The sequence below is a fragment of the Homoserinimonas aerilata genome, assembly GCF_006716125.1.
GTDB classification, from domain to species: Bacteria; Actinomycetota; Actinomycetes; order Actinomycetales; family Microbacteriaceae; genus Homoserinimonas; species Homoserinimonas aerilata.
This window is the reverse complement of the sequence record NZ_VFOM01000001.1, coordinates 631,147-688,817: the sequence shown is the minus strand read 5'-3', so window position 1 is coordinate 688,817 and position 57,671 is coordinate 631,147. Positions and strand designations below refer to the sequence as shown.

Annotated in this window: 44 protein-coding genes (2 of these 44 only partly in view); 5 read left to right on the top strand and 39 right to left on the bottom strand. The window is 67.6% G+C overall.

From position 1 onward, the window contains the following. Positions 1 to 377 carry the 5' portion of an MFS transporter gene (locus FB562_RS03210; protein ID WP_141879820.1) on the bottom strand. Its footprint begins 853 nt before the window's first position, so the window shows 377 of its 1,230 coding nt (coding positions 1-377); its start codon is at positions 375 to 377; its stop codon lies beyond the left edge, outside the window. Between the two features lie 165 nt (positions 378 to 542). After that, positions 543 to 4,181, bottom strand: a complete 3,639-nt coding sequence (smc, locus tag FB562_RS03205; RefSeq protein WP_141879819.1) for a chromosome segregation protein SMC — start codon at positions 4,179 to 4,181, stop codon at positions 543 to 545. Between the two features lie 212 nt (positions 4,182 to 4,393). Here smc and FB562_RS03200 point away from each other — a divergent pair, with 212 nt between their 5' ends. Continuing rightward, a complete protein-coding gene (locus FB562_RS03200; protein WP_141879818.1) occupies positions 4,394 to 5,440 on the top strand; it encodes a GNAT family N-acetyltransferase in 1,047 nt (348 codons plus the stop codon). Positions 5,441 to 5,455: 15 nt separating this feature from the next. Here the strand turns inward: FB562_RS03200 and mutM are convergent, their stop codons facing one another. The 11 genes from mutM to FB562_RS03145 all read right to left on the bottom strand — a co-directional run bounded on the left by mutM (position 5,456) and on the right by FB562_RS03145 (position 17,824). Then, positions 5,456 to 6,322, bottom strand: coding sequence for a bifunctional DNA-formamidopyrimidine glycosylase/DNA-(apurinic or apyrimidinic site) lyase (mutM, locus tag FB562_RS03195; protein WP_141879817.1), 867 nt, complete (start codon positions 6,320 to 6,322; stop codon positions 5,456 to 5,458). Positions 6,323 to 6,331: 9 nt separating this feature from the next. After that, the gene (gene rnc, locus FB562_RS03190; protein ID WP_141879816.1) at positions 6,332 to 7,057 is read right to left on the bottom strand and encodes a ribonuclease III; all 726 of its coding nucleotides are present in this window, start codon (positions 7,055 to 7,057) and stop codon (positions 6,332 to 6,334) included. Between the two features lie 34 nt (positions 7,058 to 7,091). Further along, the gene (rpmF, locus tag FB562_RS03185) at positions 7,092 to 7,295 is read right to left on the bottom strand and encodes a 50S ribosomal protein L32 (protein ID WP_141879815.1); all 204 of its coding nucleotides are present in this window, start codon (positions 7,293 to 7,295) and stop codon (positions 7,092 to 7,094) included. A 2-nt stretch (positions 7,296 to 7,297) separates the two neighbouring features. Continuing rightward, positions 7,298 to 7,816: a YceD family protein gene (locus FB562_RS03180; protein WP_141879814.1), complete on the bottom strand. Its 519-nt coding sequence runs from the start codon at positions 7,814 to 7,816 to the stop codon at positions 7,298 to 7,300. A gap of 100 nt (positions 7,817 to 7,916) precedes the next feature. Then, on the bottom strand, positions 7,917 to 9,254 hold the full coding sequence (locus FB562_RS03175; RefSeq protein WP_141879813.1) for an aspartate aminotransferase family protein: 1,338 nt from the start codon (positions 9,252 to 9,254) through the stop codon (positions 7,917 to 7,919). A 56-nt stretch (positions 9,255 to 9,310) separates the two neighbouring features. After that, a complete protein-coding gene (locus tag FB562_RS03170) occupies positions 9,311 to 10,276 on the bottom strand; it encodes a siderophore-interacting protein (protein ID WP_141879812.1) in 966 nt (321 codons plus the stop codon). 46 nt (positions 10,277 to 10,322) lie between these two features. Beyond that, positions 10,323 to 12,617 (bottom strand): transglutaminase TgpA family protein, encoded by a 2,295-nt coding sequence (locus FB562_RS03165; protein ID WP_141879811.1) that lies wholly within the window; start codon positions 12,615 to 12,617, stop codon positions 10,323 to 10,325. After that, entirely contained in the window at positions 12,610 to 13,950 is a 1,341-nt protein-coding gene (locus FB562_RS03160; protein ID WP_141879810.1) for a DUF58 domain-containing protein, read from the bottom strand. The genes FB562_RS03165 and FB562_RS03160 overlap by 8 nt, the downstream gene beginning before the upstream one ends. 10 nt (positions 13,951 to 13,960) lie before the next feature. After that, on the bottom strand, positions 13,961 to 14,971 hold the full coding sequence (locus tag FB562_RS03155; protein ID WP_425459812.1) for an AAA family ATPase: 1,011 nt from the start codon (positions 14,969 to 14,971) through the stop codon (positions 13,961 to 13,963). A 119-nt stretch (positions 14,972 to 15,090) separates the two neighbouring features. Beyond that, entirely contained in the window at positions 15,091 to 15,582 is a 492-nt protein-coding gene (gene coaD / locus FB562_RS03150) for a pantetheine-phosphate adenylyltransferase (RefSeq protein ID WP_141879808.1), read from the bottom strand. Positions 15,583 to 15,649: 67 nt separating this feature from the next. Further along, positions 15,650 to 17,824 (bottom strand): ATP-dependent DNA helicase RecG, encoded by a 2,175-nt coding sequence (locus tag FB562_RS03145; protein WP_141879807.1) that lies wholly within the window; start codon positions 17,822 to 17,824, stop codon positions 15,650 to 15,652. Positions 17,825 to 18,085: 261 nt separating this feature from the next. Between FB562_RS03145 and rsmD the strand changes: the two genes are divergently transcribed. Then, positions 18,086 to 18,640: a 16S rRNA (guanine(966)-N(2))-methyltransferase RsmD gene (rsmD, locus tag FB562_RS03140; RefSeq protein WP_141879806.1), complete on the top strand. Its 555-nt coding sequence runs from the start codon at positions 18,086 to 18,088 to the stop codon at positions 18,638 to 18,640. A 280-nt stretch (positions 18,641 to 18,920) separates the two neighbouring features. Next, positions 18,921 to 21,215, top strand: coding sequence for a hypothetical protein (locus FB562_RS03135; protein ID WP_141879805.1), 2,295 nt, complete (start codon positions 18,921 to 18,923; stop codon positions 21,213 to 21,215). A 95-nt stretch (positions 21,216 to 21,310) separates the two neighbouring features. Here FB562_RS03135 and thiL read toward each other — a convergent pair whose 3' ends face one another. Next, entirely contained in the window at positions 21,311 to 22,279 is a 969-nt protein-coding gene (gene thiL / locus FB562_RS03130; protein WP_141879804.1) for a thiamine-phosphate kinase, read from the bottom strand. A 25-nt stretch (positions 22,280 to 22,304) separates the two neighbouring features. Here thiL and FB562_RS03125 point away from each other — a divergent pair, with 25 nt between their 5' ends. Beyond that, positions 22,305 to 22,808 carry a DUF3515 family protein gene (locus tag FB562_RS03125; RefSeq protein ID WP_141879803.1) on the top strand — a complete coding sequence of 168 codons (504 nt, stop codon included), beginning with the start codon at positions 22,305 to 22,307 and terminating at the stop codon, positions 22,806 to 22,808. A gap of 123 nt (positions 22,809 to 22,931) precedes the next feature. Here FB562_RS03125 and FB562_RS03120 read toward each other — a convergent pair whose 3' ends face one another. The 4 genes from FB562_RS03120 to FB562_RS03105 form a co-directional block, all read right to left on the bottom strand. Next, on the bottom strand, positions 22,932 to 24,074 hold the full coding sequence (locus tag FB562_RS03120; protein ID WP_185740443.1) for a D-alanine--D-alanine ligase family protein: 1,143 nt from the start codon (positions 24,072 to 24,074) through the stop codon (positions 22,932 to 22,934). Between the two features lie 86 nt (positions 24,075 to 24,160). Next, on the bottom strand, positions 24,161 to 25,702 hold the full coding sequence (locus FB562_RS03115; RefSeq protein WP_141879801.1) for a Mur ligase family protein: 1,542 nt from the start codon (positions 25,700 to 25,702) through the stop codon (positions 24,161 to 24,163). Further along, positions 25,699 to 26,454, bottom strand: coding sequence for an alpha/beta fold hydrolase (locus FB562_RS03110; RefSeq protein ID WP_141879800.1), 756 nt, complete (start codon positions 26,452 to 26,454; stop codon positions 25,699 to 25,701). Before FB562_RS03110 ends, FB562_RS03115 begins: the two co-directional genes overlap by 4 nt. Before the next feature lie 449 nt (positions 26,455 to 26,903). Then, entirely contained in the window at positions 26,904 to 28,295 is a 1,392-nt protein-coding gene (locus tag FB562_RS03105; protein WP_141879799.1) for a pyridoxal phosphate-dependent decarboxylase family protein, read from the bottom strand. Between the two features lie 648 nt (positions 28,296 to 28,943). Here FB562_RS03105 and FB562_RS03100 point away from each other — a divergent pair. Next, complete coding sequence (locus tag FB562_RS03100) at positions 28,944 to 29,315, top strand: hypothetical protein (protein ID WP_141879798.1); 372 nt, start codon at positions 28,944 to 28,946, stop codon at positions 29,313 to 29,315. Between the two features lie 72 nt (positions 29,316 to 29,387). Here FB562_RS03100 and FB562_RS03095 read toward each other — a convergent pair whose 3' ends face one another. The 21 genes from FB562_RS03095 to FB562_RS02995 form a co-directional block, all read right to left on the bottom strand. After that, positions 29,388 to 30,428 carry an NAD(P)H-dependent glycerol-3-phosphate dehydrogenase gene (locus FB562_RS03095; RefSeq protein WP_246081321.1) on the bottom strand — a complete coding sequence of 347 codons (1,041 nt, stop codon included), beginning with the start codon at positions 30,426 to 30,428 and terminating at the stop codon, positions 29,388 to 29,390. Further along, positions 30,425 to 31,171, bottom strand: coding sequence for a lysophospholipid acyltransferase family protein (locus tag FB562_RS03090; RefSeq protein ID WP_246081320.1), 747 nt, complete (start codon positions 31,169 to 31,171; stop codon positions 30,425 to 30,427). Before FB562_RS03090 ends, FB562_RS03095 begins: the two co-directional genes overlap by 4 nt. Positions 31,172 to 31,178: 7 nt before the next feature. Beyond that, a complete protein-coding gene (murA, locus tag FB562_RS03085) occupies positions 31,179 to 32,498 on the bottom strand; it encodes a UDP-N-acetylglucosamine 1-carboxyvinyltransferase (protein ID WP_425459822.1) in 1,320 nt (439 codons plus the stop codon). A 44-nt stretch (positions 32,499 to 32,542) separates the two neighbouring features. Further along, positions 32,543 to 33,157, bottom strand: a complete 615-nt coding sequence (gene leuD / locus FB562_RS03080; RefSeq protein ID WP_141879796.1) for a 3-isopropylmalate dehydratase small subunit — start codon at positions 33,155 to 33,157, stop codon at positions 32,543 to 32,545. Next, positions 33,157 to 34,644 (bottom strand): 3-isopropylmalate dehydratase large subunit, encoded by a 1,488-nt coding sequence (gene leuC / locus FB562_RS03075; protein ID WP_141879795.1) that lies wholly within the window; start codon positions 34,642 to 34,644, stop codon positions 33,157 to 33,159. The genes leuD and leuC overlap by 1 nt, the downstream gene beginning before the upstream one ends. Positions 34,645 to 34,781: 137 nt before the next feature. Beyond that, the gene (locus FB562_RS03070) at positions 34,782 to 35,432 is read right to left on the bottom strand and encodes an FHA domain-containing protein (RefSeq protein ID WP_185740441.1); all 651 of its coding nucleotides are present in this window, start codon (positions 35,430 to 35,432) and stop codon (positions 34,782 to 34,784) included. 55 nt (positions 35,433 to 35,487) lie between these two features. Continuing rightward, on the bottom strand, positions 35,488 to 36,234 hold the full coding sequence (locus FB562_RS03065; protein WP_141879793.1) for a hypothetical protein: 747 nt from the start codon (positions 36,232 to 36,234) through the stop codon (positions 35,488 to 35,490). After that, entirely contained in the window at positions 36,234 to 36,911 is a 678-nt protein-coding gene (locus FB562_RS03060; protein WP_141879792.1) for a hypothetical protein, read from the bottom strand. Before FB562_RS03060 ends, FB562_RS03065 begins: the two co-directional genes overlap by 1 nt. A 29-nt stretch (positions 36,912 to 36,940) precedes the next feature. Continuing rightward, positions 36,941 to 37,987: a hypothetical protein gene (locus FB562_RS03055; RefSeq protein WP_141879791.1), complete on the bottom strand. Its 1,047-nt coding sequence runs from the start codon at positions 37,985 to 37,987 to the stop codon at positions 36,941 to 36,943. Positions 37,988 to 38,006: 19 nt separating this feature from the next. Further along, complete coding sequence (locus FB562_RS03050; RefSeq protein WP_185740440.1) at positions 38,007 to 38,702, bottom strand: GOLPH3/VPS74 family protein; 696 nt, start codon at positions 38,700 to 38,702, stop codon at positions 38,007 to 38,009. Positions 38,703 to 38,706: 4 nt separating this feature from the next. Next, positions 38,707 to 39,381, bottom strand: a complete 675-nt coding sequence (locus tag FB562_RS03045) for a hypothetical protein (RefSeq protein WP_141879789.1) — start codon at positions 39,379 to 39,381, stop codon at positions 38,707 to 38,709. Between the two features lie 48 nt (positions 39,382 to 39,429). Beyond that, complete coding sequence (locus tag FB562_RS03040; RefSeq protein ID WP_141879788.1) at positions 39,430 to 40,464, bottom strand: hypothetical protein; 1,035 nt, start codon at positions 40,462 to 40,464, stop codon at positions 39,430 to 39,432. Positions 40,465 to 40,472: 8 nt separating this feature from the next. Next, on the bottom strand, positions 40,473 to 40,688 hold the full coding sequence (locus FB562_RS03035; RefSeq protein ID WP_141879787.1) for a hypothetical protein: 216 nt from the start codon (positions 40,686 to 40,688) through the stop codon (positions 40,473 to 40,475). A gap of 72 nt (positions 40,689 to 40,760) precedes the next feature. Further along, positions 40,761 to 41,027: a hypothetical protein gene (locus tag FB562_RS03030; protein WP_141879786.1), complete on the bottom strand. Its 267-nt coding sequence runs from the start codon at positions 41,025 to 41,027 to the stop codon at positions 40,761 to 40,763. Between the two features lie 136 nt (positions 41,028 to 41,163). Next, the gene (locus FB562_RS03025) at positions 41,164 to 45,669 is read right to left on the bottom strand and encodes a type VII secretion EssC family protein (RefSeq protein ID WP_141879785.1); all 4,506 of its coding nucleotides are present in this window, start codon (positions 45,667 to 45,669) and stop codon (positions 41,164 to 41,166) included. Beyond that, on the bottom strand, positions 45,666 to 48,077 hold the full coding sequence (locus FB562_RS03020) for a transglutaminase TgpA family protein (RefSeq protein ID WP_141879784.1): 2,412 nt from the start codon (positions 48,075 to 48,077) through the stop codon (positions 45,666 to 45,668). Before FB562_RS03020 ends, FB562_RS03025 begins: the two co-directional genes overlap by 4 nt. After that, positions 48,074 to 49,321, bottom strand: a complete 1,248-nt coding sequence (locus tag FB562_RS03015; RefSeq protein WP_141879783.1) for a DUF58 domain-containing protein — start codon at positions 49,319 to 49,321, stop codon at positions 48,074 to 48,076. The genes FB562_RS03020 and FB562_RS03015 overlap by 4 nt, the downstream gene beginning before the upstream one ends. Before the next feature lie 23 nt (positions 49,322 to 49,344). Further along, complete coding sequence (locus FB562_RS03010; RefSeq protein ID WP_141879782.1) at positions 49,345 to 50,313, bottom strand: AAA family ATPase; 969 nt, start codon at positions 50,311 to 50,313, stop codon at positions 49,345 to 49,347. 22 nt (positions 50,314 to 50,335) lie between these two features. Next, entirely contained in the window at positions 50,336 to 55,894 is a 5,559-nt protein-coding gene (locus FB562_RS03005; protein ID WP_141879781.1) for an Ig-like domain-containing protein, read from the bottom strand. 131 nt (positions 55,895 to 56,025) lie between these two features. Next, positions 56,026 to 56,757: a hypothetical protein gene (locus FB562_RS03000; RefSeq protein ID WP_141881060.1), complete on the bottom strand. Its 732-nt coding sequence runs from the start codon at positions 56,755 to 56,757 to the stop codon at positions 56,026 to 56,028. Beyond that, positions 56,757 to 57,671, bottom strand: the 3' portion of a protein-coding gene (locus tag FB562_RS02995) for a serine/threonine-protein kinase (RefSeq protein ID WP_246081319.1). The gene runs 714 nt beyond the window's last position; the window shows 915 of its 1,629 coding nt (coding positions 715-1,629); its start codon lies beyond the right edge, outside the window; its stop codon occupies positions 56,757 to 56,759. The genes FB562_RS03000 and FB562_RS02995 overlap by 1 nt, the downstream gene beginning before the upstream one ends.

Genomic DNA, 57,671 nt, shown 5'->3' with positions numbered 1-57,671 from the left:
GTCGCCGCGAAACGCGCCTGCAGGTTCGTGGCCGAGCCGGCCCCCGCGAGCGCGAAGGCGAGCAGCAGCAGCGGGAACGAACCGGCCGACGCCGCAACGACCAGCAGCACGGCGGATGCTGCGGCGAGCGCCGAACCCGTTCCGAGCGCCGCGCGTCGGCCGCGTGAGGCGGCGAAGCGTGCGAGCGGCAACGCCAGAACGGCCGCGCCGAGCGTCGACATGGTGGCGGCCATGCCCGACCAGGCATCCGAACCGGAGACGGATGCGGCCAGCAGCGCGCCCACCGACACCGTCGCCCCGATGCCCAGCCCGCCCACGACCTGCGCGGAGGCCAGCACCCACACCGTGCTGCGCTGCAGCTTCTGGAGATCCGTCACCGCGCAAGTCTAGGCATCCGTCGGCCATCGCCGCCGTCGACGCCCTGCTGAAAACGAAGGACAAACTGCCGAATACGACCCCGGATGCGCACCGCGGGGCAGATCGCCGCAGATTGTCCTTCGTTTTCGGCGGGGCCGGATGCTCGAGGCCGGATGCGGCGGTGGCTAGGCCGTGCGCTCCTCCGGGGCGACGACGCGCTGGCCCACGACCGCGCTCACACCGTCCTGCCGCATCGACACACCGTAGAGGGCATCCGCGATCTCCATGGTGCGCTTCTGATGCGTGATCACGATCAGCTGGCTCGTCTCGCGCAGATCCTCGAAGATCTGCAGCAGGCGACCCAGGTTGGCGTCATCGAGCGCCGCCTCCACCTCATCCATGATGTAGAACGGGCTCGGTCGGGCCTTGAAGATCGCGATCAGCAGCGCCACCGCCGCAAGCGACCGCTCGCCACCGCTCAGGAGCGACAGGCGCTCGATCTTCTTGCCCGCCGGGCGCACCGACACCTCGATGCCCGTCGTCAACATGTTGTCGGGATCGGTCAGGTGGATGCTGCCGGAACCGCCCGGGAACAGGATGGGGAACACCTGATTGAACGCGGCCTTCGTGTCGTCGAAGGCACTCGAGAAGATGTCCTGCATCTTCTCGTCGATCTCCTCGATGATCGTCAGCAGGTCTTTGCGGGTGTTCGTCAGATCGGTGAGCTGCTCCGTCAGGAACTTGTGCCGCTGCTCGAGTGCCGCGAACTCCTCCAGCGCGAGCGGGTTCACGCGACCCAGCTGGGCGAGCTTGCGCTCGGCGCGCGCCAGGCGGGTCTCCTGCTCGGAGCGGACGAAGAGGGTGCCGCTGTCTGCTTCAGCAGGAGAAGCATCCGACACGCCGTCTGACACCGTCTCGAGCTCGGCGTGTCCTTCAGTTTCTCCTGCGGAAGGTGACGCCACGGATGCGGCATCCGGCGGGATGGGCACGGCGGGCCCGTATTCGGCCACGAGCACATCCTCGACGAGCCCCAGCTCCTCCCCTGCCCGCTCCAACAGCGACGACAGGTGCAGCTTCTTCTCGTAGATCTGCATCTCGAGACCGTGCACGGTCTCGCTGACCGACGTGAGCCGCTCCCGCAGGGAGGCCTCGCCCCGCCGCAGCTCCGCAAGCTCCTCGTTCTGTGCCGCACGCTCCGATTCGGCCGTCGCGAGCCGCACGCGCGCCTCCGACACCGAGCGGTCGACGGCGTCGAGCACGGCCGGCAGCGCGTCGATGACACTCTGCGCGGCCTCCGCCTGGCGACGACGGATGACGGCACGCCGGGCGGCCTGCTCCGCGGCGGCACGTTCCGCTTCGAGCTGCTGCTCGAGCTGCTTCGCCCGCGCCTCCTGCGCGCGCACACGCTCACGGGCGGTCTCCACCTGCAGTCGCGCCTCGACCTCCGCCTCACGGGCGGCATCCAGTTCATCGGCGAGTCCGTCGCGGGCGGCGACATCGAGCATGGGCCTCGGCCTCGACCGGGCCGTCTCGAGTTCTGCCTTCGCGCGCTCGGCCGCCGTCTCGGCATCCGCCACCGCATCGGCGGCAAGCGCGAGACCCTTCTCGAGACGTTCGGCTTCGGCTGCGGATGCCTCGGCCTGCACCCTGGCACGGTTCAGCTTCTCGGACTGCGCCGCAAGCTGAGAGTCGAAGTCGCGCAACTCCTTCAGGGCGCGCACCGACTGCTCCTTGGCGGTCTGCAGGGTGCCGCGCTGCTCTGCGAGCGCAAAACGGGCGCGCTCGATGAGCGAGGTGACCTCGCCGAGGCGATCCTTCGCCGCATCACGGTCGGCGACAAGCTCCACACGGGATCGCTTCGCACCGGAACCCCCACGCAGCACGTAGCGGCTCAGAACATCACCGGACTTCGTGATCACGGTCACGAAGGGGGCAGCGGATGCCTCGAGCGTGTTCCATGCGGTGCGTGCGGCGTCGAGATCGTCGGCGATGACGACAGAGTCGAGCAGCCCGAGCACGCCGGCGGGCGCGGTCACGACCGTGTGGGCGGGGACTGCGCCGGGTGGGAGCTGTTCGGGGGTGAGGTTCCGATACGCTCGTTCGTCGTTCTTCAACCCGCTGGGGTCGTCGGCGAGCACGAGCTCGACCCGGCCGAGCTCGTCGGCACCCGCGAAGCCGAGGGCATCCACCGCGGCGGCGCGGTCATCGGCGAGCACCGCGTCAGCGAGCGAGCCGAGGGCGGCCGCAATGGCCGCCTCATAGCCGGGCTGCACCTGCATGTGCTCTGCGACAAGCCCGCGGATGCCCGGGCGGCGGGCCGCGACGAGAGCGCTCGAGCCGTCCTTCTGGTCGAGCGCGCTGGAGAGCGCGTTCTGGCGGGCGGCGAGCGCGTCACGCTCCCGCTCGAGGTCGTGGAGGCTCTCGCGGAGCGTGTCGATCTCCGCCTCAGCGCTGACGACCTCGGCCTGGGCGGTCTGATAGATCGCATCGAGGTCGGTCTCGCCGGAGTCGCTGAGCGTCGCCTCCGATTCGACCAGCTCGAGCTGCTGCTGCAGATCCTGGCGGCGCGCGCGGGCGGCATCGAGCGCGTTCTGCTGGCGCAGAACCTCACCACGAACCGCGGCGAGCCGGGAGCCGGCCGTGTCGGCCTGCCCCGCAAGCTTCGAGAGCTCGAGGTCGTGCTTGGAGACGAGCGAACTCTGGTGGGCGATCTCCTCATCGAGCCCGTCAAGGGCGGCACGCGCCTCCGCCGTGGCGGACTGCGCTTCGCGCCACGCCTCCTCAGCCTCGGAGATCGTGTCGGCCAGCCTCGACGCCTCGTCACGGGCATCCGCCACCATCTGCGGCGTCACGCCGGGGGCCGCATCCGCAACCTCCGCCTGCGAGCCGAGCATGCTGAGCTTCTGATTGGCGAGGTTGTAGAGGCTGCGCAGCCGCTCCTGAGCCTTCTCAAGGCCGAAGGCGACCCGGCGCGCCTGGTCGACGGCGTCACCCACCTGCGCCTGCTCGATGCGCGCCTCACGCAGCTTCGCCTGATCGAGCTGCTCCTGCAGAACGATGCGCTCCGTCTTGCGCTCCGACTCGCTGCGGCTGTGCAGGGTGAGAGCCTCGCGCAGCGTGACCACCTCGTCGGCGAGGAGCCTCGCCCGTGCGTCGCGCACGATCGCGGCGATCGACTGCGCCTCACGGGCGATCTCCGCCTGATGCCCGAGCGGCTTGAGCTGCCGCCGGATCTCACCGGCCAGATCGCTGAGGCGCGTCAGATTCGCCTGCATCGCGTCAAGCTTGCGGATCGTCTTCTCCTTGCGGCGACGATGCTTCAGGATGCCCGCGGCCTCCTCGATGAAACCGCGGCGGTCCTCCGGGCTGGCACGCAGAACGGCGTCGAGCTGCCCCTGGCCGACGATGACGTGCATCTCGCGCCCGAGCCCCGAATCGCTCAGCAGCTCCTGCACGTCGAGCAGGCGGCAGGACTCCCCGTTGATGGCGTACTCGCTGCCGCCGTTGCGGAACAGCGTGCGACTGATCGTGACCTCGGAATACTCGATCGGCAGGGCGCCGTCGGAGTTGTCGATCGTGAGGATGACCTCGGCACGGCCGAGCGGGCCGCGCGTGGAGGTGCCGGCGAAGATGACGTCCTCCATCTTGCCGCCGCGCAGCGTCTTCGCGCCCTGCTCCCCCATCACCCAGGCGAGCGCGTCGACGACATTCGACTTGCCGGAGCCGTTAGGGCCGACAACACAGGTGACACCGGTCTCGAACTGGAAGGTCGTGGGCTGGGCGAAGGACTTGAATCCCTTGAGCGTGAGGCTCTTCAGGTACATGCTCTGTGCCTCCTCGTACGCCCGAAACTCATTGCACAACGGTACCGGACACGGCGGGCGGGGCCCGACAGCGACGCCGCTATGACACAAGACGCACTGGTGGTGCCCTGCGAGCGGTTGTAGCCTGATCGGCTGCCCTCACACAGGCGCGCACCGCACGAACCGTGCCCACAGCATCCGCAACGACATCCGACAACCGGAAGGAAGCCGCCATGACCGACGTGACGATCGAGGAGATGCCTCTGCCCGCGAGCCTCGACGGGCCCGAGGGCGCCGCCTTCGCCGAGATGGTGGCGGTGCGCAACGAGATCGAGGCCGCCGCGGTCGGCAACTACGATCTTGCCGAGACGCCGGCGGTCATCCTCGCGCAGAACAGCAACCCTTACGAGCCTCTGCGGCTCTTTGTCGCCCGGGGCGACGGGCGCATCGTCGGGCGTTCCCTCCATGAACTGCAGAGCGGCGACGATCTGCGCTCGGCCTGGGTCACCGCGGAGGTGCTGCCCGAGTTCCGTCGACGCGGAATCGGCACGCAGCTGTTCGAGCGGGCACTCGAGATCGCCGTGGCCGACGGACGCAGCATCGTGCAATCGTTCGCGATGCACAGCATGATGGGCGGCGACCGCATCGACTCCCCGACGGGCTTCGGTTCGGTGCCCCGCGACGACCCCGGGGCCCGCTTCCTGGCGGCGAAGGGTTTCGAGCTGGCCCAGGTCGACCGCATGAGCCGCCTGCCGCTGCCCTCAGGGCGCGAGGTTCCGGATGCCCCTCCCGGCTACGAACTCGAACAGTGGGTCGGCGCGACCCCCGAGAGGCGGCTGGGCGACATCGCGGCGCTGCAGCAGAGGATGAGCACGGATGTTCCGCTCGGCGAGACCGACCACCAGCCGGAGCTGTGGGACGAGGAGCGGGTGCGCGACCTCGACCGTCGCAGGCTCTCCGAGGGGCGGCACTGGATGATCACGGCCGCACGCCACGTGGCATCCGATTCGCTCGTCGCCTTCACCGAGCTGGTCACCGCGCACGACACGAGTCGCCCCGCCTTCAACAACAGCACGCTCGTGCTGCATGAGCACCGCGGGCGGCGGCTCGGGATGCTCGTGAAGGCGGCCAATCTGCGCCTCCTCAAGGAGAGCGCGCCGGGGCATCCGTCGGTCTACACCTGGAACGCGGAGGAGAACCGCCACATGCTCGACGTCAACGAGGCGATCGGCTTCGTGCCAGTCGGCTACGAGGGCTCCTGGAAGCGGTCTCTCGCCTGAGACGCGGGTTCTGCGTCAGCGCCTGCGCTGGCAGAACGGGCAGAGGTGCGAACCGCGGTTCATGAACTGCTCGCGCACGATCAGGCGTCCGCAGCGCGGGCACGGCCGGCCCTGCTGCCCGTAGGCGTTGAGCGAGTGCGCGAAATAACCCGACTCGCCGTTCACGTTGAGGTACTGGGTGTCGAAGCTCGTGCCACCCTCGGCGAGGGCCTTCGCCAGCACAAGCCGCACCTCGGCGAGCAGCCGCCGCGCGCGCACGCGACTGAGAGCATCCGTCGCCTGCTCGTAGTGGATGCGGGCCGCCCACAGCGCCTCATCGGCGTAGATGTTGCCGATGCCGCTCACCAGACCCTGATCGAGCAGCGCCCGCTTGACTCCCGTGCGCCGGGCGGCGAGGCGCCTGAAGAAGAGTCCGTCGTCGAAGCGCTCATCGAGCGGATCGCGTGCAATGTGCGAAACCTGCGACGGCACCAGATCGGGGCCGTCGGGCGTGGGCACGAGGCGGTCGATCGCCATGGAGCCGAAGATGCGCTGGTCGACGAAATTGAGCCGCAGCGGCCCGTGCTCCGGATGCTCGATGTCGAGACGGATGCGCGTGAGCCTGTCATCGACGCCCCTCTCGCGCAGCAGCACCTGCCCGCTCATACCCAGGTGCACGACGAGGGCCTCCTCGGTGCCGGCGAGCGGCAACCAGAGGAACTTGCCGCGCCGCTCAGCCGAAGCGAAACCCTGCCCGGTCAGGCGGTGCACGAAATCCTCTGACGGGCCGTCATGGCGACGCAGCGAACGCTCGTCGAATACGACGACGGATGCGACACTCGCCCTGCTCACGGCCGGCGCCAGGCCGACGCGCACCACTTCAACCTCGGGCAGTTCGGGCACGGCGGATGCTCAGGCGGAGGTCTGGAGGATCGTCCAGGCCTCGAGGGCGGCCGCCATCTCGGCCTGCTTCTTGCTGCTGCCGCCACCGGATGCGACCGCCCCGCCATCGATGACGACGGTCGCGTAGAAACGCTTGGAGTGGTCGGGGCCGCTGTCGGCGATCTGGTAGTCGGGCGCTCCCCTGCCCAACTTCGCCGCAAGCTCCTGCAGGCTCGTCTTGGGGTCCATGGCTGCGCCGAAACGATCCGGGTCGGCCAGGAGCGGCTCGATGAGACGCAGCACGAGTGCCGTCGCCTCGTCATCGCCGACACTCAGGAAGGTCGCGCCGATGACGGCCTCGACCGTGTCCGCAAGGATCGAGCCCTTGTCGCGGCCGCCCGTGAGCTCCTCGCCTCGACCGAGGCGGATGAACTCGCCCAAGCCGATGCCTCGGGCGATCTGTGCGAGCGCGACACTGCTGACGAGGCTCGCCCGCCGCTTGGCGAGGTCACCCTCATCGAGGTCGGGGTACTCGTTGTAGAGCATGACCGTGACGGCCTGCCCCAGAATGGAGTCGCCCAAGAACTCGAGGCGCTCATTGTGACCCCCGCCACCGTTCTCGTACGCGTACGAGCGGTGGGTGAGGGCCAGCTCGAGCAGCTCGAGGCCCACATCGACGGAGAGCTTCTCGGCGAGTTCAGCAGCAGCACGAAAGCCGGCAGAGTTGCTGCCGGCACGTGCGCCGCGGGAAGTCATCGGCTGCCCCGAAGAAGGAGATCTCTCAGCGAGATCAGACGTCTGCGACCTTGCGGCCCTTGTACTCCATGTACAGGGGCGTGCCGGCCGAGTCCTCGACGACCTTCGCGCGGTGCGGCAGGCTGTAGACAACCTTGCCACCCTCGACGGTCTTCACCAGGGTGGGAGGCGTGGCCTTCCACTGGGCGCGGCGGGCGCGGGTGCTCGCACGGGACATCTTGCGCTTGGGTACTGCCATGGCTATCTCTTTTCTCTGTCGGCGTCGCCATCAGGCTCTTCGCCGATCACGTCGGTGGTTGTGGCCTCGGTCAGACCTTCGAGGCCGGCAAGTTTCGCCCACCGAGGATCTGTGGGTTCTTCATGCTCATGGCCCGGGTTGTCGAGGAGCCGCACCCCACACTGGGGGCACAGGCCGAGGCAATCCTCTTGACACACCGGCTGGAACGGAAGTGACAACACGACCGCATCCCTGATGACCGGTTCAAGATTCACGTGATCATCTTGAACCTGATACTCGAAAGCTTCGTCCTCAGAGTACGCGAAAACCTCCTGGATTTCGACTTCGACAGGCTCGGCCACGTCAATCAGGCAGCGCACGCACTCCCCCGAGGCCGTCGATTCGACCGTCGCGGTGACCAGGATGCCGTCGTGCAGCGCCTCCAGGCGGAGGTCGATGTCGATGGGCGCTCCCGGCTCGATGCCGATGACGGCGTTGCCGAGACGCTCGTCTGCGACGAGCTCAAGCTGCTGCTCGCGCATCTCGCCGGGACGATGGACGAGATCGAGTACTCCCACCGACCAGGGGGATGAATTGTGATGTGCCACCGCATCATCATAGTCAGTGCTGCGAGCCGTGCCCTCAGCGCTGCTCGACGGCGGTCACGGCCTCATCGAGCAGGGCGAGCCCGCGGGCGACCTCGGCGGGGGTCACGACGCAGGGCGGGGCCACATGGATGCGGTTCTCGACGATGAGCGGGAGGAAGCCGCGCTCCCTCAACGCCGCCCCGAGCGCAGCCATGAACGCTGCGGATACCGGCGTGCGCGCATCCGGATCATCGACGAACTCGACCGCCCAGAAGACGCCCATTCCCCGCACCTCCCCGATCACGGGATGCGCCTCGGCCAACGCCCGCAGGCCCGGCCCGAGATGCTCGGCGCCGATCGTCGCGGCATGCTCGACGATCCCCTCCGCCTTCATCGCATCGATGGTCGCCACGATCGCGGCCATGGCGAGCGGATGCCCAGAATAGGTGAGCCCACCGGGGAACACCGTGTCGGTGAACGCGGCCGTGACCGCCTCAGAGACGATCACACCACCCGCCGGCACATAACCCGAGTTGCTGCCCTTGGCGAAGGTCACAAGGTCTGGCACGACAGACTCTCGCCCGTCGCCGAAGTCTGCCCTGTGCGCGAACCACTCGCCAGCCCGACCGAAACCGCTCATCACCTCATCGATCACGAGCAGGATGCCGTGCCGTGACGCGAGCTCACGCACGCCCCTCAGATAACCGGGCGGCGGCACCAGCACGCCGGAGCTGCCCGGGATGGCCTCGATCAGGATCGCCGCGATCGTCGACGGCCCCTCTGCCTCGATCACGCGCTCCAGGTGGCGCAGCGCGCGCTGCGACTCCTCCTCGGGGCTGCCCGCCCAGAACTCGCTGCGGTACAGATACGGGCCGAAGAAGTGCACATGCCCGCGCGCGAAACGGTTGGGGATGCGGCGCCAGTCCCCCGTCGCCACAATCGCCGCACCCGTGTTGCCGTGGTAGGAGCGATAGGCGGAGAGCACCGTGTCGCGGCCGGTGACGAGGCGGGCCATCCTGATGGCGTTCTCGACAGCATCCGCCCCACCATTGGTGAAGAAGACCCTGTTGAATGCGGGCCCCGCGAGGTCGAGGATGCGCTGGGCGGCCTCACCGCGCACCAGATTGGCGTGGTTCGGCGCCACCGTCGCGAGCGTCGCCGCCTGCCGCGTGATGGCCTCGACGACGGCCGGATGCTGGTGGCCGATGTTGACATTGACGAGCTGGCTGGCGAAATCCAGATAGCGCCGGCCGTCGTGATCCCAGACCGTGCTGCCCAGCCCACCCGCGATGGCGATGGCATCCCGCCCGCCCTGCGTGCTCCAGGAGTGGAACACCGCGGAGCTGTCGAGTTCACGGGCACGGGCCCCATCGGGGTTCGGTGACTCGGTCATGAGCGCCAATCTACCCCGCCGGGGACCGCGAACACAGGGTTACGGCCGTCAGGCGGTCACTGGCCCTCGGCCCTGCCCAGCCGCCAGTAGCCCATGAACGCGACCCGCTTGCGGTCGATGCCCGTCTCGGTGACGAGGAAGCGGCGCAGCGTCTTGATGACGGCCGACTCCCCCGCGATCCAGGAGTAGAACTTCGCACCCGGCGCAGCCCCCGGCGAATCCCAGAGAAGCTGCGTGTCGACGTCGATCTCCTCGACCTCCTGCGCACTCGCGGCCAGGGAGGGGCGGATCACGTCGCCATTGCCGGCCACCCACTCGCGCAGAGCAGCCTCGAGCAGAACCCCGACGGGCTGACCGTCGCGGGGCAGCCACGTCACGCTCGCCCCCGGCGCGAGCCACGGCTCGAGCACATCGGCCGAAGTCGGAACCTCGATGAATGCACGCGCGGTGTGACCCTCCGGCAGCGTCTCCAGGATGCTGCAGATGGCCGGCGCGGCCGTCTCGTCTCCGAGGAGCAGCTGCTGCGTCGCCGTACCCGGCTGCCAGTCGATGCCGACCGCCGAACTGAGACTGCGGGCATCCGGACCGATGATGAGGAGTTCGTCGCCGGGAACGGCGCGCGCGACCCACCGCGATGCGGGGCCGCCGCCGACCTCATGCACGACCATGTCGACGTCGATCTCGCGCAGCTCCGGCCGAACAGCGCGCACCGTGTAGGTGCGAATGGGGCTGCGCTGCTCGTCGGGCAGCTCACGCCAGATGCTGTACCATTCGCCGCGCAGAACCGACTCCTCGTCGTGCGTTCCGACATCGCTGAGGGTGCCCGCGTGCGGCCCCTCCTCGACGGGGAACATCAGCTTGATGCGCTGGTCGAGCCTGTCGGTGCCGAAGAAATCGAGCAGCTCGCCCGTGAACGTGACCCGAACGAAGTGGGGCGAGAGACGCCGGATGCTCACGACCGAGACGAGGTAGGGCCGGAACGCCGGCCGGGCGTCCTTCTCAACGAGCGTCTGAGTAAGCATGGCCTAAGTATGGCATGCCTAAGCTAAGTCGCGAAAGGCCCGGCGCTCAGGAGATGACCTTCATGACCCTTCCCACGATGGAATGCGGCCACAACACCGAGCGGATGCGGCGGCCCCGCGGGAAGGCCCCCCGCAGACGCCGCAGCAGGGCGCTCATCTCCCTATGCGAAGGCGCAGTGGCCCCCTGCGACGGCGACGAGGCGGCACGAGCGGCCGGCGTCGCGAAGTTCGCACGTTCGACCGCGGCCAGCAGCCCCGCCAAGGCCTCGTCGGTGACCGGATGTTCCGAATCAGAGCCGGGCGGGGCATCCGCTGCGCTACGCGACCCCTCCTCGGCACGATCGAGCAGGCGCTGAAGCAGCACCGCATTCTCCCGCGGAGTGTTCTCGCCGACGACGGCGACGCCCAGATCCTCCGCCGACTGCAACAGCTCGGTCCACGCCAGACCCGGATGCGCGTCGCGCCTGGGCAGGCGGGCGAGCCTCTGCAACGCCCGCACGGCGGCCGGCACGAGCAACAACAACAGCACGCCGAGAACGACGAAGACTCCCCACGGCACGCCGCGTTCGGGCTGCGCCGCATCCGGACCGAGCCCACCGGCATCCGGACGCTCCGGGGCTCCCGAAGAGGAGGAGGGAGCCGTCGCGCCCGGAGAGGGAACCTGCGACGGAGCGGCCGGAGTCGGAACGCCCGGCGTCTGCCCGCTCGAATAGGAGGGCAGCACACCACGGCTCATCGTCGGCTCGAACGGCACCCAGCCGATCCCCTCGAAGAACAACTCGGGCCAGGCGTGGAGCTGCTGGGAGGTGACCTCCCACACCGGCCGGCCCGCGTCATCCCTCTGCCCCGTCGAACTACCCGGCAGGAAGCCGACCGCGACGCGCGACGGGATGCGCAGCGTGCGCGCCATGAGCGCCATCGCCGACGCGAAATGCACGCAATAGCCGCTCTTCTCCTGCAGGAACACCCCGATGACCTCGGCGCCCGAACCGTCATAACCCTCATCGACGGGCGCCGACTCCGAATAGGAGAAATCGCCGCCCGAACGGAAGAACTGCTGCAGCGCGACCGCCTTCTCGTAGTTCGTGGCGGCGGAACCGGCCACCGCGGCCGCCGTGTCGCGGATGATCGCAGGCCACGCCTCGTCAGCCACCGCGAACTCGTCGACCGCCTCGGGAACGGACGACCCCGCCGCCAGCAGCTGCTCCGGAGTCGGCTCGAGAACGAGCGAATCGACCGTGAACGTCTCACCCTGGATCGATCGCGAGCCGCTGCGCAACGCCAGATTCGCCTGCCACAGCGCATCATTGCGCAGGCCGTCGACCGTCGTCGCCGGATACGGGATCGGCAGCCACGACCCGCCCAACTGCTCCACATCGATGAAGCTCGTCTCAGGCGAACGCGGCACATCCCCCGACACCCCCTCCGGGGCGGGAGCAGGCTCGTCGGAACCCCGCACAGGGATCGGATTCGGCTGCTGCGACCAGTTGTCGCCGAACACCGCGAGGCTCATCAGACGTAGATAGTGCTGGTCACCCGACTCCGTGCTGTACGTCAACGCAACCCGCTCATCCTCCCTGCGCAGGTCATCGCCGAGCCGGATGATCGGATTCACACCGTTCACGATCGAACCGGCACCACCCGCGCCCGTGACCGACAACTGCTGTGGCGTCGGCAACAGCACGGGGAGCACGAGGGCCGCGACGAGAGCCGCCGCCGCGATCGCAGCCGCATCCCAGGCGCGCCGGCCAGGAACCGCCCGCTCACGCACCGAATGGCTCGACGCCAGCAGATACAGAAACGCCAACGCCGTCACAACAAGCCAGAACACGTCAACAGAGCCGCGGCCGATAGCAGGCGCTGCGAGCACGAGCGGCAACACGAGCAGGCCCACGCCCGCCGCCCGGCGGAACGCGATCGCCACCAGATCGGCCAGCAAAGCCAACACCGCCGCGCCCAGACAGAGCAGGAACAGGATGCCCTCATCCACGACAGCAGGCGTCGCCTGCGCCTGGATCGACGCGACGCCGGAGAACCACAACTGCGACCACGCCGCCAGCGTGTCACCCGTCGGAATGCCGAAGAACGTCGACGTCGGCACCGTGACCATCTCAAGCGCGAACACGGCGGCCACGATCGACACCAGTGACGGCAGGATGCGCGACTCGGTGAACACCCGCGTCGCGGCGGCAGCACCCAGCACGATCATGCACTCGCCCAGCACGATGAGCCACCAGAAGACATCCTGAAGCACGCCGCCCCAGCCGCCGAGGGCCGCCATGATCACCACCAGCAACGCCACGCTGATGCGCCAGTCCCTGCGCGTCTTCGCCTCAGGCACGACGCCTCCCCGCCCGATCACCAGCGGTGCGCCACGCCTCATCCACGGTGACGCCGTCGGCGACATCGACACACAACCAGCCCGCATCCTGCAGGCGGCCCAGAACGTCATCGCGCCGCACATCCGCATCACCGCGCAGCACGAACGCCACCGCAAGGGAGAACGCATTACGGGCGGCCAGCATCGCCGCCATCGTCTGCTCGTCAGGGTCCGCGAGCACCGTCACCACCGTGCCACCGCTCCCCTCCGAACTGCGGCCCGGAAGCGCCAACGACACCTCCTGCTCGACCCCGCCATGCGTGAGCTCGATGCGCGCGAGACCATCGATCAGCGGCCTGCCGTCATCCGCATCGAGCTGGGCGGGGCCCGTCTCCACGAAGCGCACGAGCAGCCCCGCATCGTTCAGGAACACCGCCAGCGACGCCGCGAAACTCACCGCCCACTCGAAGAGCTCACTCTCCGCATCCTCCGCAGCCCGCAGCCGGTTCGCATCCGGATACCCCGCCGCACGCGTATCGATCACGATCGTCGCCTCGGCATTGCTGCGCTGCTCCTCCTGACGCACCATCAGCTCGCCATGATGCGCAGACGCCCGCCAGTGCACCCGCCTGAGCGGGTCACCCGCCCGGTAGTCACGAGTCGTCAGATCATGCTCGCCACCCACCGCCCGGTGGCTGATGCGACGGGCCGAGCCGTCGGCATCCGCGAAGGCCAGGCCCGTGTCGGGAAGCGGCACGACCTCGGGAACAGCCGTCACGCCATGCGCATCGCCGACCGTGACAAGCGCCCACGCCAAGCCGAACGGATCAGTGACCCGCACCACCAGCGGGCCCAACACGAACTCGCCGCGCCGCGGAGGTTCCCACACATGCGCCAGACGCGCCACGCTCAACGAACGTGCCGACCTCGGCCGCAACGGGCCGAACTCGCCCGGCTCACTCGACCCCGTCAGCGTGCCCGGACCCCACACAGAAGAAGTGCGCCACGACCAGAAATCTGACCAGTGCCCCGCCGCAACCGGCCGCTCCGAGCGATTCGCCAACTGCAGGGCAATCGTCACCGGATGCCGAGCCGTGATGCGCGTCGTCGAGAACGAGCGGTGCAACGCCAGCCTGGGCCTGCGATGGTGAGCCGACAGGAGGGCACAGCCGAGCGCCGCAGCCAGGAACACGCCCACGAAGAGCATGCCGTCGAGGGCCGTGAAATACACCGTGATGAGGCACACCGCCGCGACCATCGCCGTGCCCCAGCCCCGCACCGTCAGGCCCAGGGAAGCACTGCGGCGCGAGCCGTCACGACCGAGCAGCCCGGCAACCCTCGAACGCAGCGACATGCGCGTGGGCCTAAGCGCGATCGTCGCCCGCAAGCGGAACGACAGTGGATGCGACGATGCGGTGGATGATGTCGGTCACCACATCGATCGAGAACGCGCCGGCCAGCAGCGAACCGCGCGACGTCGGGATGAGACGGTGCCCGAGAACAGGAACCGCCAACTGGTCGATGTCATCAGGCAGCACGAAATCGCGGGCATCCAGCGCAGCCCAGGCCTTCGCCGCGCGCACCAGCTGCAGCGTCGCGCGCGGGCTCGCGCCGAGACGAAGCTCACTGTCGACCCGGGTGGCCTGCGCGATCGAAACGGCATAACGCTCAACGGCAGGCGAGACGTAGATGCTGCGAACAGCAGTGATCATCTCCCGCAGCTGATCCAACGACACCACCGGCGTCACACGATCGAGCGGGCTCGACTGCTCACGCTGCCGCAGCATCGCCCGCTCCGCCACCTCGTCGGGGTAGCCCATCGAGATGCGCGCCATGAACCTGTCGCGCTGCGCCTCCGGAAGAGGATAGGTGCCCTCCATCTCCACAGGGTTCTGCGTCGCCATCACCGTGAACGGCGGCACCAGAACATGGCTGTGGCCATCGACGGTGACCTGACGCTCCTCCATGCTCTCCAGCAGCGCCGACTGCGTCTTCGGGCTCGCACGGTTGATCTCGTCACCGATGACGATGTTCGCGAAGATGGGGCCCGGATTGAACTCGAAGCGCCGCTCGCCCTGGTTGTACACCGAGACGCCCGTGATGTCAGAAGGCAGAAGATCAGGCGTGAACTGGATGCGACTCACCGTGCAGTCCACCGAGCGGGCCAGAGCGCGCGCCAGCATCGTCTTGCCGACGCCCGGAACATCCTCGATCAGAAGATGACCCTCGGCAAGCAGAACCGTCAGCGCCAACTCGATGGCCTCATCCTTGCCGTCGATGACAGTCCGGATGCTGCGCAGGATGCCACGGCTCAACTCATGGAATTCGGTCGCCGTCATCAGCGCATCCGCCTGCTCGGGTAGTGCGTGTTCCATCGAAGCGTGCTCCATCAGTCCCCCACCGCTGTTGCCTGTGTGGCGAGTCTGTCAGCTTTGGCGACGGAGCGCATCAGGAATCTTCGGCAGCATTCGGGAGCACCTGCACGGCACGGTGCTCAGGGCGCAGAGGGGCTCTGCAGGAACTCCGCAACCGCGCGCGGCACATACGGGCTCACATCGCCGCCGAGCGCCGACACCTGCCGCACAAGCGAACTCGACACGTGCGCGTGCGCCGGATCGGGCAACAGGAACACCGTCTCCACGCCCGCCAGATTGCGGTTCACAATCGCCATCGGCGTCTCATAGGCGACATCGACGCCCGAACGCACGCCCTTCACGAGCACGCTCGCACCCACATCGGTGCAGTAGTCGACGAGCAGGCCGACCATCCACGACGTGACCCTGATCTTGCCGACGATGCCCGCATCGGCGATCGCCCTCTCGATCAGCTGCACCCGCTGAGCGACCGGCAGAAGAGCCGTCTTGCCCGGATTGTGCACGACGACGACATGAAGTTCATCGAACATGGCCGCGGCACGCTCGATCACATCGAGATGCCCCAGAGTGACGGGGTCAAACGAACCTGGGACGACGGCGATCCTGCTCATACCCCCAGCCTAGCCGCCGCTCGTTACAAATCTGTGACAATGCCGGATGCGCGCTGAACGCATCCGATCACGCCTGCGCCATGAAATCGCGCGCCGCATCGTCGAGACGCCGCTCGAGCGCATCCCTCAGCGCCGGATGCCCGGCCAGGCCAGGATCGTCGGCCAACACCCGCTGCGCCAGCTCCCGAGCCTCCCCGATCAGCGCGCCGTCCTTCGCCACCCGCAACAGCCGCAGACTGGACCGCCCGCCCGACTGCGTGCTGCCCAGAACATCGCCCTCCTGACGCAGCTCGAGATCCTTCTGGGCCAGCTCGAAGCCGTCGAGAGTCGATGCGACAGCCTCCACCCGCTCACGGGCGAGGGTCTCCGGCTCCGCGCTCGTGACCATGAGGCAGAGCCCCGGAACGCCGCCCCGGCCGACCCGGCCGCGCAACTGATGCAGCTGGGAGACGCCGAAGCGATCGGCATCGAGCACGACCATCGTCGACGCATTCGGAACATCCACGCCCACCTCGATCACCGTCGTCGCCACGATCACATCGATCTCGCCCGCGCCGAACGCCCGCATCGTCGCATCCTTCTCCTCGCTCGACATGCGGCCATGCAACGGCTCGATGCGCGCGGACGTGAACAGCGGATTCGCGCGCAGCTCCTCCAACACCTCCACGACCGTGGCGGGCTTCGCGGGCGGGCCGTGCGTGCCTGCGGCGGCGTCAGGGGCATCCGGGGCATCCGCCGGATCGGGCGCGCTCGCATCGATCGCCGGGCAGACCACGAACGCCTGCCTGCCCTGCGCAAGCTCCTCAGACATGCGCTCCCAGACCCGACCCATCCAGCCGGGCCTGTCAGCAAGCGGAACAACAAACGACTCGATCGGGATGCGCCCCGCCGGCAACTGCGCAATGGTCGACACATCAAGATCGCCGAACACCGTCATGGCGACCGTGCGCGGGATGGGGGTCGCCGTCAGCACAAGAACATGCGGCGGAACAGCGCCCTTGCGACGCAGCGCCTCCCGCTGCTGCACCCCGAAACGATGCTGCTCGTCGACAACGACAAGCCCCAGATCGAAGAACTCGACCGAATCGCCCATGAGCGCATGCGTGCCCACCACAATGTGCGCCTGACCGGAGACCGCAGCCAGGGTGGCCCTACGGCGCTCCGCCATGCCCAGCTGGCCCGTGATGAGGGTCGGCCGCAGCCGAGCCGCCAGCTCCGGCCCCAGCGTCGCCACAATCGAGCGCAGATGCTGCGCAGCGAGAACCTCCGTCGGGGCGAGCAGCGCCGACTGCCCACCCGACTCGGCCACCGCCAGCATCGCGCGCAACGCCACAAGCGTCTTACCCGAACCGACCTCACCCTGCACAAGCCTGTTCATGGGGGCATCCGAAGCGATATCGCGCGCCACCTCCTCGCCGACCGTGCGCTGATCGTCGGTGAGCACGAACGGCAGCCGCGCATCGAACAGCTCAAGCAAGCCGCCCGCCTGCGGGACCCGCGGCGTCGCCGCCTGCGCCCGCAACACATCCCTCTGCTGCAGAAGCCCCGCCTGCAACACGAACGCCTCCTGGAAGCGCAACGCCTTGCGCGCCGCGCGCCACTCGATGTCCTTCTTCGGCCGGTGGATCAGCTCAAGGGCGCGCCGGTACGCCATCAACGTGCGCTCCTGACGAATCGCATCCGGAACCGGATCCGCCAGCGGAGGCAGCGTGTCGAGCACAACCCCGACCGCCTTCTGCAACTGCCACGACGTCACCGACGCCGTCGCCGGATAGATCGGCACCGGCTGCTCAGCCCACGCACGCTGCGCCTCAGCATCACTCTCCGCATCCGGCTCGAACAGCTCATAGTCGGGATGCGCCAACTGCGGCGTGCCGCGATAGTCGCCCACCTTGCCCGCGAAGATACCGCGCACGCCCGGCCGAAGCTCCGCCTTGCGCCACGCCTGATTGAAGAAAGTGAGACTCAGGATGCCCGTGCCATCACTGATGCGGACCTCCAGCAGAGAACCGCGCCGGTTCTGCATCGAACGCTCACGCACCTCCACCACCTCGGCGACGATCGTCACATTCTCGCCACCGGGAAGCATCGTCAACGCCGTCAGCTCACCGCGCAACGCATAGCGCCGCGGATAGTGCGACAGCAGATCGCCCACCGTCGCCAGCCCCAGCCCCTTCTGCAGGGCGGCAGCAGTGCGCCCGCCGAGCACCGAGCCCAGCTTCGCGTCGAGAGCCGATTCCACCTCTCGAACGTACCAGCGGGGGCCGACGCCGCCGCGCGAGGGCTCTGGTCGGCCCGGCCCGACCTCCGCCCGGCCTCCACCCGACCTCCGGAGGGCCTCCGCCCGACACTTCGCGACACACACGCCACATGTACGGGTGCAGTTGTGTCGCGAAGTGTCGGTTGAACACGGAGTCGGGGCGGGGGCGAGGCAGATGCGGGGCGGGGCGGATGCGCGGGCGGGGCGACGAGGCCGCTCACGGCATCCGTCTAGGCTCGAACCATGACCCGCATCATCTCCGGCTTCGCGGGCTCGCTCACGATCGCCGTGCCCCCCAAAGGAACCCGACCCACAAGCGACCGTGTGCGCGAGGCCATCTTCTCCTCGCTCGAAGCGCGCGACGCCATCGACGGCGCGCGCGTGCTCGACCTCTACGCCGGCTCGGGAGCGCTCGGCCTCGAAGCCGCCAGCCGGGGCGCCGCCCACGTGACCCTCGTCGAGAAGCACGCCGCCGCATCCGCCGTCTGCAGAAAGAATGCGGCGCTACTGCTGAAGTCCGCCCCGCAGCAGCTGCGCATCGAGGTCGCCGCGACGCCGGTGCAGACATTCCTCGCCTCGAACACGACGCCGAACGACCTCGTCTTCATCGACCCGCCCTACGAACTCGGCGAAGCCGAACTCGCCGCCGACCTGGCCGCGCTCAGCCTCACGCCCGGCGCCGTCGTGCTCGTCGAACGCAGCTCCCGCTCACCCGAACCCGGCTGGCCCGCGGGGCTGCAACCCGAACGCAGCCGCCAGTACGGTGACACAACACTCTGGTGGGCCATCGCCGAGTAGTCCGGCCTGCTCGCACCCCGCCTCGCTTCTCGCTTCTCACTTCTCGCTTCTCGCTTCTCACTTCTCAGTCGCGAGTTCCTCACTCCTTGGGTGCTCAAGTACGCCATTCGGATGCTTGGGGCGAGCCGGAGCATCCGAAGGCCGTACTCGACGGCAGGGGGCCAACCTGGGAGCAAGAATCACCCGTCGTCACCCTGTGGATAACCGATTCGACGATGACTCGCGTCTGTAATGTGAACGCTTCCACCCCCGAACGGGGGCTCACAGAAGGAGCGCGTCAATGAGCGGCACGTCGAGTAGACAGCAGGCAAGCCGTCGGGTCACCCAGCGAAAAGCCGTCGCAGCGTTCGCAGCCGCCGCGCTCACCTTCGGTCTCGCCGGATGCGTGCCGGAGCCCGGGCTGACGCCCCCTCTCGTCGACACCGTGACGATCGATGTTCCCGACTCGATGCTGCACTCCGGCGACGAGGCCGACATCGACGGGGCCGTGCTGCCCGGCGACGATGCCCTTCCGTTCGCGTTCGGAGGATCTCTGACGGCCCCCGGGGAGGGAGGCATCCCGACCGTCTGGGTATCGGATGACGGCGAAGACTGGGAGGCCGTGACCGTCGCCGAAATCGACGGATCGTTCACCGGAACCCTTGCCGGCGACGCCTCCCTGACAGCGCTCGGCGGACAGGTCTGGCACGACGGTCTGACCCGGTCACGCCTGTGGGCCTCAGAGAACCGCACCACCTGGACGGAGGTGGATCTCCCCCAGCGCTTCGCCGACAAGAACCGCATCACGGCGATCGCCGTCACCGACGGCCGTGTGATTGTGCTCGGACCCGACCGCGACGGCACGGTGAGCGGTGTTGTCATCACCGGTGACGAGATCACCGAGATCGAGCCGCCCCAGCCCGAAGAGGGTGAGCTGCTCGGCATCGCCCATGTCGTGGCGCACGATGATCACGCCATCCTCATCGCCAACCCGGCAGCCGAGGGCGACAACGGTGCCGCGGTGTCATATGTGTCGGATGACGGAGGCCTCACCTGGGGCGACACTGCGACGCCCATCGGCGGCACCGACGACAGAGTGCGTGGAGCGGTCTGGACGGGTGGGCGCTATGTACTGACCGGTGCAGGTGTCAACGATGACAACCGATACGGTGCCGCGGCCTGGTCTTCAGCCGACGGAACGAGCTGGACGGTCGAAACCGTGCCCCCGTCATCGGAGAACCACGATTCTGGCTCGCTGTCCAGCGACTGGCTCGGAGCACCGGGTACGAACAAGGGCATCGTCAGCTCCCTCGGCGGCAACGACAACAGCAGCGAGTCGAGCGTGTACACGCGCAGCGCCGACGGGGTGTGGACGTTCCGTTCACAGACATCGGCGAATCCGGCAAGCGGCATGTCCGGCGCATCCGTGCCCCGCGACGCCGCCAGCGTCATCGGGATCATCGAGGCACGAGGCAGCCTGCGCTCGGGAATCTTCTCCATCGGTCGGGGCTGGACCGACACCGTTTCCGTCGCATCCACCGTCGATCCGTCATATATCTCCTCGATAGACGAACATCCCGACGGCATTCGGCTGACCCTCGCCCGGTCACGCTTCACCATCACCGACGGCGGGTGGAAAAACACGTCTGAACTCTCGGCCGCCAGTTTTGACGGCGACCGCACCGTCGAGGACGATCCCGTCGAGACGGAAGGCATGGCCGGGCTGTCATCAGTCGTGCGCGCCACATCGGATGGTGAGGAGCTCGTACTCGGCTCGGAGTTCCTCGATGGCTCCCTATCAATCCTCATCCGAGGCCAGCACAAAGCGTCTGGAAGCGACGAGTGGGTTCCGGTCACCGGGTTCCCCACCGAAGGTGCCATCGGTTTCCATGCCGCCGCCAAAGTGGGCGGGCTCTGGGTGGCCACCGGTGATGCCCGCGCAAGCGCCATAACCGGGCAGGCACGACACGCGAACATCTGGACATCCCCCAACGGCGTCGCATGGACCAGCGCAGGCCCATTCGGCGGCGAAGACCTCCAATCGCAGGCGTACGAGACGTGCGCGCTCCCCAACGGCGACCCCATCGCGGTCGGCCACGCCGAAACGAAGATCGGGGAATATCGCGCCGTAGCCTGGTCGCCCGCCGCGAACGGCATGTGGCAGCGCCTCAACCTCGGCGAACTCGACGACAGCTACGGCTGGTTCGACGGATGCGCGAGCAACGACGACGGGGTCATCGTCTCCGCCAAGACGGGAGGCCGCGATGTGCTGCTCTTCACCGACGACGGCATCGACTGGAAGACCGTGTTCACCGCGACCCGGGGCAGCAGCATCTCCTCGCCCGTCGCCGTCGACGGCGGCTTCGTCGCATCCGGCGGATGGGCCAGAGGCAATGCTTCACGCCCGGTCGTCTGGGTGTCGGCGGACGGAGCGGAATGGACGCCCCTCGCGGTGCCGAGCACCCACGCCGGGGCCACCGGTATCGTGACGGCATCCGGTGACGACCTGCTCGTCAGCATGTCAGCCCGCACGGGGCATCCGCTGCTCGCCATCCGCGACATAGCGGATGTCATCGCAGCCGCCACCAGGCGATAGCTCGCGCTCGAGTACGGCAATCGGATGCTCACGGCGACCCGGAGCATCCGATTGCAGTACTCGACGCGCTTCGTGCTGGAGCGTTGTGCCTCGGCTCAGCCGCGGGCACCGCTCCAGCCCGTGTACGGGTCCCAGCCGGAAGCATCATGCGGCGCTCCGTCGAGCAGCACACCCGAGCCCTCGACGACGGTGCCGATGGCCCGGAAGCCGCCGGGCAGCGCCGTGCCCGCAGGGAACGTCGCGAACAGCGAATGGTCCTCGCCGCCGCCCAGAGCCAACTCGGGGTCGTCACCGAGCGCAGCCGACGCGAAATCGATCGCCACGCCGCTCGCCGCCGCGACCCGGGCGGCATCCTTCGCCAGCCCGTCACTCAGATCCAACATCGCCGTGGCCCCGCCGAGCGCCGCCAGACGCCCGTCGGCGATGGGCGGCCGCGGTCGCAACTGAGCGGCCGTGCGATCCCCCAGCGCGGAGGCGCGCGCCGCATCCGGCTCGCCCCGCTCGTCGACGCCGTGCTCGAACAACAGACGCAGGCCCTCCGCCGCAGCACCCAACGCCCCGGACACGGCAACCGTGTCGCCGACGCGCGCGCCAGAACGGAGCACCGGCATCCGCCCCTCAAGATCGCCGAACGCGGTCACCGCGAACGTCATCGCCGCGGACACCGACAGGTCACCCCCGACAACACCGCAGCCCGCCGACAGCTCCGCGCATGCCTCCCGCATCCCATCGGCCACACGCTCAAGGAACGACACCGGCGTCTCCGCCGGCACCGCAAGCGCCAGCACGAGCGCCGACGGCACGGCACCCATCGCCGCGACATCCGACAGATTCGATGCCGCGGCCTTCCACCCCAGATCGAACGGCGACGACCAGGCAAGCCTGAAATCGGGCCCGTGGATCATCATGTCCGTCGTCACCACGAAACGGCCATCGGGCGCCGCAACCACCGCCGCATCATCGCCCGGGCCCAGCAGCGTCGCCTTCGCCTCAGGCAGCCGCGGGAAGATGCGGGCGAGAGCAGCAGACTCCCCGATCTCGGAAAGGGTCACGGCATCCGTCATAGTCCTCAACGGTAGCCTGTAGGGGATGTCACAACTGCCCCGCCCGGCTCAAGCCGGAGCCCTCACCGCCCTCGCACTCCTCGGAACGCTCGCGCTAGCCGGATGTTCCCAGGCCGTGCCCATGACGGCCGCCGTCGACGCCGTCAACCCGGACTGCGCCGAGATCATGGTGCGCATACCCACCGCCATCGACGAACTCGACAAGCGGGAGACGGATGCCCAGGCCACAGCCGCATGGGGAAGCCCCGCCGCCATACTCCTCCACTGCGGAGTCGAAGTGCCCGGGCCATCCACCCTCCCCTGCTTCACACTGAAGAACGTCGACTGGCTGCGCGACGACAGCGACGCACCCACCTACGTCTTCACCACATACGGGCGCGACCCCGCCGTGCGCGTCACCGTCGACAGCGACCTCGCCTCAGGGACGAACGCGCTCGTCGCGCTCGGCAACGCGGTAGGCAGCCTGCCCGCGCAGGGCGCCTGCACCGCGGCCGAGGACGTGCTCGGGACAGAGCCGGCGGCGGAGTAGCTCGCGGGCTGGTCCCGAGACTGGCGCGCCAGAGCGCACCACCTCGACCAGCGGGGTTGGCGGAGCGCACCACCTCGACCAGCGGGTCGCCGGAGCGCACCACCTCGACCAGCGGGTTAGTGCTCAGCCGCGGGGGCCGTCGAGGCCCACGAGCTTGCCCGCGATGCCACCGGCGGCACGCAGTGCCGCACCCGAGCCGAAGCCGCCGGACGGCAGCACCCAGCGCTTGTCGCGTGCTTCAACGAGCGCACCCCGCAGCACCTCTGCAGCGGGAACCTGCGGAGCCCACAGGTACAGTGACATGGCGCCGGGGATCGAGTTCACCTCGTTGACGAAGAGTTCACCGCTGGTCTCGTCGAGCAGCAGGTCGACGCGTGCAATGCCGGTGAGGCCGGTGACCTCGGCGACCTGCGCCGCGAGCTCTGCAGCTCGCTCGGCGATCGCCGGCGCGACGTTCGCGGGCAGTTCGCGCGGCGCGTTCGTGAACCCGCCGTCGCCTGCTCCCCCGGCGAGGTACTTCTCGGCGTAGGAGTACAGGCCCGATTCGTTCGAGCCGCCCCGCAGCGGCTTCTCCAGCTGCGTGACCTCGAGCGTCGGATGCGTACGGAAGGCGATGTTCAGGTCGACCAGTTCCGGCCGGTACGGCTCCAGAACGGCTCCCGCGCGCAGGTGCGTGCTGGCCTTGCCGACGGCGCGGGCGGAGGCCACGTCTTCGACGATCTCGATTCCGATCGATGATCCACCGAAGCGCGGCTTGACGATGTAGGGCCCCGCGAATGACGGCTCGCGCGTCTGCGACAGCAGTTCGCGCGGCAGCGACGGGATGCCTGCGGTGCCGAGCAGCCCGCCGAAGGCCAACTTGTCCATGCCGACGGCGCCCGCGAACAGGCTCGATCCGGTTGCTGGCATGCCGAGCAGGGTGAACAGCGCCGCCGCTCCCCCGCCTTCGCCGATGCCGCCGTGCAGGGTGACGAGCACGGCTGACGGCTCGAGTTCGTCCTCACCGAAGCGCTTCTTCACGAACAGGCCGGGCTTGTCGCCCACGCGAACCTCGATCGACTTCGAGCCGGCGGGCACGCCCTCCAGGTAGTCCTTCGCCTCGGTTCCGGTCGGCACGAGATACCAGCCGCCGGCGGGTGCCCAGTAGATCGGCAGAACCGTGTCGCCGGCCTGTGTGAGCACCCGTTCCGCCTGCAGCCCTGTGAGGATCGAGATCTCATGCTCCGGGGAGGGGCCCCCGAACAGTACGGCCCAGGTTTCGCTCATTGCCATCCGTTGTTCGCGTTCGGCCCGCATCCGGCCCGCAGCATCCGCCGCACCCGATGCGTCCCTCGTGCGCCGAAGCGGCGCGATCAGGGGTAATGGTCCGGCAGATCGTTCTCATAGAGGATAACGCCTCGCTCGGCTGCCTGATCGAGAGCGCGCTGCACGGCCTGCTCCCTGCGGTCGAAGACGAGGGGCGGATGCTCCGCTGCGGCAGCGCCTGTGAGGAGCGCCGCACGGTTGGTGCGGCCGACGATGAGCAGCTGCCCGCCGTGGCGCGTGATCGACTGCGCGAACTCGCTGTTGCGCTGCTCCTGCACGGGGCCGAGCTCGACCATCCCGGGGGTGACGACCACGAGTTGCCCGCCGCGTTCCGCCGCGAGGGCCGCTGCTCCTTCGAGCGCGCGCTCCGCTCCGACGGGGTTCGAGTTGTAGGTGTCGTCGATGATGGTTGTGCCGTTCGGCGCCTGCTGCACTTCGGCGCGATGCTGCGAGCCGGGCAGCGAGGCCAGGCGGGGGGCGATGGCGGATGCGTCGAGGTCGAGCGCGAGCGCGATGCCGATGGTGACGGCGATGTTGACGGCGTGCCCTGTTCCCGGCACCTCGACCGGGTGCACCGTGCCTGCGATGGTGACGGTGCCGGCATCCGCATCGACGACCGCGTCGGCCTCTGTGCCCGGGATCGTCGAGACGGTCACGACCCTCTTGCCCTCCGCTCGGCATCGGGCGGCGAGCGCGGCGAGCTCCGGCTGGTCAATGGGCAGCACGACGGTCTTGGCGCGCTCGGTGATCTCGGCTTTCGCTGCGGCGATCGTCTCGCGGGTCTTCATGCGCGCCAGGTGGGCCTCGCCGATCGTCGTGATGGCGGCGATGTCGGGCGGGAAACTTGCGCTCAGTTCGCGGATCTCGCCGGGGCCGTACACGCCCATCTCGGCGACGAACACCTCGGTGCCGGGCACGACGCGGTCGTTGACGGCACGCGAGAGCCCCATGAGGTTGTTGAAGCTGGCCGGGGAGGCGACCACCGAGAACGCGCCCGCGAGAACATGCGCGACGTAACCCTTGGTGGACGTCTTGCCGTAGGAGCCCGTGATGGCGACGACGGTGGGTCGCACCTGGCCGAGCCGCTTGCGGGCGCTGACCAGATATTTGTTCGAGAGGCTCTTCTCGAGCGCGTTCATGGGCACCAGCACGAGGTCCATGAGCAGCGGGGCGGCGAGCACGACGAGCACGACGCCGGCGAACCCGATGGCGATCAGCAGTGCGGCGGATGCGAGCAGCAGCACGGCCGCATAGGCGACGGCGAGGCGCTTGGCCCGGTCCGTCCAGGCGAGTGGCGCGCTCCTGCCGCGGAGGCCGAGACCCCACGGCAGCAGGGCGGTGAGCGCGAGACCGATCAGCGGCAGGCCGCTCCAGAGGAACAGGCCGACTACGGCCAGCAGCACGGCCACGATCTTCAGCACGATGTTGATGGGCAGCCGCACCGCCCAGAGTGCAGCGATGCGCGTCGTCCACCCGGCGATGTAGTGCTCACGCTGCGCGACCCGAAGCCAGCGCACGCCAGCCAGACCGAGCGCGGTGACGCTCAGCACGAGGCCGATCACGAGTGTGACGATGTCTGCGGTGCTCATGCGTGCGCCTCCCGGTTCGGCCCCAGCTGTTCGATGAGGGTGTGCAGTTCTTCGCGCAGGGCGGGCACGAGCGCGCCCTCCAGCAGGTGCCCGGCACCGGGAACGGTGCGGAAGGAGGCATCCGCGAGCAGCCTGCTCGCGGCGAGCCCAGCATCCGCCGGCGCCGCCGTGTCATTCTCGCCCCACACCATGCGCACGGGGCAGGCGATGCGGGCGAGGTCGTCGTTGTAGTTCTCGCTGACGGCCTTCACGAGCACGTCACGCATGACGCCGCGGGCGGCCTTGTAGTCGGCCGAGCCGTGCTTCTGCCGTTGCGCCTCGAGCGCCTTCGGCGACACGAGGCCGCGCTTCGCCAGCCAGCGCACGGCACGGTATGAGGCGGATGCTTTGGGTGCGGCGGCGAGACGCAGCAGCGGAACGCCGGTCAGCACGAGGCCGCGCACAAGTTCCGGGTGCTTCGCGGCGAGGCGCACGGCGACGCGCCCGCCGAAGGAATGCCCTACGACGATCACGGGCGGCAGGCCTGCGAGGGCGTCGGCCAGGTCATCCGCATAGTCTTCGCTGCCCCAGGCCTCGGTGGGCTCGGGGGTTATGCCGAAGCCGGGCAGGTGGATGGCGACGGCGTCGAGACCGTCTACGACACGGGAGAAGTCAGCACCGCTGCGGGCCCAACCGTGCAGGGCCACAACCGCTGCCGGTGATGACCCCGTTTTCTCGGCGAGAAGCCGCCCATCTGCCAGTGCCGTGATCACCTAGCAACAGTACACTGGCGCATCGTCGGAAGGGCTTGCCCCCAGTCGTCGACGCCGGAGGTCTCCTCAGCTACCGTTATCGCCGAGATCGCAGCGGAGCGTGGCATTCAGGATCCGGGGCCGCCTGTCCCAGCACTATTGAATGCCACGACAACCAATCACAACGCACGGCGGGGTACGCATCCGGGTCCCCCGTTCGGATTCGGGCATTCTCGGGTTCAGCGGGTTCCCCAGCCAACCAGCAGGCCTCGAGACTGCACAAATCGCACGGTTTCGGGCCAAAAGCGTGCAATTTGCGGACTCTCGGCGAACACACGCACGCCGACCGTCGGCGAGACTGCACGAAACGTACGGTCTCGGGCCAAAAGCGTGCGATTCGTGCAGTCTCGCCGTCAAGAATCTGGGTGCGACACCGCGGCCGTCCAACGACGTCGACCGACCCCAAGGCGTCAGACGGCGTCCTCTGCGGCGATTGCGCGTTCGATCGCCGCGAGGCTGCGGGCAACGTCGTCGTCATCCGTCGACCAGTTGCTCACCGAGATGCGCAGGATGTCCCGGCCCCCCCAGTGCGAGCCCGACATCCAGGTGGTGCCGTCGGCGACGATCCTCGCGGTGATACTGCGGGTGCGCTCATCAGAGCCGAAGCTGATGCTCACCTGCGTGAAGACGACGTCGTTGAGCACCTCGACGCCGGGCATGTCGGCCAGCGCGCCGGCGAAGGTCTGCGCATGGGCCACCAGTCGGTCGACGAGCGCCACGACGCCGGACCGGCCGAGGGACCGCAGCGCCGCCCAGACGGGAACGCCACGGGCGCGACGGGAGAACTCCGGAACCTTCTCGAACGGATCGCCCGGGCCGTGGTCGTCGGCGATCAGGTAGCTGGTGTGCGCCCCGAACACCGATCGAACCGCCTCCGGGCGCGACACGATTGCCACGCCGCAGTCGTACGGCACATTGAGCGTCTTGTGCGCATCCGTCGCCCAGGAATCGCAGGTTTCCAACCCAGCAAGCTGGTGCCGATGGCTCGGGCTCGCTGCCGCCCACAGGCCGAAGGCCCCGTCCACGTGCACCCACGCGCCGTGCCGGTGGGCGACGGCGGCCGCCTCCCCCATCGGATCGGATGCTCCGGAATGCAGATTGCCCGCCTGCAGACAGACGATGGCGGGGCCGTCGACGGCACCCATCGCCTCTGCCAGCGCGCTCACGCTCATGCGGCCCTGGTCGTCTGCCGCCACCTCGATGGGCTTGCCGAGCCCGAGATAGCCCAGCGCCAGGTCGACGGATGCGTGCCGATCGCGGCCTGCGAAGACGTTCACCCGAGGCGCGCCGGTCAGCCCATCGGTGACGAGATCCCATCCGACCTGGTCGAGCACATGCCGTCGTGCTGCGGCCAGCCCGACGAAGTTCGATCCTGTCGCGCCCGTGGTGAAGCCGACATCTGCGCCCGAGGGCAACCCCAGCAGTTCGAGAAGCCAGGCTCCCGCGGCCTCCTCGGCGGCCGCCGTCGCCGGGGTCGCATAGCGGAGCGCAGCGTTCTGATCCCACGCGGTGACGAGCCAATCGGCCGCCAACGAGGCCGGAAGCGTGCCACCGATGACCCAGCCGAAGAACCGGCCGGACGGCATCGCCATCAGCCCGGGTTCGGCAAGCCGCGCGAGCTCGTCGACCACATCTGCCGCGTCGATCGGATGCTCCTGCAACGGCATCGAGAACGACGGCAGCAACTCGTCGGCCGTCTTTCGGGGGCCTACCGGCCGGGCCCGGACCGAGTCGAGCCACTCGAGGACATGGGAATGTGCTCGGGAAAGTGCCTCGCGATATTCCTCACGTCGTGCGGACATTTCCACAGTGTAGCTCCGCCTGCCCTCCACCGGCTGGGCGATCTCGCCGCACCGGCCGGGCGAGCGCTGCTCCCTGTAACGGTCGCACGCCCCTCGCGCGGCCTATCCGCCCGCCGTTCTCGAGGTTTTGGTTTCAGGCGAGTGAGATCTCACTAATCTGCAGCCAAAACCGGTAGCGCTGGCATTCGTGACCTCGCGCTGCCGACGTTGCACCGCATCGCTGTCCTCCCAAATGCCGACTACCCAACTCCAGTGGACGATGAAAAACTGCTGCTGAAGGCCTCTCGATAAACGGGCCTCCTGCGCAATGATGCGCACTAAGTAGAACCCGAGGGCAACCGATGAAAACTCGATCCAGGATAGGTCTGAGCATGGCAGCCGTCGCTATGGCGATTGGCAGCGTGCTTGGTGGTACTGCATCTCCCGCCAATGCCGGACCGTGCAACTACGAATACCAAGGCCGCTGCTACACGTGGCTGACTAGTTTGTATACCTGCCAAGATATCTTTCAGACCAACGCACCCCAGTACCGTAAACAAGCATGCACCATCTACTTGAATGTAGGGATTATGTACTTTGAGTCGTAGTGCCGACCGTCGGATAGCTTCCTTAAGAGGCGTCACTCTCACCGTAGTTACTACTGCGACGATGATTTTATCAGGTTGTGCCGCCCCCGGCCCCGGAGTGACGAGCGCGTTCTGCTCCGAGTACGAGGAAGTCTGGAACGATTACATCGAAGTGCGCACATCCGAGTCTTCGACATCACAAGAAAGAAACGACGCCCGAGCGAGCCTGCTTGCTGCGTGGGACGTGTCTGCCTCAGACGAAGATCTTTCGGATGAGATCCGCGAGACGATCAAACTCACCAGCCAGAACTTCACTTCAGCCTTCAACGGCGAACGGTCGGCGCAGGCGAGCTTCTGGAACGGCCAGGACATCGTCGCAGCGCGCTGCGACGAAGCGGGCACTCCAATTGTCTTCGACGACCGGGACATCCCGCTTTTCGGGGCGACTGATTAGCTAGGCCCAGAGGCCAGCCGCGGATTCCTCATATCGTGGCGCAGCCTGCACAGTCGGCATCGCCCGCCTTCCCTACTCCCCCTGCGGCAGCGCCGAGTCGGTCGTGAGGTGCGGCGCGATGTCGCGCGGGTTCATCGTGCCGGCGAGCACCTCGGCGACCTGCGAGACGATGGGCATGACCACACCCTTCTCCTGCGCCAGCTCAAGCACCGGCGCCACCGAGGAGAGCCCCTCCGCCGTCTGGTTCATCTGCTTGATCACATCGGAGAAACTGTAGCCCTGGCCAAGCAGACGTCCGGCCGTGTTGTTGCGCGACAGCGAAGACTCGCAGGTGGCGATGAGGTCGCCCAGGCCTGCGAGGCCTGAGAGCGTCGACGCCTGCGCGCCGTAGGCGACCGAGAAGTCGGTCATCTCGACGAGCCCGCGCGTGATGATCGACGCCTTCGTGTTCTCGCCGTAGCCGACGCCGTCGACGATGCCGATGGCCACCGCGATGAGGTTCTTGAGTACGCCGCCGAACTCCGTGCCGATGACATCCGTGTTCACGAAAGCCCTGAAGTACGGGTTGGTGGCGACCATCGCCACCCGGGTCGCCGTGTCGAGGCTCGTGGATGCCACAACCGCGGCCGTCGGCTGCTCCTTGGCGATCTCGAGCGCCAGATTGGGGCCGGATGCCACGGCGATGCGTGCCGGGTCGATGCCGAGTTCCTGCGTGATGACCTCGCTCATGCGAGCGCGGCTGCCCTTCTCGACACCCTTCATGAGGCTCACGACAAGCGCATCCCGCGGGATCAGCGACCCGAAGTCACGCAGGTTGCTGCGCAGCGACTGGCTCGGCACCGACAGGAACACCATCTCGGCGCCGTCGAGCACCTCCTCGATGACATGGCTCGACCAGAGCGTGCGCGGCAGGTTCACGCCCGGCAGGTAGTCACTGTTGCGCTTGCTCTCGGCGATCTCGCGCGCCAGTTCCGGTCTGCGCGCCCACAGCGCGACATCCGCCCCACCGTCGGCGAGGATCTTGGCGAAGGTGGTGCCCCAGCTGCCCGCACCGAGCACGGCCACCCTGGTGGCGCCCTCGATGGGGATGCGGATCGGCCTCGTGCTGATCAAAACCGGCCCGTCTCCTTCTGGTTGTTCTTCGTCGGGTCCCAGCGCTCGGCGGGTGCAGGCTCACCCCGAAGATCGGATGCGAGACCCGCGATGGCGGCCATCACCAGATCTGTCGCCTCCGCGAGTTCGGCCGCGCCGAGACGACGCCCACGATAGGCGGAGAGATCCACCGGGTCACCGAACTTCACGCTGATCGATTTGCGCGGAAACAGACTGATCTTCTTCGCGTAGCGGGGCATCACGAGCTGGGTTCCCCAATGCGCCGCAGGGATCAGCGGAACATCGGCCTCGAGGGCCATGCGCACCGCACCCGACTTGCCGCGCATGGGCCACAGATTCGGCTCACGCGTGAGCGACCCCTCCGGGTAGATCACGACGGCAAGCTGCTTCTCGACGAGGGTCGCGGCAGCCTTCAGAGGCTCGGAGTTGCGCGCCGACCCGGTGCGCTCGACAGGAATCTGGCCGGATGCGCGCAGCAGCCACGACAGAACGGGAACCTTGAAGAGCGACGCCTTCGCCAGGAATCTGGGCATACGCCCCAGCTTCCACATCACGACCCCGATGACGACCGGATCGATCTCGCTGTAGTGGTTGGGCGAAAGAACGAATGCGCCCTGCTTGGGCAGTTTGTGCCCGTCGATGATCTCGTAGCGTGCGACGAGATGCATGAAGGGCAGTGCGAGAAACGCCAGGAGTCTGAAGATCGCATTCTTCTCTGAACGCGGCTTCTGGTCAGCTGTCACGCGGCGTCTACCCCTCGTAGACGAAGTCGGCGCCGAGCGCGGCGAGCTTCTCGATGATGTGCTCGTAACCGCGGCTGATGATGCCCATGTTGCTGATCGTCGACTGTCCCTCCGCGGTGAGCGCGGCGATGAGGTGGCTGAAGCCACCGCGCAGATCGGGCACGTAGAGCTCCGCGCCGTGCAGCGGCGTGGGGCCCGTGATGACGGCGGCCTGCTCGAAGTCGCGACGCGCCACCCGGCGCGGGTGATCGGGCAGTCCGTTCGTGTGCACGACGATGTCGGCACCCATGACGCCGAGCGCCTCGGTGAACCCGAAGCGGTTCTCGTACACCGTCTCGTGCACGATCGAGGTGCCCTGCGCCTGCGTGAGCGCGACGATGAGCGGCTGCTGCCAGTCGGTCATGAAGCCGGGGTGGACATCCGTCTCGACCGTCACAGGCTTCAGTTCGCCGCCCGGATGCCAGAAGCGGATGCCGTCGTCCTGGATGTCGAACTTGCCGCCGACCTTGCGGTACACGTTGAGGAAGGTCATCATCTCGGCCTGGCGGGCACCCTTGACGACGATGTCGCCGTGCGTCGCAAGAGCGGCGGATGCCCAGCTGGCGACCTCATTGCGGTCGAAGAGTGCGTCATGACTGTAGCCCTCGAGGCGGTCGACGCCCTCGATGAGGATGACCCGGTTCGCCTCGAGCGAGATGATGGCACCCATCTTCTGCAGGATGGCGATGAGGTCCATGATCTCGGGCTCGATGGCCGCATTGCGCAGCTCGGTGGTGCCCTTCGCCCGCACAGCAGTCAGGATGACCTGCTCTGTGGCGCCGACGCTCGGGTAGGGCAGCTCGATCTCTGTTCCCTTGAGGCCGTCGGGCGCCGTGATGTAGATGCCCTCGTAGCTCTTGTCCACGACCGCACCGAAGGCGCGCAGTGCGTCGAGGTGGAAGTCGATGGGCCGGTCGCCGATGCGGCAACCGCCGAGGTCGGGGATGCGGGCCTCGCCCAGGCGATGCAGCAGCGGCCCGCAGAACAGGATCGGGATGCGGCTCGCGCCCGCGTGGGCGTCGATCTCGGCGAAGTGCGCCTTCTCCACGTTGGAGGTGTCGAAGTGCAGCTCGCCGGGCGTGGGGCTGGTGACCCCCACCCCGTAGACCTCCAGCAGGCCGCGCACGACCTGCACATCGCTGATGTCTGGCACGCCGCGCAGCACGCTGGGGGTCTCCCCGAGCAGCGCCGCGACCATCGCCTTGGTGACCAGGTTCTTCGCCCCGCGCACCTCGATGGTGCCCTTCAGCGGCTTGCCGCCGTTGATGACGATCTGGTCGGAGAGCATGCCCACCCGCTGTGCCGCCTTGAGGGAGTCCTTTGTCAGTGCATTCACTCTGTACCCGCTGCCTGTCGTGCTGGGAGGGTCTTGGGGCGCCATGATTCGCGCCGACTCTCGAATTCGGTGATCTTGTCTTCGTCGCGCAGCGTGAGCCCGATGTCATCGAAGCCCTCGAGCAGGCGCCAGCGCGTGTAGTCGTCGATCTGGAAGGGGACGGTCAGCTCGCCGATCGTCGCGGTGCGCTCCTGCAGGTCAACGGTCGCCTCGACGCCGGGGTTGGCGTCGATCTGCGCCCACAGCGCCTCGACGTCGTCCTCGCTGATCTGGCCAGCGAGAAGACCCTGCTTGCCCGAGTTGCCACGGAAGATGTCGCCGAAGCGGGGGCTCAGAACGGCCGCGAAGCCGAAGTCACGCAGGGCCCAGACGGCATGTTCACGGCTGGAGCCGGTGCCGAAGTCAGGGCCTGCGATGAGCACGCGGGCACCCTGGAACGCCGACTGGTTGAGCACGAACTCGGGGTCCTGCCGCCACCCATGGAACAGCGCGTCATCGAATCCCGTCTTCGTGACCCTCTTCAGGAACACTGCGGGGATGATCTGGTCGGTGTCGACGTTGGAGCGCTTGAGCGGCGCTGCGACTCCTGTGATGATGCTGACCTTCTCCATTACTCGACCGCCTCACTCGTCGCATCCGCCATCTGCCGGGAGACCGCGTCGAAGATCGGCGTCTCGTCATCCGACGGACCCGAATCGCCCAGATCCCACGGGCTCGACAGCGTACCCCGGATGGCTGTGGCCGCGGCCACCAGCGGCGACACCAGATGGGTGCGTCCGCCCTTGCCCTGCCGGCCCTCGAAGTTGCGGTTCGAGGTGGATGCGCAGCGTTCGCCGGGCGCCAACTGGTCGGGGTTCATACCCAGACACATGGAGCATCCGGCGAATCGCCACTCGGCACCGAACGCGGTGATGATCTTGTCGAGACCCTCGGCCTCGGCCTGCAGCCGTACGCGGGCCGAGCCCGGCACGACCATGACGCGCACGCCATCCGCCTTCTTGTGGCCCTCGATGACGGATGCGAAGGCACGCAGGTCTTCGATGCGGCTGTTCGTGCACGACCCCATGAAGACGGCGTCGACCGCGATCTGCTTCATGGGCGTTCCCGCAGCGAGATCCATGTACTCGAGCGCGCGCTCGGCGGCGGCACGATCGTTGGGGTCGCTGTAGTCGTCGGGGTTGGGAACGGCCTCACTCAACGAGACGCCCTGGCCCGGGTTGGTGCCCCAGGTGACGAAGGGCTCCAGCTCGCTCGCGTCGAGGAACACCTCAGCGTCGAACACCGCATCGTCGTCGGTCGCGAGCGTGTTCCAGTACTCGACGGCGGCATCCCAGTCGGCGCCCTCCGGAGCGTGCGCGCGGCCCTTCAGATAGTCGTAGGTGATCTGATCGGGGGCGACCATGCCGGCCCGCGCACCCGCCTCGATCGACATGTTGCAGATCGTCATGCGGCCCTCCATCGAGAGCGAGCGGATGGCGCTGCCACGGTACTCGAGCACATAGCCCTGCCCGCCGCCCGTGCCGATCTTCGCGATGACGGCCAGGATGATGTCCTTCGCCGTCACACCGGGGCGCAACTCGCCCTCGACCGTGATGGCCATCGTCTTGAAGGCCTTCAGCGGCAGCGTCTGCGTCGCGAGCACATGCTCGACCTCGCTCGTGCCGATACCGAACGCCATCGCACCGAACGCGCCATGCGTGCTCGTGTGCGAATCTCCGCAGACGACCGTGATGCCGGGCATGGTGAGGCCCAGCTGCGGGCCGACAACGTGAACGATGCCCTGCTCGACATCGCCGAGCGGATGCAGGCGCACCCCGAACTCCGCGCAGTTGCGGCGCAGCGTCTCGATCTGCGTGCGGCTCGTGACATCTTCGATCTGCCGGTCGATGTTCAGCGTCGGCGTGTTGTGGTCTTCTGTTGCGATCGTCAGGTCGGGGCGACGCACCGGGCGGCCCGCCAGGCGGAGGCCATCGAAGGCCTGCGGGCTGGTGACCTCATGGACGAGGTGGAGGTCGATGTAGAGAAGGTCGGGGGTGCCGTCTTCACCCTTGGCGACCAGATGGTCGTCCCAGACTTTTTCTGCCAGCGTCCTGCCCACAGTCCTGCCCTTCTCGTAGTGGTGTCGTTCACGAATTCGAGCGCACAGCAGTGCCAACACCCAATCGTGACAGTCTAATCCGCGATGAACCGAATCGGCTGCGCGGGCACCCTCCCCTGTGGATAACGCGCCGCAGATCAGTCGCGCTGCACCGTCACCGTGTACTCGCCGAAACCGAGCTGTGCGCCCGGCTGCACGGCCTGCGGGGCACCCGGCTCCACCTCGATCTCCTCCGCATCGGGCTGAGCAATGTAACTGCCATTGGTCGAGTTGAGGTCGTGCAGCACGAGGCCCCCAGAAGCGTCGACCTCGAGAGCCGCATGCGTCTTCGACACCGACTTGGCGGCATCCGTCACCGCAAGAAGCACCGCGTCGGGCCACTCGCCCGATGCGGAAGGGTCACGGCCGATCAGGGTCGTGCGCTCGAGAAGCTGAAAACTGCCATCGGGCAGCGCGAGGCGCCACGCCGGCGCGCTGCGGCGACCCACAGGCGGGGCCGGGGCCTCCTCCTGCACGGGGATGACCGGGGGCAGGCCCATGGGGGTCGGAAAGAACACGGGCTCCGCCGGCGGCTCCTCGCGTTCGACACGCTCGCGCCGCGGCGGCTCCACCTTGAAGGTGCCCGAATCGAAGTCCGCAAGGCCGGGCGGGAGACTGATGAAATCGTCCTCCGCCACAGGCTCGGGCTTCACCTCCTCAGCCTTGCGAGGAGTCGGAACAAGCCCGGGCGGCGGTGCGAGGAAGCCATCATCGGTCACGCGATCGGCCTCCCCTCGACTTTCATCCACGGCGAGCCATGCTACCCCACCGACACGACGCATCCTCTGCTGATGACGCCCGGGCTCAGGTGATGAAACCCGCGTTGGCCAGGCCGAGCGCAGCCAGCACCGTCGCCCTGCCGAAGGCGTGCTCGCCGGTCGCAGACACGCGCTCTCGCAGAAGCGTGAGACGGGCCTCAGCCGCAATCGTGGCCTCGCGCTCCCGCGAGGGGTAGAGCGGCTGCGCGACCAGCCCCACGACGAGGATGGCGACAATCAGAGCGGTGCGTTCGCTGACGGCCGCGGCATCCGTCTCGACCTCGGATGCGGTGAAATCGTCGATCTCAGCGCACAGTTCGCGGCGCAGGCGCAGGCCGTCAGCGGTGAGCGCCTCTCGCTTGACGAGACGACCGGTGCGCGCAACGAGGCCCGAGGAGAACAGCCGATCGTGAATCGGCGCGGTCGCGATCCTGGCGAGCAGCAGATCCGTGCTCAATGTCTTGCCCTGTCGGGTGCTCCCCTGCTCACCGCCCTCCTGCGCGGCATGCTTCACGACGGTGCGATACGCGCCCAGCAGCAACGGATGCTTCGGCTCGGGCCCGCCCGCAACGGGGCGCGTCGTACCGGCACCGGGTACCAGCTGCGAGCTCTTCGCCCACTCGAAGTCCACGCATCCGTCGTCGACCAGTGCGATCAGCAGCGCCGCGGACTCGGCCAGGAATATGTTGCCCGTCGAGAAGACACCGGGCTGGATGCCCTTGCCGGTGACCGGGTCGAATGCGCCCACGAGGGCAACCGCCTCGGGCAGGGTGAGATCGGCGACGGTGGGCACTACGACGCCTCCCCGACGCTGTCGGCGAAGCCCTTCACGGCTGCCTCAGTGTCTGCCCGGGAGACATCCTCTCTGCGCTGCTCCGGCTCGGGCGCGCCCGTGACGCCGAAGGCATACGACCATGATCCTGCGGCCACGTGGATTGTGAACGAGCGGTCGACCGTCATCGTGCGGCTCCGGATGAACACCGCCATCTCCGGGGCGGAGTCACCCCACCCCAGGGCCGTCGCCGCCAGCACATCGCTTGCCGCAGCATCCGGATGCAGAAGGACGAACCACCAGGTATCGAAGGCGCGCGGCTGCACGAGCAGCTGGCCTCGCGGGCTCTCGATGAAGAACCCGGTGTCACCGCCCTCTCCGCCATCCGTCGCCTGAAAAGCCGTCCACCTGGTCGCGTTCGTCAACACGAAACGGATGTAGAGGGCCTGGTCGACAGCCCCGATCGATTCGCCGTCCTCGGTGAAAGCGATGAGGCCCCGGGCCATCAGGGCTGATGCGCCGATGAGGGAGATCTTCTCTGCATCGTCGATGCCATCCAGCAGGAGTGTCTCGCGGGTTCTCTCGGCGGCCGGCCCCGGCCCCATGGCGAGAAGGTAGAGCACCTCGGCGTAGGAGAGCCCGATCTGGTCGTCCGATGTCGTCGCCAGCTTCATCGGCTGGCTGGGAGCTCCTGTCATCACTGCTTCCTCGGGGTTTGACTGCGGGTTCACCATGGCCAGAGATTGTCTATGACATCTCGCGCGGCACCCACCGGATCGGAGATCACATCGGCAACAGCCTGCGTGGTCGTGTTCCAGGCTGCACTGACATTGTTGCCGACGTCGTTGGCGAAGCTGCCGATGTGGTCGATTCCGGTCATACCGTTCGCGTCCTCGCCGAACATCCAACGACCGAGGGCATACGCCCCTCCGACTGCGGCGAAGACGACGCCCACCGGCGGTGGGGCAAGAGAGCCGATACCGGTGATCAGGCCCACCGCACCATCTACGACCGCCCACCCGTCTTCGTCGGAAACATGGCCATCCGTCATCCCCACGATGCCGTTGACCAGGTTGTAGGCGCCGATTCCGGCCCCGAGAACGCCGAAGCCCTTACCTGCGACGGCACCCGCCCTCGACAGCCACGAACTCGAGCTGGTCACCCAGCTGGCGTTACCCTGACCGACCAGGCCCGCCGCGCCCTGAAGGATACGGTCCGGCTTGAAGGCGTTGGCGGTGAGCGCGAGCCCCCGCACGAAGCGGTTGGTCGTGTTCGCGGCGGAGTACCCGCTCATCAAGGCAGAACCGAAACGGTATTCCACCATGCTGAACCAGGTCGAGGGCATGACAACGGATGGCCCGAGCCAGGGCAGGGTGCGGAGCAGGCCGATCGCTGCCGGCGCCTGCAGCCAGGCCCGCGGGCCGGCGAGCAGGAACGTGCGGGTGCGGCGCACATCATTGACGAAGCCGAGGAAGGGAACGTCGTTCGCCGACGCTGCCTCCTGTGCCGCCGCCTCCGTGCTGATTCGGTCGAGGAGCGCGCCCGCGGCCGTGTTGGCTCCATGGACGAGCAGCCGAGCATCCTGCAGGGTTCCCATCGACCACGGCGCGACGGTTCGCTCGCCCGATTCGATGCCATACAGCTGGGGGTTGCTCGCCGCGCTGTGCGTCGAGGTGAGATCGGAGACGATGGTCGTGAGCGCGCTCAGCTGCGAACGCATCTGGCCCTCGATGCCTCGAGCCGCACCCGGATCCATGCCCAGTCTCTGGTTCACTGCTGCTCCTTGTTCAGGGCTAGCCCTCGTAGCCCGTGCCTGAGCCCGCCGCCGCTCGCTGAGCCTGGAAGATGCCGACCAGGGTATCTCGGATCTCCGAGGGATACCACTCGCGTTCGATAAAGGGCGCATTCTGCACGCCGTGAGGACGCTGGGCGCCGCGGTTGAAGCTCGGAGGTGCGTTGCGCAGAAGATCGACGAAGGCCGCACTGCGGACATCTGTGACGGACTCTGGCCGGAGCCATGCGGAGTCAAGGCGAGCGACGGCCGCCCGATACTGGCGCTCATCGGCAATCGAGAGGGTGCTCTTGAGACCGCCGAACGGCCCGCTACGGGCGATCGCCCCCCTGGCAATCAAGGCGTCCTGCGTCGCAGAGGCCACAGGGCGCCAGATCTTGCGAAGCGACGAGAAAGCGTTCCAGGGCTTGCCCTTCGCCACCACCGCCGTGAGAGCGGCATCAAGCGCGGGGACACCGACGGGCTCCTCCGAGATCACCGTGAGCTTGCGAACATCCTTCCGCGCCATGAATCCGCTCTCCGGGACGGAGCCCACGCGCCGGAGTATGACCAGTTCTACGAGCGCGGCCGCGGCCAGCTCCATGCCACCGACCTGAAGCTGCCCCCCACCGAGCGAGAGCACCAGCTGCACATCCTCACAGAGTGGAGGCACAGTCTGCTGCGAAGCCACGTCAGACGATGAATCGGATGCGAGCATCAGATCACTCGGCCGCGAAGCCATTGATGAAGGCGACGAGGTCGGTCAGCGTCTCCTCCACGCCGACATCCTCAGCCAACTTCTCGGGCTCCGAGCTTCCGGTGTCGCCGAAGGCATAGCCATACTCTGTGCCATCCTTGCGGAAGCTGAAGGTGCGACTCTCCTCGAGCGTCATCATCTGCACCATGACCCCCATCGAGTCGCCCTGTTCCGCGAACCCGAACGCGCTCCGCACGATGATGTCCGTCGGCACAGATGCAGGGTCGAGGATGATGAACCACCATGTGCCAAGGGTGCGCGGCTGGGCCAGCACACCGCCGTGTGGCGATTCGATGAAGAGACCGAGGTCGGCTGTGTCGCCCGCCGCCCCTGTAATGCTGGTCCACCGCACGGCATTCGTCAGGATATAGGCGACCACGAGTGCCGCGTCGACCGGCTTGAACTCTCCGCCTTCGATGAACTCCAGCTGGCCGCGGGCCAGAAGCGCCGCGCCTCCCGTGAGGATGGTCTCATCGACACTCGGCACGGGCGCCACGTTGAGCAGCTCGGCGCTCCGCTCGGCGCTCGCACCGGGGGCGATGCTCAGGAGGTACTCCAGCTCGGCCACGGAATAGCCGATATCTGGAACCTGCTCCTGCTGCTCGGCCGCCGCATCCGCCTTCGTGCTGGTGTCAGTCATCTTCTTCTCTCATTCGGTTCGGCTCACGCAGTTCGACAGCGCAGAAAGTCACCACGGCCAGAGGTCCTCGACGAAATCGCCGACGTTGGAGGCGACATCGCCGACGAAGTCCACGGTAGCGGTCGCAGCGTTGCCGATGTGGTCGAGGCCCGTGTTGCCGTTTTCGTCCTCGCCAAACAGCCAGCGACCGGCCGTGTACGCCAATCCGACTCCGGCGAAGACCACCCCGACGGGCGGCGGCGCGAGCGAGCCTATGCTCGTCACTGTTCCGACGATGCCGTCGGCGAGAGCCCAGGCGTCATCAGAGCTGACGTCGCCATCCATCATCCCTGTGACGCCGGTGGCGATGTTCATGACGCCGCCGACAGCACCCAGTACGCCGAAGCCCTTACCGGCGACGGTCGCGACCCTCGATGCCGCCGTGACGATACCGGGGTTGGCAACATGCAGTCTCGAGATCCAGGCCGGCGGAGCCGCGTGGCGTCCGACGGCGTAGATCCCCTTGGGGTTGATCAGGTTTTGTGGCTTGAGCTTGTTGCCAGCAACATACATCTCTCGAAGCCACCAGGGAGTGGAGCTGTTGAGGGTGAACGCACGAAGCGCAGCACTGCCCGCAGAGCTGCCACCCAGCCACCAGTTTCTCAGGTTGAACGCCGTGGCCCAGGCCGGGGCTCCCTGCATGCCGAGCATCCTGATCGCAGCGGGGAGCTCGAGGAGTGTGCGGGGCCAGGAGATCCAGCGCCGCCACCAGGAGACATCGCGCAGGAAGCTGTAGCCGGCCCCGAAGAATCCATTGCCGGATGCCTCCTGCTGGGACTGCGCCTCGGCGGCCAGTCTCTCCAAAAGGGTGTTCGCGGCACTGCTCGCACTGACCAGCGAGGAGCGCGCGGTCGACAGATTGCTCATCGACCACGGAGCAACCGTGCGTTCGCCGGGATCGATCCCGTAGTACTGCGGGTTCTGGGCTGCGGAATAGGTGACGCCAAGATCACTCACGATGCCGCTGAGCGCATTGATCTGCAGCTGCAGGGCGTCACGCGAGGAGATAGCTGCTTCGGGGTCCATCCCCAGTTTCTGGTTCACGGATGCTCCTAGTCGAGAGTCTCGAACGCGATGGAATCCATCTTGTTCGCCGCAGCGACGAGGGGCGTGTGCACCTGGTCGTACCAGTCCTGGGCGAAGCGGTCGGCATCCGGACCTGTCCAGACACCTGCGGTGACCAGCTGGGAGAGCAACCGCTCAAGATTGCCGTCAATGGTGCGGACCTGTCCGGCAGCACCACTCATCGCCCACGATGACATCAACATGTGAACCCTCCCCGGGAACGATAACGACAGGCGAGAGCGGCCGGCGTCTGGAACGCCGGCCACTCTTCACTACTAGGACGAAGCGATGCGCTGGTTCTCGGCGTCTTCGCGCGCAGCCGAGGCAGCGGTTCGCATCTGCTCGGCGGCGTTGCGCAGGTTCTGCGCGATCGTGCCGGTCCACTGCTCCTCGAAACGGTTGTAGTCCGCTCCCACCCAGGTGGTGCTCTGCAGCTTCGTGGTGAGCGTCGTCAGCACGGTGTCCAGGTCGCCCGCCTTGCCGTCAAGCTGGGTCGCCAGTTCGTCGACCTCATCGGGGATCATTCCAAGTTGACCAGTCATCTTCTCTTCCTCTTTCTCTGTTTCCAGTACAGATTCCGAGTAACCCCCAAACGGCGATTACCTCACTGAAACGACACTAATGTGCGGTGTCGCGGTAGGCGATGGGTAGCGGTACCCATGCCCCGTCGTGCAGTCACTACTCAGGCAGAGCCAACTGCACCCTCCTGACCTTTCCTGCCTGCACGAAGTTTCCTCTTCCCTCCGGGAACTCCGAACGCTTCGCGCGGGGGAACGAAGTCTTGAAGAGCAGATCGCCCTCGTGCGGCTCGGGCTGCAACGCGAACCCGCGGCGTGCCGCCTTGAACTCCATCAGGAGGGGCCACGACTGGCTCCACGTGCTGTTCTCCGACTCCCCCACCACGAAGTGGTCGTTGCGTTTGGCGGCCTTGATGAGGGCCGTGAGATCCTGATCGGCCGATGTGCTCAAGAAGTCCGAGATCGACTCGACCAGGATGCACATCCTCGTCGCCGGTGTCGCGGGCTGCCCCGCGCGTTCCAGAAGCTGCTTCGCAAGCTCCGCCGCGGCATCCGGACCGACAGCAGTGCCGGTCCAGCCCGGGCGCCGCGACAGCGATGACTTGGCGTTGCCGAAGTAGAAGAGCTCAGCCGTGGGCAGACTCGCCCTCAGCGTCTGGGCCAGGGTCGCCAGGGCGGTGGAGCGCCCGCTGGCGGGCGGACCTGTGAGCATGAAGGCGCCCTCGGGCACGATGGCGAAAGGCTGGAGGTCGTCGTCGGCCACGCCGATCACGACCTTGCCGCTCGCCGCAGCCTCCGCCACGGCTCCCGTCAACTCAGCCAATGGGATCTCATCGGCGAGGCGCTCGATTGCGGGAGCCTCAGGGATGCCGTTGTCGCGCATGGCCTTGGCCAGCTTCTCGATCGCCCGCGCCTGATCCGCGACATTGGCTGTGCCGCCGAAGACCGCGATCTGGGCCTCGAGCTGATCGAGAACAGCGCGGCCCGGAGGAGACGCCGCAGACAGCACATCGGACGGGGCGTCGATCATCGCGTAGTCGTTCTCGTCGGTCAGCCGGAGCGTGACCTTGCGCTGGAACGACGCGCTCACCGACGGCGAAATCGAGCCCGGCCGGTCGGCCGAGACGACGACATGGACGCCGACCTGGCGACCGTCAGACAGCACCTGCAGGAACTGGTTGAACAGCACCGACGATGCGACGAACTCGTACTCCTGGCGGAACGTCGCCATGCCGTCGATGAGCAGCAGGATGCGCGGCTCCTGCGGCTGCGAGGCGAGCGCGCGGTACTCGGCCACCGTGCTCGCCCGGACCGCGCCGTAGCGCAGGACCCGCTCGTCGATGATGCCGCGCAGCCGCTTGATCAGCCGGGCGACCCGCTCGGAGTCGTCGCCCGCTATGACAGCACCGACGTGCGGAAGCGCCTCGAGTATCCGGAGCCCGCCCGACGCGAAATCGAGCGCATAGACCTGCACAGGCCCGCCGCGAGGCGTTATGGCGGCTGCGATCGCCAGGGACCGCAGCGCCACGCTCTTGCCCGAGCCACCCGTGCCGTAGACGGCCAGATGGCCATCGACATCCGGCCGGAAGTAGACCGGATACTGCGCCTGCTTCTGGGCGTCGTCGACCACGCCGATCACGAGCTCCTCGTCGGTGCGCTGGCGCAGCAGGCTGAGGTCGTAGACGGAGGCGAGCTCATCGAGCCAGGGTTTGCGAGGTGCCGGGATGCCCGCGGCAGCAGCAGCGGCCGACATCGAGGAGACCAGCCGGGCCGTGTCGTTCGGGCCCAGGTCACCCTTCTCCTCGGCGGCCTCCCCCTTCGGGGCCTCCCAGCGCTTCTCGATTCCGAAGGCCAGCTCGGCGATCTCGATCGACGGTGCCGAGACGGCCTCGCTGGTCCAGCCTCCGGCATATCCTGTCTGAAAGCTGGTGAGGCGGCCGGGGCCGGTCTTGGCGATGCCACGGCCGGGCACGGAGGGGTCGAAGCCCGCGGCAACGGCCGAGCCGACGACATCCGTCGAATCCGACTCATCCGCCATGCGCAGGGCGACCCGCAGATTGGTGTTGGCCCGCAAATTGTCCTTGATCACGCCGGCCGGACGCTGGGTGGCCATGATCAGGTGGATACCAAGCGAGCGGCCGCGCTGCGCGATGTCGACGACGCCGTCGACGAACTCGGGCACCTCACCCACGAGTGCGGCGAACTCATCAATCACGAGCACCAGCGCGGGCGGGCACTCCGGGTCGCCGCGCTTCTCCAGCTCGATGAGGTCCTTGACCTTCTTGCGATTGAACAGGTGCTCGCGGAAGTGCAGCTCTGCGCGAAGGCTCGTCAGAGCACGACGCACGAGGTGCGGGCTGAGGTCGGTGACAAGGCCGACCGTGTGCGGCAGATCGACGCAGTCCGCGAAGGCCGAGCCTCCCTTGTAATCGACGAACAGGAAGGTCACCCTGTCCGGGCTGTACTCGGCGGCCATGCCCAACACCCAGGCCTGCAGGAACTCGCTCTTTCCGGCGCCGGTGGTGCCTCCGACGAGCGCGTGAGGGCCGTGGGTTCGCAGATCCAGATGCAGTGAGTCGACGTTCGACTGGCCGACCAGCGCCCTCAGCTTTCCGGCGCGGCGGGGCTTGTGCGGCGCACCCGGCGTGCGGTCGTGCACCGAGGCGTTCTGGTTCCAGCGGTCGATGACGGCATCGCTGGACAGGGCAAGGTCATGGCCGAGCAGGTCGAGGAATGACACCGAGCGTGGAATGTCGCTCTCATCGGAGACAAGCGCGCCGGCATCCGACACCGAGGCGAGGCTTCGAGCGAACGTCATCGCGCGGGCCGTCGTCACGCGACTGATCTGCACATCGTCGATCAGCTGCCCCGTGCGGACGAGGCCGACGGTCGCCTTCGGCTGCTGCTCATGAACCTCCAGGAAGGTCCTGCAGGCGGCAGGCAGGGCGGTACGAGTGGATGCGATCCAGATCGGGAAGATTCCGGCCTCGGGGGCCTTCTCCACCAGCTGCACGATCCTGGCCCGGTCGACCGGGGCGTCGTCGGAGATCACCACGACGATGCAGGGCATCTCCGGCAGCTCATCGGAGTCGTTCGACTTCTCGTCACCGACTTCGGCTCCCTTCGCCATCACGGCGTCATCCAGTGAGAGCGCGCCGCGATTCTGCCCGGGGCGCTTGCGTGAACCGCCCGTGCGGGTCTCGATGAGCTCCTCGAGATCGGCGATCAGCTTCGCACCCGTCGCGGCGCTGTCGGCGAGCTGGACCCCCTGGAGAGGGCTGCCCGCGGCGCCCGTGTGCGGCAGCCACTTGATCCATTCGAGCTCCTTCGACCAGGTCGGGCTGAGGATGGCACTGAACGCCAGCTCGGCGGGCGAATGCAGGGCGGCCAGCTGCACGAGCACGCTGTGCGTCGCCTCCAGCACCGGCACCTCGTCGCCGCTCAGCCCCAGCGCGCCGGCATCACGGAGGCTGTCGACTATGGGAACACCGGAGATGTCCTCGAAATACTCGATGGTCGCATCCAGACGTTCTGCGTAGCCCGGGAGGCCGTTGGCGTTGTTGCGCCCCCGGATCTCGTTGCGCGACGGCGCGGTTCCGATGCCGAGCCGCACATTGAGGAACGACCAGTGCTCAGGCCGGCGGGTCCACAGAAGCGGGCCCAGAGCATCCGTGTGCTCCAGCAGTTCCTCTGTGGAGACCGACTCCTCGAGGCGCACGCTGCGCTCGAGCACGACCTCCTTCTCCATCATCTCGCCCAGCTGCAGGAGCTTGCGATCGAACTTCTCGATCTGCGCCTTCTGCGTGCGCTTCTCTCTCATGCGCTGCGTGAAATAGGTGCCGGCCATCATCACGGGCGACAGTGCCACGAAGATGATGGAGAGCGGATTCTGGGTGACGGCGAACAGGATCGGCCCGACCAGGAGCGGGGCGACCAGGGCCAGCCACGGGAATGGCATCGGCTCGGACTCGCGTGGCACATCGGGGCCGTCGTACTCCTCGCCGGGATAGCGGGCTTCGACGCGAGGAGAACGGTTGAACGCGACAGGCCCCACACGCCCCTGGGCCGGGGCAGGAGTCGAACGGCCCACTAGCTCGGCACGCAACACGGTGTCGCCCAGCGTGACCGTCTGCCCCGAGCGGAGGCTGATGCGGGTGACCTCGCCGCCATCCACCACAAGGCCGTTGGCGGAGTTGAGGTCGACGAGGTCGATCGTGTCGCTCACCTCGACCCTCGCGTGACGCTTGGAGACCAGCGGATCGTTCAGCCGAATGCCACTTGCAGCATCTCGCCCGATGACGGTCGAGCCTGCCCGCAGCTCGAAATCCCTGCCCGCATCCGGCCCGGAATCGACGCGAAGCACACCCAGGACAGGGCCTGCGTCGGCACCCGGCCTCGTGCCCTCACGCACGATGCGCACCGCGGCACCCGACGCGATGACCGCCTCGGCGATCGGGGTGCCCGGATCGAGCACCCGGCTGCCGCTCACACCGGGGAATGCGACCTCGAGAGTCGCGCCCTTCGCCTCGCCGCGCGGCACGGGCGAGATCGGGTCGGCGGCCAGCAGCTCGCCTGCGACGTCGCTCACGGTCGCCCCGACATCGGTCGCCACCACCAGATCGGCGTCAGGACCCGACTGCCTCTTGAGTGTGAGCTTGAGCTTCATGAGTCGCTCCTCTTCCGTGAGATGCGGTTCGCCCAGTCACGGGCAGAACGGACGCGATACCTGGCCAAGAACCTGCGCATGCGAGAGAGTCCGACGCGCGCGGCCTCGACCGCGAGCTGAGCCTCCGACCAAGCCTGCGCGCTGCGCTCGTCATCGATCGGCTGCCCGGAGAACACGGCCTCGTCGGTGGTGCTCGCGAGCGGGCGCAGCGAGACGGCGCCCTCCCCCGCCACCTGGCGGTCGAGATGATCGGCGACGCGGATGCGCGTGCTCGCCGCAGGAACGTCGTAGCCGAGCTCAGAGAAACGGTCGACGAGCTCCTCCCACGCCCCGGCGACCCTGTCGTGGCCCTCCGCTGCGGCCCGACGTCGCGTCGCGCGCCGCGCCTTGATGAGGCCCACAATGAGCATGGGAATGAACACGATGGCGGCGGGGATCAGGATGCTCAGGCCGAGCACATAGACCCACCCGGGAATGTCGAACCAGCCGCCGTCGTCCTCCTCCTGCGACTCCTCCAACTCGACCGGCGTCAGCAGGTCCTCATCGTCGTTGTCCATGCGCGGGGGCTGGCGCACCTGGGGCTGCGGTTCGCTCTTCGGCTTCGGCGTCTGGTCCTGGGGGATGTCCGTCTCATCCGGAGTCGGCTCGAAGGCGACCCAGCCGACGTCGTCGAAGGCCACCTCCACCCACGCGGTCACGTCGTCGCCCGTGACCTCTACGACCGGTGCCGCCTCGACATCCGCAGCATCCGGGGCGAAGCCCATGACGACGCGCGCCGGGTAGCCGAGGCTGCGGGCCATCAGCGCGAACGCGGACGCGTACTGCTCCTGGTCGCCGACCATCTGGTTGCGCTCGAGCAGCTCGGTCACGCGGTCGGCGCCGTGCCCCGCGCGGGAGGCAACCGAATCGGATGCGCGGCCGTGGCTCAGGAATCCCTGCGACACGAGCGCCAGGCGGATCGCCTCGAGCTGCGCCGCCGGCGACGCCGCCGATGCCGCGAACTCCTGCGCCTTCACCGTGACGATGTCGGGGGCAGCCTCGACGGGCGGCAACTCGACGGACGCGATGGGCACCTCAGCGAGATCGGCCGCAGTCATCGGCGCCTGTACCGTCGCATCGAGTGTGTAGCTGTCGCCCGCATGCAGCCCGGAGGTGAGAACTGCCGTTCCCGTGGAATCGTTGTACCGCAGGTCGTCGGTGGCCGAGCTTGCGTCACCGTCTGTGAAGCGGATGTCGTTCGGGTACCCGAGGCTGGGAAGCCAGACATCCTCGTAGGTCTCGATCGTGAAGGTGACGTCGCGCCGCGCCTCCGGGGTGACGAACGACTGCTTTGGCAGCGACCGCCCCACCAGGTTGAAGGTGCCCGAACCGTTGGTGCTCGTCTCCGGCCCCGTCACGTTCCACAGCTTGCCGGTGAAGGAGTCGAGCGTCGCCAGGCGCACCTTGTCGCCGGCCTGCAGCCCCTGCACTGTGAACAGCACGTCATCCGTCACCTGCTTCGTGTAGTGCCGGAAGCCCGAGAGCGGGCTCGGGTACTGAAGCGGGTCGAAGGGCGGCTCGATCTCGTCGCGCAGCACGAAGCGCTGATCCTTGGGCGGGGCCAACCAGAAACCGGCGCCCCCGCCGAGCAGCACCGCGGCGATCACGACGACCGCCGTGCCGGCGACCCTGCGACCGTGCAGTCGCCGCGCGCCCTCAGGTGAGACCGAGGATGATGCCGGCCTGCGCCGCCACCCCAACCAGACGAGCGCGAGCACCGCGAAGGTGACCCCGCGCAGACCAGCCTGGAACGGGTCATCCGTACCGATGAGGATGCTGGCCACATAGATCGCCATGGGGCCGAGCAGTGCCAACCCGAAGCGCCAAGCGGCTCGCGGTCGCGTCGACAACCAGCGCGCGGCGAGCGTCGTCGACACGAGCGCCACAAGCCAGGTCGCCACATACGGCACCACCTGGATGTACTGCGGCGCGCCGATCGGGGTGCGCAGCGTGACGATGTCGGCCCAGCCGAACACGGCGCCCACGGCGAGACTCGCGAGCGACTGCAGACTCGGCAGCACCACAAGGATGCCCTGCTGCGGAACCGCCAACGCCGTTCCGAACAGGAAATAGGCGACGATCGCGACGAGCACCGTCTGCACCAGCCCGAGGCGGAACAAGGACGACAGGATGCCCGTCGCCGCGCCCACGATGAGGCCGCCGAGGGCCGGGATGAGAAAGCTGTAGCCGCCGAACGACGGCTCAAAGCCGACGAGGCCCACAACCACGAGGAGCAGGAGCACGGCGATATCGGTCCAGGTGCGGCTGCTGGGCCTGCGCAGGCCGGTGCGCGCCTCCGCTGTTCCGTCGCCGGTCTTCGTGCCGGTCTTCGTGCCGCGCTTCGCCGCCGCGTCGCCTACCGCGCTCATCCGGTGAGCCCCCGCACGAGAGAAGGAAGGTCAGAAAGATCGCCCACCGTTGTCATGGTGAGCCCGGCCACAGCCGAGATCTTCGGCTCCGCACCCTCCACGATGTGAAAGCCCACCTGGCTCGTGTCCTGGCCGAAGAGCGACTGCACGCTGCGGAAGTCGGCCACCGTCATCCGCGAACCGCCGACGATCATGACGACGCTCGGCGCCGGCAGTCGCTTCGTGCGCTCACGGGCGAAGCCTCGCAAGGTCGCGAACTCGCGGCCAGCAGGCTCGACGCGGCAGGAGGCATCCAGCATCGCCGTGACCGTCTGGGTTCGCCACATCCCCGCCTCGCTGACCACATTCATCTGAGTGCCGTCGCGGATGATCTGAGCAGCGATCGACGCCGTCACCGACACTGCCAGCTCGAACTCCTCCTCGGAGGCGTAGAGGTCGCTCCGTGACGCGTGGATCATCGTCACCTGCGAGCGCCTCGTCTCCTGGAACTGCCGCACCATCAGCTGCCCGATGCGGGCCGAGGTGCGCCAGTGCACATAACGACGGTCATCGCCGGGCACATACGGCCGCAGCGCGTGGAATGCGATGTCGTTGTTGGTGATCTTGTTCGAGACCTGCCCCTCGAGGTCGCGCACGAGGCCCGCCGCAGACGGGGCCAGGCGCACGGTTCGCGGATGCACGAAAAGGTCGACAGGGTCGGCCCACTTCTGGCTGCGCCGCAGCAGGCCGAGCTGGTCACCGCGCACCGACTCCGACGGGCCGGCCACGATGACGGCCCGCTTGCTCGTGGGTACGGCGAACAGCTCCTCGTGCTCCTCCTTCGGCTTCATCGAGGGAAGCTGGAACTCGGCGAGGCCTCGACCCACCGGCAACTCCATGCGCGTCGGCGGCAGATTTCGAGCGCCCGTGTTGCTCACGAGCATCCGCCCCATCGCCCGGTCTCCGACGACGACACGGCGCGGATTCAGCTCGATCAGCACACCGTACGAGGCCCGTCCGAACAGGAAGAACACGCTGACCACGACCGCCGCCAGCAGCACCGCGGCCAAATAGGTGAACTCCTGCCAGCCGAAGATCGCACTCAGCACGAACGCCACAAGACCGAGACCCAGCACCAGCCAGCCGAGCGGGGTCACCACGCGCAGAAAGGGCAGGACGGCACGCCGGACTGCCCGCACGACGGGCAGGACGAGGGCCCCCACTGCTGTGAGGAACCTGGTGACGGACTCGGGCACGCGACTCATTCGGAACAGTTCGGTTGGCGGGACTACGCGGCCCGGTAGGCGGGCGGCTCGATGCCGACGAGGATGCGCTCGACGATCTCCTCCGCCTTCACCCCGGCGAACTCCGACTCCGGGTCGAGGATGATGCGGTGGGCGAGCACAGGAACGGCGAGGTCGCGCACATCGTCAGGGGTGGCGTAGGTGCGGCCCTGCGTGATCGCCCATGTCTTGATGGCGCGGGCGAGCGCCATCGCACCGCGCATGCTCACGCCAAGCACCACGTCGCGATCCTTGCGGGTGCCCTCGACGATGTCGCTCAGGTACTGCATAACCGACTCGTCGACGAAGACCTCCGTGGCGAGGGCCGCCATGGCGACGATCGACTCCGGCTTGATGATGGGCGACACGAGGGATGCGCGGGCGCGCGTCGCCGAGTCCATGAGCAGCGCCACGGTCGTCTTGGTGTCGGGGTAGCCGAGCGTCGTCTTGATGAGAAAGCGGTCGAGCTGAGCCTCGGGGAGCTTGTACGTTCCCGCCTGCTCGACAGGGTTCTGGGTTGCGATCACCAGGAACGGGGCGCCGACCGGATGCCCTTCGCCGTCGATCGTGACGACCCCCTCCTCCATGACCTCAAGCAGGGCGGACTGGGTCTTCGGGCTGGCGCGGTTGATCTCGTCAGCGAGCACGATCGAGGCGAAGATCGGACCCTTGTGGAACTCGAAGCGGCCCTTCGACTGGTCGAAGATCTGCACGCCCGTCACATCGGAGGGCAGCAGGTCGGGGGTGAACTGGATGCGCGAGGTCGAGCCATCGAGCGTGTTCGCCAGCGCCTTCGCCAGAACCGTCTTGCCCGTGCCGGGGTAGTCCTCCAGCAGCACATGGCCGTCGGAGACGAGCGCCGTCAGCACGAGGCGGATGACGTGATCTTTGCCGACGATCGCCTTGTCGACGTTCGCGATCAGCTTCTGGAAGGCATCCGCGAACCATGTCGCCTGCTCCTGGGTTACCGGCATGTTTGTTCCTGTTCCTTGACTGTCATCCGTTGAAGTTGACGTGATTGCTTTCAATTCCATCGACGATCACATACGTGTCGGCCCAGCCGCAGTGCACCTGGCTCTCGTAGGAGTTACCGGTGAACGTGCGGTCGTACCCATCCATGTAGCCGTTGCAGTAGTGCTTCACCGTGTGCGTGCCGCCGCCGAAGTCGGAGAGTGTGATCTTGTGCTGGAAGCAGCCCGGCGTTCCGCTGCTCTGGCAGTTCACCGCGGTTCCCCGCTCCAGCGTGACCTTGGGGTTGGCCTTGTAGGTCACGTGCGTGTTGCCTGAGCTCGTGGAGGGCCCGTCGCCGCTGCCGTTGCGTGCGTAGACGGTGAGGCTGTAGTCGGCGTTCGCATTGCCCACCGCAAGAGATGCCGAGGTGTTCTTCGTCACCGTGGCGGTGCCGCCGTTGATCCTGTAGACGTACTCCATGCCATCGCCGGCGGCATCCGCGGTGGCGTTGCTCGGTGGCGTCCACGACCAGGTCAGCGTCGTGGCACCCGTCGCGCCGCCCGGCGTGCTCACACTGGCGGGGGCGGTGGGCTTCGGCTGGTCCTTGACCGTCGTGGCCGACGATGCCGTCTTCGGGCCGGACTTGCCGCCCGAGTTCGTCGCATACACGCTCACCGTGTAGCTGCCCGCGCCCAGACCGCTGATCGTGGCTGACGTCAGGTCGACGCCGCTGCCCGTCGCGCCATTGCTGGCCTCCCAGGTGTAGGTCGTCTGGCCGCCGGTGCCCGAGACGAGAGGCCACGTCCAGGTGACGCTCGCGGGCGACCACTTCGACTGGCTGCTCAGCGTGGGCTGTGTCGCCGACGGGGTGCCGTACGGCGTCACCGGGTCGCTGTACGTCGACCAGGCGCCCGGCCCGTGCTCATTGATCGCGCGCGCAGAGATCGTGTACGGCGTGCCGTTCGTCAGGCCCGTCAGGGTGCACTCGGCGCCCGCCGTGCATGTGGGCAGATTCGCCACCGCAGGGCTCGTGCGCAGCTCATAGGACGTGATCGGCTTGCCGTTCGTGGCCGGCGCGGCGAAACGGAAGCTCGCCGAGTGGTCGGCGCCGATGTCGGAGTTCGGCGAGCGCACAGGCTTCTGCACCTCATCGGGCACATCACTGACGACGAGCCGGATCGTTCCGTTGACCCGCCTGTCTTTGTCTTCTGTCGCATCCTGCACCGTGTAGATGACCTCGACGACGCCGCTCTTCAGCGAGGGGTTCGGGGCGATCTTCACCGTGTCCTTCGTGAACGACACCGTCGCCGGTTCACCGGTGTTCGACACCGTCGCCCCCACGATCGTGAGCGCCTCGCCGGTCGTCTGGTACGGATTCGAGTCGTTCGTCAACGGGTTCGCCGTGATCGAGCCGGACGAGCCGTCGCCGCCACCGCGCTTCATCTCGTAGGCATCCGTCACCGCGAAGGGCAGGGGCCTCGTCGAACCAACGACGGTGACATTGATGGTGCCCGGAACCTCGAATTTGTCCCAGCGCAGCGTCACACCGAGCGTCATCGTCGTGCCCTTGGGCGTGTTGCGCGGAACCGAGAGATGCAGCTCCGAGCCGCTCAGATTCGCCTGCAGCCCGTCACTGGCGCCCGTCACATTCGAATACGTGACCTCCTGCAGGATCTTCGGGTTCGGATGCCCCGTCGACGCCCGCAGATCGATGACGGTCTCCTCCCCCACCTCCACCTGGGTGTTGGGAGTCGTGAACTCGGGCGGGGTGTCGCGGAACTCGGGGTCGCCGACGACGATGTTGAGCGTGAGCGAGGCCTTGACACCCTTGGGGTCGTTCTTCGACGCACCGTCGGTGACCGTGAAGTTGATCGCCGCCGGCCCCCGGTAGTCGGTCGCCGGAGTGAAACGCAGCGTGTCTTTGTCGACGAAGATCTTGTCGCCGTTCGACTGGATGCCCGTGACCGTCGTCTCGTCGTAGATCCAGGCGTCACGGCCGGACGGCACCTTGACGATGTCGGCGAGATTCCACTCGCGCGTCTCGTTCATACTCACGTACTGCGTCGGCAGGTTCGGGTCGATGTAGGGCGGGTCGTCGTAGCCCTCTGCGACGGCCGCCGGAACCAGGATGAACGCCAGCGCGCTGAGATCGTCGGCCTCGTTGGTGACGCGGTAGGCGATCGCCTGCCGCTTCTCACCCGGCGTGACCTCGATGCGACCATTCCGCTCGAGCAGTTGCGCCGCATCCGCATTCGGCCCCTCGACCGTCACCACAAGATCGGAGTTCGGCCCGGAGGGGTTGAAGGCGTAGCCGTCGAGCACGTCGACCGTGATCGACTTCTTGCCGGCGATCTCCTTCGTCAGGATCGGAACGTCATCGGCCGACGGCGGAAGCAGCGGTGCGTTGGGCGTCACCTGCACCAGTGCGTAGCTCATGGTGCGACCGCCGCGGTCGTTGCTCAGCTCGTACCGCACGGAGAAGGACTGCTCCTCATCCGGCGCCTTCACCACCAGGTAGCGGTTGCCGACGACCTTCACGTCGATGCCCTTCGGCACGTCGACGAGTTCCTCCGAGATCTTGATCGGGGCGCCCTGCGGGTCGGAGTCATTCGCCAGCAGATCGACCTGGGCCAGCCGCCCCGGCCGCACAGAGACGCTGTCAGGCACCGCAGTGGGCTCCTGGAGCTCATCCGGCTCGGGGATGACGGCGATCTTGATCTCGCCGACGCCCGTCGCGCCGAACGCGTCGTACACCTCGTAGCTGAAGACATCCGTTCCTGCGGCGGCAGGCGAAGCCTCGTAGAAGAAGAAGTTCGGGCCCGTGTCGACGACCGAACCGAACATCGGATTGCGCGGGAAGTTCAGGAGCTGCGTCGAGTCGCCATCCGGATCGATACCGTCGAGCGGCACATCCACCCTGATCGTGCCTCCCGCCAGCACGCGGGCGACCAGCGGAGCAGGCTCCGGATCGCGGTTGTTCGCGTCGTCGAAGGGCACGACCGTGAAGATGGCCGTCGCCGTCGAGGTCTCCCCGAAGGGGTCGAGAACGCGGTAGTCGACCCGGTACTCGCCCGGCTTCGTCGGCGCCTGGAATCGCAGGTGGTCGTCGCTCACGAACGCGAGCCCGTCGCCGGGCGGCGTCACGAGCGTGTCATCCAGGAACATGGGCGAATCATCCGGATGGAAATCGTTGTCGAGAACATTGAGCGTCGCGATGTCACCGACACGCACTCGCATCGCATCGTTCTGCGCCACCGGCGGCTGATGCTTCGTGAGCGCCGGCATCGGCACGATCGTCACACCCGCCGTCGCCGTGTTGAGCCCGTCGGAGATCGTGTAACTGAACGAGAGCTGCTCGGTGAGCGCCTGAGGCGACGTGACCCGCACGAGCGTGCTCTCGAGCAGCTCGACCACAAGCCCCTTCGTCGTGTACTCGACAGGAACATCGATCGACTGCACTGCGAGCACCCGACCCACCGGACTCACATCGTTCGACAGCACCGAGACGGTCGTCGGCTCATCGCCGCGCAGATAGGCGGTGTCCTTCACCGCGATCGGCGGCAGCTCGGCATCCGCAGGCTTCTCGAGCACATCGATGCGCACGATGCCCACGCTCGTGTTCGCGCCCGCGCTCAGCGTGTACTTGACGTAGAAGATGCCCGGCGACGACGATCCGAAGGTGAGGGTGCCGGCATCCGAATTGAAGCTCGCCTGCGCACCGCCGCCCGGTTCTTCGATCGCGACGAGGCCCAGCTGCGCGCCCGAAGGGGAGATGTCGTTCAGCAGCGGTTCGACGACGACCGACTCGTCGACGAAGGTCGTCGTGAAGTCTGGGGTGCCGACCGGGTTGAGGGTTCCCGGTGCCTCCACCGTCACGGTGAGGGTGCCCTGCACGGGCTCGCCGCGGCCATCACTCACCGTGAAGACGACCTCCTTCTCGCCCAGCTCCGAAGTGCTGTGGGTGAAGGTGACGAAGCCATCGGGGGTGAAGCGCACGAGGTCGCCCGACTTCGGGCTCGCGCCAAGCAGATAGAGGTCGTCGCCGTCGGGGTCCTTCCAGTCAGTCAACACGTTGTAGCTGACCGTCTGGTTCGCCTCCACCGCGACGCCGCCGCCGCGGAGCGCATAGGGGATCTCGTTGGACTGCTCGGAGACCACCCTGGCCGTCACCCGGGCCGAGTCGGTGCCGCCGCGGCCGTCGTCGACCGTGTAGCCGAACGAGACGCTGCCCACGAAACCGGGGGCCGGGGTGAACTGCAGCGCCCGCGAGCCGTCAATCGCATCGATACGCCCCGTCGTCTCGGCGATCCTGTCCCGCGCCGAGATGACGAGCACGTCGCCGTCAGGGTCTGTGTCGTTGTCGAGCAGCGGCAGGATCGTGGTGCGACCGGGCCGGATGCCGAAATCGTCGTCGTTCGCCGTTGGTGCCCGGTTCGTCTCGGTGCGCTCCGCGAGCGTGTCTTCGAAGGACTGGATGGCTGACTTCTCGTCGCCCTCCACCTCCGATTCCTGCTCCTCCGGCGGCACGATGTCGTCCCAGTTCTCGACCAGACGCATGTTCTCGTCGACGAGCCACACATTGCCATTGTCGAGATTGTTCAGGGCGATCACCGTACGGTTCACCCGGAACTCCAGCGTCGAACCCTGCGTCGGCTGCTCGATGTCGACCGGCTCGCCCTCGGCCCCATCGCACGACAGCAGGTAACGCTGCGCACCGGCCCAGGCCCCATGGGCACAGCCGTCGAGATACACAGGGGCTGAGACCCCGGATGCTTCGGTCACAGGCTTCGAGACATCAGCAGGAACGCTCTCCACAGAGCCGGAGCCGAGATCGACCTTCAGCAGCGAGTCGCCCGTCGCCACCACCGCATAGTCAGACTCGGGGCCGGTCTGCTGCAATCGCAGCCCCTCCTCGCCCAGCTCGTGCTTCGAGCCATCCTGAGTGATCAGCTCATTCGTCGACTGGTCGAAGATGACGGCCTCGTCGCCCACCGCTGCAAGCTGGAACTCGCCCAGCTCGGGCAGATCGCTCCGCTCAGGCGCATCGGCGAGCGATGCGATGCGAAACAGCGCCCGCTCGTCCGGGGAGACCGCAAGGATCTCACCATCCTTCGTCACCGTTGAATGGGCGTCATCGCCCAGCTTCACGAGAGGAGGGGTCGACACGTAGTTGAACTGCAGATCGCCCACCGCAGGGATGGCCCACAGCTCCCCGGCATCCGACATGATCGCCAGCGTCGTGCCGCCGTACGAAACCTCGGAACCCTTCGGCACCTCGATCGCCGAGGTCACCTCGGTCGTCGCCGGGTTCACCGACTCGATGCGCCCCGCCACAGGGTCGTACATGAACAGGGTGTCGCCATCCTGCAGCACGTCGAACGACGGGCTCGACGCCACCACCGAGCCGTTCAGCTCGTCGATCTGCCGATTCAGGCGGCCGCCCAGCAGCTGCTCGCCGTTCGTCACCCACACATCACGGGAGGTGAGGTCGACGTCGGAGATCGGAAAACCCGGATGCAGCGCCGCGATCGTCAGGGGAACGCCGGCAACGACAGCCAGGACGAGCGTCGATGCCAGCGTCTTCCGACTGCCGCGCCGAAGCATCCGACCCACGTTAGAGACTCCCCCTGGATTCGCAGTCGCCTGCGGCTAATGATGTTTCGCCTTGGGCGACAGGGATTAACCTAACACGGCTTCTACCCACCAATGGGGGTCATGGGCAGAACTGCCCATGCTCAGGCTTCGGCTGCTGCCGCATCCGGAGCGGGGCGATGTTCCTCGTCATTCCGATCGATGAGGTACAGGTCCTCCGCACTCACCAGGCGGGTCGCCACGGCATATTCGACGAGGCGCAGTCGACGATTCGTCGCCAGGTTGCCCTTGCCGCCGCGAAGCCCTGCGACGCCGATCTTGTCGAGTTTCTCGCACACATTGTCGAGCTTGCGGTTGAACGTCGTCATCGACCAGTGCACCCGTCTGGCGGCCTCCGCCGAAGTGGGGATCTCGCCGCGACCGGGCGATGACTGGCGCAGCACATGCTCGGCGAGCGCCACGATCAGCAGCCTCTGCGAGGAGGTCAGCATGACGGGGGCAATCGTCGTCGAGCCGCCGTCGTCCGTCGCCATCGCCGCCGAGGCGTAGTAGTCGGCGGGCGCATGGATGGTGAACTCGTAGGTCGTCGACCCGGCGCTGAACAGGACCTGCAACTCGGGAAACACGATCGGCAGCCGCGCGCCGGGCGCAAGCCAGGCCTGAACCTGGCCGGTCGCATCCGACACCGTCGCCGACAGCAGATTGCCGACATTGCCGAGCCACCACATGCCGAACTCCTCGTAGATGCGCAGGAAGCGGCGGTGCAGATAGGGGTTGTCGTCGATCACGAGGTCGGACTCGCGCCCGATGTGGAAATCGGCCGGATGCTCGATGTCGTACCACTCACCACAGAACTCGACCCTGAGCGGCTTGATCACGGGTAGCACCCCTCGAGCGGGTTCGCGGAGTCGCGGCCCGAGCGCACGATGCGCACCTCGATGCAGACCTGGCCGCCGTCGAACTCCTTCACCGAGAAGGTGCCGTCGGATGTGCTGCGCATCGGCTCCGCGCTGCCCCGGTCGGTGCGCCTCCAGATGAACGCGTCGCCGTCCTGCGGCTTCGGATTGGTCACCACGAAGTCGAGGGTGCCCTCGCCCGGCGTGGCAGAGACGAACTCGGGCGTCGGGATCGTCTCGACCACGGCCGCAGCGCCGCCTCCGCTGGGCTGCGAGGGATCGGGCTCCTCAACGCTCGGCATTCCGCCGAACACGAGGCCCGCCGTGATACCACCCGCGATGACGAGCACCGCCGCGGCCGCAATCCACAGTGCCAGGCGATTCGCCTTCGTCGGCCGCGGCGCAGCATCCGCAGGCTCCTCGGCGACAATGACTTCGGGCTCTGGCGGTGGCGGTGCGGGGGTGCGGCGGCGCATGACCGTCTCACCCGGCGCCTCCGCTACAGGCTGGGCCTGCACCTGCTGGGCACCGCGCACCCGCGTGGCGTCGTCGGATGCCGGGGGCGGCGTGAACGCAGTGGGCACGGGAGCGGCCGGTTGCGCCTCGATCGTCGAAACCCCGCGGGCACGCGTGGCGTCATCGTCATCGAGCACGCCGTCGCGCACCGAGCCGTCGACGATCAGATTGGGCACGTCGATCGTCGTCGGGCTGTAGCCGAGCTCCAGCTCGACGCGCTGCAGGGCCCGCCCGAACTCGACGGCGGTCGCGAAGCGGTCCTCCCGCCGCGTCGCCATGCCCTTCTGCAGCACCGCGATCAGCGAACGCGGCACATCGCTGCGCTCCAGCGGGGTCACGAGCCCGCGCTCGATACGACCGATCAGGTCGAGCACACC

What these genes read in the sequence shown, in the direction of transcription:
- FB562_RS03005 (WP_141879781.1), bottom strand. Translation starts at nt 55,894, where the DNA reads ATGCTTCGGCGCGGCAGTCGGAAGACGCTGGCATCGACGCTCGTCCTG.
- leuD (WP_141879796.1), bottom strand. Translation starts at nt 33,157, where the DNA reads ATGGAGAAGGTCAGCATCATCACAGGAGTCGCAGCGCCGCTCAAGCGC.
- rpmF (WP_141879815.1), bottom strand. Translation starts at nt 7,295, where the DNA reads ATGGCAGTACCCAAGCGCAAGATGTCCCGTGCGAGCACCCGCGCCCGC.
- FB562_RS03020 (WP_141879784.1), bottom strand. Translation starts at nt 48,077, where the DNA reads ATGAGCGCGGTAGGCGACGCGGCGGCGAAGCGCGGCACGAAGACCGGC.
- FB562_RS03030 (WP_141879786.1), bottom strand. Translation starts at nt 41,027, where the DNA reads ATGACTGGTCAACTTGGAATGATCCCCGATGAGGTCGACGAACTGGCG.
- FB562_RS03125 (WP_141879803.1), top strand. Translation starts at nt 22,305, where the DNA reads ATGTCACAACTGCCCCGCCCGGCTCAAGCCGGAGCCCTCACCGCCCTC.
- FB562_RS03175 (WP_141879813.1), bottom strand. Translation starts at nt 9,254, where the DNA reads ATGACCGAGTCACCGAACCCCGATGGGGCCCGTGCCCGTGAACTCGAC.
- FB562_RS03105 (WP_141879799.1), bottom strand. Translation starts at nt 28,295, where the DNA reads ATGTCCGCACGACGTGAGGAATATCGCGAGGCACTTTCCCGAGCACAT.
- FB562_RS03155 (WP_425459812.1), bottom strand. Translation starts at nt 14,971, where the DNA reads ATGGAACACGCACTACCCGAGCAGGCGGATGCGCTGATGACGGCGACC.
- rsmD (WP_141879806.1), top strand. Translation starts at nt 18,086, where the DNA reads ATGACCCGCATCATCTCCGGCTTCGCGGGCTCGCTCACGATCGCCGTG.
- murA (WP_425459822.1), bottom strand. Translation starts at nt 32,498, where the DNA reads ATGCTCTCCGACCAGATCGTCATCAACGGCGGCAAGCCGCTGAAGGGC.
- FB562_RS03180 (WP_141879814.1), bottom strand. Translation starts at nt 7,816, where the DNA reads ATGCGCGAGCAGCAGCTTGAGCTCGTCGCAGACGAGCGTCTCGGCAAC.
- FB562_RS03170 (WP_141879812.1), bottom strand. Translation starts at nt 10,276, where the DNA reads ATGCTTACTCAGACGCTCGTTGAGAAGGACGCCCGGCCGGCGTTCCGG.
- FB562_RS03015 (WP_141879783.1), bottom strand. Translation starts at nt 49,321, where the DNA reads ATGAGTCGCGTGCCCGAGTCCGTCACCAGGTTCCTCACAGCAGTGGGG.
- FB562_RS03025 (WP_141879785.1), bottom strand. Translation starts at nt 45,669, where the DNA reads ATGAAGCTCAAGCTCACACTCAAGAGGCAGTCGGGTCCTGACGCCGAT.
- coaD (WP_141879808.1), bottom strand. Translation starts at nt 15,582, where the DNA reads ATGAGCAGGATCGCCGTCGTCCCAGGTTCGTTTGACCCCGTCACTCTG.
- FB562_RS03045 (WP_141879789.1), bottom strand. Translation starts at nt 39,381, where the DNA reads ATGACTGACACCAGCACGAAGGCGGATGCGGCGGCCGAGCAGCAGGAG.
- FB562_RS03160 (WP_141879810.1), bottom strand. Translation starts at nt 13,950, where the DNA reads ATGTCGCTGCGTTCGAGGGTTGCCGGGCTGCTCGGTCGTGACGGCTCG.
- FB562_RS03120 (WP_185740443.1), bottom strand. Translation starts at nt 24,074, where the DNA reads ATGAGCGAAACCTGGGCCGTACTGTTCGGGGGCCCCTCCCCGGAGCAT.
- FB562_RS03200 (WP_141879818.1), top strand. Translation starts at nt 4,394, where the DNA reads ATGACCGACGTGACGATCGAGGAGATGCCTCTGCCCGCGAGCCTCGAC.
- rnc (WP_141879816.1), bottom strand. Translation starts at nt 7,057, where the DNA reads ATGACTTCCCGCGGCGCACGTGCCGGCAGCAACTCTGCCGGCTTTCGT.
- FB562_RS03115 (WP_141879801.1), bottom strand. Translation starts at nt 25,702, where the DNA reads ATGAGCACCGCAGACATCGTCACACTCGTGATCGGCCTCGTGCTGAGC.
- FB562_RS03010 (WP_141879782.1), bottom strand. Translation starts at nt 50,313, where the DNA reads ATGCCGGTAACCCAGGAGCAGGCGACATGGTTCGCGGATGCCTTCCAG.
- FB562_RS03100 (WP_141879798.1), top strand. Translation starts at nt 28,944, where the DNA reads ATGATTTTATCAGGTTGTGCCGCCCCCGGCCCCGGAGTGACGAGCGCG.
- FB562_RS03135 (WP_141879805.1), top strand. Translation starts at nt 18,921, where the DNA reads ATGAGCGGCACGTCGAGTAGACAGCAGGCAAGCCGTCGGGTCACCCAG.
- thiL (WP_141879804.1), bottom strand. Translation starts at nt 22,279, where the DNA reads ATGACGGATGCCGTGACCCTTTCCGAGATCGGGGAGTCTGCTGCTCTC.
- FB562_RS03035 (WP_141879787.1), bottom strand. Translation starts at nt 40,688, where the DNA reads ATGTTGATGTCATCGTGGGCGATGAGTGGTGCTGCCGGACAGGTCCGC.
- FB562_RS03050 (WP_185740440.1), bottom strand. Translation starts at nt 38,702, where the DNA reads ATGCTCGCATCCGATTCATCGTCTGACGTGGCTTCGCAGCAGACTGTG.
- FB562_RS03060 (WP_141879792.1), bottom strand. Translation starts at nt 36,911, where the DNA reads ATGACAGGAGCTCCCAGCCAGCCGATGAAGCTGGCGACGACATCGGAC.
- smc (WP_141879819.1), bottom strand. Translation starts at nt 4,181, where the DNA reads ATGTACCTGAAGAGCCTCACGCTCAAGGGATTCAAGTCCTTCGCCCAG.